Here is a 56,989-nt window from a genome sequence, read left to right as displayed (position 1 = left end):
ACCGGCAAAACTAAAATCGATTCATGACATCTCAATTATTTGGCTTGAAGAGTGTTCGGAGGTCAAATATGAGGGTTTCAAAGAATTGATTGGACGTTTGCGCCATCGTAGTTTGTCACTTCATATGATTCTTTCAACCAATCCGATAGGTGAAGATAACTGGACGTTTAAACACTTCTTCAAAGATGAGCTTAACGATTATTTTGTTCTGGATGACCACGAACTTTATGAAAAGCGCACAATTTTAGTTGGAGATACTTATTATCATCATTCAACGGCAGACGATAACTTATTTCTTCCACAATCGTATATCGATGAACTAGATGCAATCGGTAGTTATGACCAAGATTTACATCGTATTGCCCGTTTAGGTCGTTTCGGTGTAAATGGTATTCGAGTGTTCCCGCAATTTGAAGTGCAGCCGCATGAAGAGGTTATTAAGGCAATCAAAGGTATTTATAAACCATTATTCAAAAATGGGATGGACTTTGGTTTTGTGACTTCTTACAATGCAGTCATTCGAATGGCCATTGATCATGAGAAAAAATATTTGTACATCTTTTGGGAGTATTACAAAAAAGGGTTAACCGATGTTGAACTAGCGAAAGACTTGGAACATTTGAAGAAAATTGTTATTAAGGCAGATAGTGCAGAACCAAAGACGATCGCTTATTTTAGACAACAACATTTTAAGATGTTTCCAGCTAAAAAGTTTGCAGGTTCGAGGGCTCAATATACTAAAAAAGTGAAGCGATTTAAGAAAATCATCTGTTCAAATGAATGCATTAACACAATCCGTGAGCTAAAAACTTTAACATTTAAACAAGATGCACACGGAGAAGTTAGTGAAGATGAATTTAACATTGATCCACATACTCTTTCTGCAATTTGGTACGGCTTAGATGATTATGAAGTAGCATCTCTAAAAGGTCATAATGCAGAATCGTTTAAGGAGGTATAGCATGAATTTATACAAGTTTCTGCGATTGTTTAAAGCGCAAGGAGCAGACCCAAGCATTATTGCAAAAGCGATAGAAGAACATCAAGCCGACAATTCAAAACGTATTCTCGCTTATGAACGGTATAAAGCATCGGTTCAAGGTGTTCCGATATTCAAACGAGGACCAATACAAGTAGATGATTTCGAAACTGGTATTGTTGAACGACTTGACGATAAGGTGAACAATCGTTTAAATAATGCATTTGATGCAGAAATTGTTGATACAAAAATCGGGTATATGTTCGGTCATCCTATTTCGTATGAAGTGGACGAGAAGACAGAAAATGAATTCCAAAAATTAAAAGATGAAATTGAAGCATTCAACCTGAGAAACAATGTCGAGGACAAAGACAGTGAATGGGGTAAAAAAGCCGCGATTTGTGGTTATAGTGCTCGACTTGCTTACATTGATTTTGAAGGAAAAGAGCGAATCGTCAACATTGATCCGTGGGAAACCATTTTAATTTCATCATCTGACTACACGGAACCAGAATTTGCAATTCGTTATTTTGAGATAGATAAAAACAAGCAGCGTGTCGAGTTTTACGACGACGCTTATTTTTATGTTTTTGAAACAGGTGATAATGGATTATCGCTGATTGAAAAGGAACTACACACATTCGATTACTGTCCGTTATTTGGTTTGCCGAACAATGAAGAGTTAATGGCAGATGCTGAAAAAGTGGTGTCGTTAATTGATGCATACGACAGGACTCTTTCTGATGCATCCAATGAAATTGAGCAATACCGTTTAGCCTATCTTGTTTTAAAAGGGATGGGTGCAGATGATGAGGTACTGGAGAAAGCAAAAAAAGGTGGGATTTTTGAATTATTCGGGGAAAACGATAGTCTTAATTATTTAACCAAAGACATTAACGACACAATGATTGAAAACCATCTCAATCGCTTAGAACAAAACATCCTTCGTTTTGCGAAATCGGTCAATTTTACGGATGAAAACTTCAGTAACAATTTATCCGGCGTGGCCATGAAGTATAAGCTCATGTCCCTTGAAAATAAATGTATTACGATGGAGCGGAAAATGGTTGCTGCACTTCGTTATCAATTTAAGGTGCTTTGTTCTGCATGGTCTAAGAGAGGATTGTGCGACAAGGATGATTATTTAAAAGTTTGGTTTGGCTTCAAACGTAACCTTCCAGTAAATTTACTAGAAGAAGCGCAAACAGCCGTAACCTTAACTGCAATTACGTCTGAAAAAACCGCACTATCTACACTTTCGGTTGTGGATGATGTTGAATACGAGCTAGAACAAAAGGAACTAGAACGTGATTCAATCCCACCTTTAATGGATGGTGGTGAAGGCAATGGATCTGGAGAAGTACGCACGGAAACTAAGTGAGTGGAACACTAAAGAATTAGCGAAAACTGAAAAAAGTATTCGAACTATTTATCAAAAATTAGTTAAAGAAGTACTTGCCCAAATTGGTCTGATTTATGAGAAGTATGAAACTGATGGTAAACTTACTTATGAGCAAATGATGCAGTATGATCGTTTGAAAAAGTTAATGAATACCATCATTGAGCATGTCAATGCAATGTCTAAACAAACTCAAACAGTTATTACAACACTGTTATCTGAAAGTTACATGTACTCCTATGAGTGGATGGGTTGGGCGATTGAAAAAGAGGCTCGAAAAGCAATTGGCTATACTTCATTGGCAATTGAACAAATCAAAGCGGCAATTAATAACCCAGTGAAAGGTCTAACGCTCTCAGAAACGTTAGAAAAGAATCGTAGAGACATAATATATAAGATTCAACAAAACGTCACACAGAGCCTTGTAAGAGGTTCTACTTACAAAGAGATGGCTTCGAGTATGACAGAAATGTTTGAAGGTGACTATACAAAGTCAATTCGTGTTACTCGAACTGAAACTCATCGGGTGCGTGAGCAAGGGACATTGGATAGCGCTAAGTACGCTAATTCTAAAGGTATTATCATGGTGAAAAAGTGGCGTAATATGAAAGATAGTCGTGTTCGTAAAACGCCAAAAGCCAATCACGTCAAAATGGATCATGTAAAAATCCCTGTTAATGATTTGTTTGATTTAGGTAACGGAGAAAAGGGGATTGCTCCAGGTAATACCGGCTACGCCCATCACGATATTCATTGCAGATGTATCTTGATTTACGAGATTGATAAGGTTGAAGGTAAAACCAATGATGATTTAGCCAAACAAACATTTGAAGAATTTCAAAAGGCTATGAGGTGATGCGGTGGTTTATGAAGTAATGCTCGTCTATGCGAGTGGTGAACAGAAACGAACCGTACAGGACGTCCATATTGTAGAAACGACAGAGCAGGCTACTATTTTTCGTGATGAAAAGGGCGATGTGCTTATGATCGCTACGCATGACGGTTTACTGTACGCACAACGAATATCGATGGGTTAGTGAGTCGTAGTGATACGGCTTTTTATTATGGATTGAAGGGGTGTGACAATATGAAATACGGCATTTCCACTTTAGATAAAATGTATGTAACGTTGGAAGGGGTAACGGAGGTTTACCATGCTGAACAGGGTGTCTTCTTCCTTAATAAAGAAACCACTTTAGGCTTTGTTCCATACAGCAATTTAGGTTATTACGAACTTATTAAAAATAACTAACTGTAAAGTACTTAACCTTGCACTTACTGGCTCGTACTGTAAGGGCATTTGAAAGGGTGTTAAGAATGACTGAAATCACAGTCACGACTAATCCAGACGGATATTTAAAGATTGAAGCAAAAGGGCATACACAATCGACGGTATGTGCTGCAGTTTCAACTCTCTTACAATCGTCTGTGCGTTATTTACAAGACTTAGAAGAACAATTTCCACATGATCTATCAGTAAAAATAATTGAAAGCGACAAGTAGGCTCGAACTACTTGGTAAGGAGGAACATGAAATGAAATCAGTATTCAAAAAACGTTTACCAGTTAATATTAAGCAATTTGATGGTGAGCTTACTTTCGAACAAGTGAAAGCTTTCCTAGATTCTAATAAGGACAATGAGGAAGTAAAAGCTTATTACAAGTCGAATGTACTCACTGCTGACAATGTGAAACCTTTCTTAGAAACATCTGAAGGTAAAAAGGTGTTGCAACCGAAATTGGATGCACACTTCACGAAATCGCTCGAAACTTGGAAAGCGAACAACCTTGAATCACTTATTGAGGAAGAGGTTAATAAGCGTAATCCTGAAAAATCTCCTGCTGAAAAAGAGGTTGAAAAACTTCGTGCAGAGATCGAAAAGGAACGTAAAAGTCGTGAACGTGCTGATCTATCCGCTAAAGCTTTAAAAGTGGCTCAAGAAAAGAAATTACCAACAGAAGTTATTGATTATTTAATTGGTGCTGATGAGGAAACGACTCTTGCTAATTTAACGAAATATGAAGAAGCACATACAAAAGCGATTCAAGCGGCTGTAGATGCGAAATTCAAAGAGCATGGTCGAGGGATTGATCATGGAGAAAGTGGTGGCGGTGGCGCTATTGATTTCGGCGCGATTGCTAATCAAGTTTCATTACGAAAATAAACATATTGGAGGAAACAATCTATGAAAACTGTAAAACGACGTTTAAAAGTTAACATTTCACAATTCGATACATTCAACCCGGCAAACATCTTATTACAAGATGCGCCAACAGGAGCAGTACCGGCTGAAGAAGGTAAGTTAGTAGTTACAGAGTTTATGCAACAATCGGTGCTTACTCGTTTAGCGAAATACGAACCGATGGCGAAGCAGGAGAAAAAATTCACGTATTTAGCAAGTGGTCCTGGGGCTTACTGGGTAGGTGAAGGTGAACGTATCCAAACGTCAAAGGCTACATGGTTAGATGCGAAAATCGTAGCTAAAAAATTAGGGGTAATTATTCCAGTTTCAAAAGAGTTTTTAAAATACAGTGTGCAAGACTTCTTCACTCAAATGCGTCCGGCTATTGCTGAAGCATTCGCAATCAAGTTTGACCAAGCGGGATTATTTGGTGTAGGTTCTCCATTTGAAGTAGGTACGTCTGTATGGGAGCGTATTACAACTGCTGGTAATACAGTGGAGCTTAATTCACTAACTAACTTATACGATGAGTTAAACGCAGTGATGGCTTTAATTGAAGATGCTGACAAAGATCCAGATGGTTTTACGACTACTCGTAAATTCAAACAAAAATTACGTGGAGCAAAAGACGGCAACAATCAACCGATTTTCACAGATGCAACGGCTGGTGCAACTTCAACGGCTCTAGGTTTACCAATCGGCTATGCTGATTCTAAGTCATGGGATTATGCAAAGGCGTTATTAATTGCGGGTAACTGGGATATGACTCGTTACGGAATGCCTGCGGGTATGGAATATACAATTTCTACTGACGCGACGTTAACAACTATCCAAGATGGTAGCGGCAACCCAATTAACTTATTTGAACGTGATATGTTCGCACTACGTGTGACTCAAGAAGTAGCATTTACAACATTAGCAGAAGATGCATTCGCTGCTATTACACCAGACGTTACACCTTAATGAGTGAGCTTCGGCTTGCTCTATTTTTTATGTAAGGAGGGTGCATATGTTAGTCGAAAAAGATGGCAAAGTAATTGAAGCCACTGAAAAGGCATATGAGGTTGTTTATAAAAATCATGGGTATAAGCCTTACACAAAACCTAAATCTACTCGTAAAAAGCAAGTAGGTGGCGAAGATGAATCTGAATGAACTAAAAACATTGTTACCTAACACAAACAACCTATCAGATGCTTATTTGCAATTAAAACTTGATGAAGCCGTTGATTTTGTAAAACGTGTTTGCAATCAGGATTTCACGGTAGACGGAGTATTAACGTTGCCTGCAAGTGTTAAAGGAATTGTGGCTCAATACGTGGATTTCGAATTGCAAGGTAATGCAGGTATTAAAAGCGAATCAATTGGTGGCATGTCGCAAACTTTCGATAGTGTAGAAGAACGAAATAACGCACTAATAAAGAAATTAAGTTCGCTAGGCCTTCGTAAATTACGGTTTAAATCGTTTGGAGGTAGGTAAATGGCCCGTATTCGAGTTGGTATGCGTGACAATAACCGGATTCCAGAGATTTTATCGGAATTATCAAAAGTTCGTAGAAAAAAAGCAAAAGTAGGTTACCCAAACGATAAACCATACAATGACGAAATATCGCTTGCTGGATTGGCAGCGGTTCATGAATATGGTGCTCGTATTCAGGTAACAGACAAAATGCGTGGATATTTAGCTTCACAAGGCTTGCACTTAAAGAAAGAAACTACACATATCATCATTCCTGAACGCTCTTTTTTGCGTACTGGTGCGGATCTCCATGAGAAGGATGTACAAAGAAAAGCAGATGAATTAATCGATGAGGTTATTGCAGGAAACTTATCCGTAGAACTATTCTTTGAAATGCTTGCTCTTGAATTAAGAGGGAAAATCCAAGAACATGCCATCGATCTAGACCATCCAGTAAACCATCCTTTTACGGTTGAACGTAAAAAAGGTTCTAACAATCCGTTAGTTGATAGCGGAGGACTTATCGGCTCCATGGAGGTTGATATTGAATGAGTATGTATAACTTTTCTAGATTAATAAATAAATATAGTGGTCCAATTACCGTGTTTGTAACAACAAAAGGTGGGTGGGTTAACGGTAAGCCGGTCGAGAGTGAACCGATACCTGAAACACGACAAGCAGCGTTAATCCCATTCGATGTAAAAACGATTGCTCAACTGGGTGGACTAGTTACCAATGCTGATGTACAACTTTATTCGCTTGCTCCTTTTGTGCATGGCGATAAGATTGAGAAGAATGGTCAAAAGTACACCGTTGATACAAGCGCCGATTTCACGCAATTTGGTGACTTCTATCGCTATATTGCAAAAGGGGTGAGTTCGTTTGATTGAGTATGATGATATTTGGCTACCAGTTCAACAAGGACTCACGAATTATGCAGATAAAATGGTAATACAAGCTGAAACAAATGGAGATCAACCACCTTATCCGTTCATTGCAATCAAAAAGACATTAGTTAGTGAAGGGATTGGACAATCAACAACCTCTTTAAAAGGGGTTATTCAAACAATGGAACAAGATACAGAGCTTGTTTTATCAATTACCTGTCACGCAAAAACTATTGAAGATGCTGAATCATTAGCTTTGAAATCTCGTGCTTATTTCTTGGGCAAAGGAACAATTGAATTGTCAGATGCAAACATTGCGGTTGTTGACGTTTTACCTGTCACAAATCGTGATGTTTTTTTAAATATCAATTACGAACGTCGATGTGGTTTTGATGTGCGATTACGTGTAAGAGCGCAAGAATCTTATGAGATTGAAGTAATTGAAAAAGTAACGATTAACAATTAGGAGGTAAAAAGAATGCCATTAAAAGATGTCAAAGTCACAATCGACATTAAAAAGCCTTCTGCATTAACGGGATTGGGTACACCCTTAATTCTTGCAGATAAAGCAGGTCCACAGTCTTTTAAAATTTATGGGGATATTGAAGGTGTTGAGGTAGATTTCCCTCAAACTACAGATGCCTATAAAGCTGCTAAAGTAGCATTTAAACAAGGAGATACAAGCACTGGAAAAGTAGCTATTGCAACCTATAATTTAAGTGCGGCAACACCAATTACAGCTGCAGAGACATTAGAAAAATACTACGATGAAGATTGGTATTTCGTATCTCTAGCAACTGGGGCTGTTTCCGACTACATTGCAATATCGGATGTTGTAGAAGGTGAAGGAGTTAAAATTGCCGGACATACAGTCGATAGCATTGAAGATTTAACAACTATTTCAGCAAAAAAATACGATCGTACATTTGTTATGATGCACGACAAACTTGAACAATATCCTCATCTAGCGTTAATCGGTGGTCATGGTTCAAAATTAGTTGGTTCCATCACATATAAATTTAAAAAATTAATCGGTGTAGATCCTGCTCCGTACGATGCAACAACATTACTTGCTATTCATGACTTAAACGGCTTCGCTTATGTATCAAAAGGTGGCCAGTATCAAACTTCTGAAGGTACTTTACTATCAGGAGAATACATTGACGTGATCCACGGTAAGGACTGGGTGAAAGTAAACATGGAGCAGGCGATTTCCACTTTATTCGTTAATAATGACAAGATTTCATATGATGATGTCGGCATCCCACAAATTGAAAGTGAAGCTCGTACTATCTTAGAAATCGCTGGTCAACAAGGAATAATCGCAAAAAATGAAGCAGAACAACCATTTTATACACTTACTGCGTTGAGACGTACACAAACAAATGCGGCAGATCGTGTAGAACGTAACTATAAAGGACTATCATTTAGCCTTGAACTAGCCGGAGCAATCCATAGTGCTGAAGTCAAAGGCGAAATGGTTTACTAAGAAGGAGGGGAATTAGATGCCACATATCGGAACATATGACGCTCGAAAAGTTGTTGCAACAGTAGGTGGAGTATTTATTACGGGTTATGCAGATGGCTCGTTTGTTAAAGCTAGTAAAGATAACGATAACTTTGAAGCAACGTCAAGTGCTCAAGGTGATGCAGTTGTTTCTGTAAACGGTGATCAAATGGGTACAATTGAAATCACATTAAATCAAACTAGTCCATCAATTTCATATTTAGATAATTTAGCTAACACTCGTGCAATGGTACCTGTTTGGGTGAATTCTAACAATGAAATTAAAGAGGTTGCAGGTGGAACAAAAGCAATGATTACGAAACCATCTGATAAAGAGTTTGGTAAAGCAGCATCAAACCGCGTTTATACACTAAAAGTATTTGATTACACAGTGAAATAATGCAGAAAGGGGAGTGGGCCACGTGCTCACTCTTTTTAATTTGCTATGAAAAAGCGACACATTACCAATCATTTAAAACGAAAAGAATGGGAGAGACGTAAAATGGCACTTAAAAATAAACAAGCAACAGAAACGATTGCAGGGAAAAAATTTATCTTTCAACATCCAGGACTTGAAGCGACATTAGATATTCGAGAACGTACGAAAGATGAAAAAGGTAATACATCCGAGAAAGAGTTATATAAAGAAATCTTAGAACATGTTGTATTTGTCGAAGAGGACGGCGCGCCAAAACGTGTAACCGTTGAGTATTTCGAACAGTTTGACAGCATGAAAGTGTTTACTGATGTAATGCGAGCAGCATCTAAATTCCTTTTTCGTTAAATTTGATGACACTTATTATCGAGCTAGAGCAGAAATGCGATGGAAAATGTGGCGTCCTGTTGTAGAAAGAATACTTTCATATGAGGAAGTAAAAAAGATGTCACATCATGAGTTGCTAGAAGCAAACGCTGCCATCGATATACAATTCGAAAAAATCAAACAAGCGAGGGGAGGCAATTAAATGAGTATACGTGATCTTTTTGTAGAGATTGGCGTAGATGTTGATGACGACCCATTGAGAGACCTCGATTCGCTTGTTGATGATGTAAGGGAATCCTTTAACAGATTGGACGCCAGTGGACTAGATGATATTGAGCGAGATGTTCAGTCGGTTGCTGATGAATTTGATGATTTATCTAGTGAAATCAGAGAAACTAACAGGCTAGTAAATTATTTAGATGATAACGATCTAGATGATTTAAAAAGGGAACTTGCTGGAGCTTCTATTCAAGCGGAGATACTAGAAGATGGTATTGAAGATGTAGTGGAAGAAGAACGGGAAGCCATTGTTGCTACATCCATTTTAGGCAATATGTTCGCTTTAGCAGGTACGAAAGGTATATGGATGGGTGTCGGTATTACCGCTGCTATATCCGGATTAATTGCCATCATAGCGCCTCTACTCGTGTTAGTTGGCGGTCTAGGAGCTTCCTTTTTAGCTGCTGGTCTAGGTGTTGTCGCGTTTGGTGCAGTAGCAATGGGGGCATTAGGTCCAGTTATTGAAGGTGCTGAAAATTTAACCGCTGCACAAGCAAAAGCACGAACCGAACTAGAAAACTTTACGAATTTTTGGGGAACCTTTGTCAAAAAGTTTGAAACACCTATTTTTGAAGCGTTTGGCACAGGGTTATCTTTAGCAGAAAATATTTTAAACGGGCTAGAGAAAACGATTATGAATGTTGCAGACGTTGTAAATGTATTAATGACAGAAATGAATAATTCTGTTGTTGGTGGTGGCTTAAAAGATTTCTTCGATTGGATGGAAAGCAATGCGGCCGAAGCAATCTATAATTTCGCTCATATTTTCGGAAATACATTGAGTGGATTATGGAAGATGCTTGATGCATTTTCTCCAATTGCAGAAACCATAGAACAAGGATTATTATCCCTAACAGAGAGATTTGATGTGTGGGCAGGCAACCTAGCTTCATCAAACGGATTCCAACAGTTTATGGAGTATGCTCTAACAAATGGACCTAAATTAATGGACACATTAGGCAACCTGTTCGGAATTATTGGCGACGTTATTGTAGCATTAGCGCCATTAGGTTCACTTGTTTTAACAGGATTGCAGTTATTAACAGGGTTTATTGGTTCGGAAGTGTCACCACGTTTAGTTGAATTAGGCGGATTTATCCAACAAGTAGCTGGTACATTCCTAGATTATTTAATTCCTACAATTGCACCGCTAGTACAAGAATTATTGCCGGTATTATCCCAATGGTTCGATACACTTAAAAATTTAGGCATGACGTTATTCGAAACATTCATATCCATTTTACCGACACTACAAGACATTTTCCAAACAGTTATGCCAGTTGTCATTACGTTATTCGAAAATGTTTATGGCATAATATCGTCTTTTATAAATAACATCGTTATTCCCTTACTCCCAATGTTAGGGACGGTTATTCAAGAGGTTTGGGGTGTAATAAAACCAATTTTAGAGCCACTTAAAGACCTCATATCAACAATTGGTTCAACCATCATGTTTTTAATCAATGAAGTTGTATCTCCATTGATTCCAGTGATTGGTACGGTAATTTCTGCAATGTGGATAGTTGCAAAACCAATATTAGATGGAATTGTAACAGTTTTCGGAAACATTATTGATGCGGTCTCAAGTACGATTCAAGCGGTTAAAGATTTAGTTTCCGCATTTTTAAATTTCAAAGTGCCAGATTGGGTTAGCAATTTAGGCGGCAAAATCAGTGGGGTTGTTGGTAAATTATTTGACGGTTCACACGCAACTGGATTAGGTAGAGTGCCATTCGATGGTTATGTTGCCGAATTACACAAGGATGAAGCGGTGTTAACTGCTGATCAATCGAGTGCTCTACGGGATTTGGGAATCTTGAAGGGGGATGGAAATAGTCCAGAACTGGATTTAAGCAGTAATAGTAGTGGTGGAAGCTACAAAACTACTTCTACTACGAGCAGCAGTATTAGCATATCAAATACATTCCAGATAAGTGTAGAGGGTGGTAATACGAATGAAGAAACAGCTTCCAACCTAAAAGGTGCAATGAGTGATTTCATGGAAGAATTCTTTGGCAACCTATTGGCAATCGATCCACAAGTAAGGGAGGGATAACCATGACAGAATTAGTTGGTAAAGCACTATTAAATGGAATCAATATATTCGTAGAGAATGAGGATGCTAATTTTGACGTGGATATCCCTACACATAAAGTGGAAAAAGGGATTGATTTAAGTGACCACGTTGAACGACAACCGGTAGTAGTGAAACTATCCGGGAAATTGGTTAGACCTACTCCAGAACAAGTCGAAAGTTTAATTCAAAAGTTATTGAAAATCGAAAACGAAGGTAAAACAGTTACCTATGAAGGTCGAAGAATTTATCAAAACATGTTAATGAGTGGATTAAATATTAAAGCGAACTCAAAAATCATGAACGGGTACAATTTTAGTTGTACATTAACCGAAGTAAGAATTGCACAATCGTCATATGTTCCTCCTGAAGTGAAAGCTGTAATAGCTAAAACTGCAGAAGCGGGACGTAAACAAACCGAAAATAAAAAATCGATAAACGTTTCTACCCATACAGTAAAAAAAGGTGACACATACTCTTCTCTATCCAAAAAATACGGGGTGAGTGTGGCAACTTTACAAAAGTTAAATGGATATGATTCTAGGAAAATTCCTATCGGCGTTAAATTGAAATTGGGGTGAGCGAATGAATAAAGAATATATTGATATTGAAAAAGCGCTCATCCCATATCGTTTCGAAATCGAATTGGGTGTAGAGCTATTTGAAATGGAGATCCACTACAACCAAGTAGGCGACTACTTCACGATAAATTTATATAAAGATGGAGAGGTTCTGGTATACGGTGAAAAAATCGTGTACGGAGAACCTCTTTTTAGTGAAATCTTCGATAATCGTTATCCAGGTCCTGAAATCATACCAATCGATGAATCAAATAAGGAAACTCGTGTTGGGTGGGATAATCTAAACAAGACTGTTTTATTGGTGGTGATGAATGAATGAGTAAATTATTTATGCGCGTTGTCGAGGTCATTAGTGGCAACGTCAAAATGAATAATACCGACTTAGACATTGAATTTGAAATACCGTTTGACGATGATTTAGACCCGAATCTGAGTGAAATAAGAGTGTACAATTTATCCCAAACAACCATCAATCAATTGAAACAAGGACAAAAGATTACAGTCAATGCTGGATATAAAGAAGATAAAGGATTAGTGCTTTCTGGTGAAATCAATTCGGTTTCTTCAATACGTAATGGCGCTGATAAGGTAACGACTATTAAAGTGCTTGATTCAGTCCCGTACAACGCTAAAAAGACTCTACAACGATCCTATAAAAAGAATATTAAAGCGGATGCGGTTATCAAAGACCTAGCAAAGGCACTGGGTTTAAAGATAGCCGTTTTAAAATTACCAACAAATAAGACTTTTCAAAAGGGATACTCCATTGACGGTGAGATTGTTAAATCCATTCAAAATATCGCAAATGATTGTGGAGCATCTGCTTATATATCTCGTCAACAAGCTTATATCCGTTCAATAAAAGAAGGGGACGATAATAAATTCCTTTTAACTGCTGATACAGGATTAATAGGGTCCCCAGAGTATTTTGAAGAAGAGAAGAGTGGAAAATTGGTTAAAGGATATAGATTAAAATCTTTGCTTCAATATCGAATGCATGCTGGATCTATTGTTGAGCTGCAATCTGTTGAAGTTAAGGCGAAAGTAAGGTTAAGGAAGGGCAAACATATCTGTAAAGGCAATAGTTTTTATACAGAAGGAGAGTCGATTCTATGAGTAATACCGGACAATATTTCGGTTCGGTTAAAGGCACCCTCCTTACAAGTATTAACACAGCTATGCCTTGTAAGATTCTTTCGTATAACGATTCCCAACGTACCGCTAAGATACAACCTTTATTCATGGTTAAGGAAGTAGGTCAAGAACCCACTAGTTTGCCGCCAATAGAAGATGTTCCTGTGTTGTTTCAACGCTATAAGGTGCATAATAACGCACCGATTTCTATTACAACAGATACTGCGCCACATCCTCAATACACCGGGACTGGCGAACATGTTCATAATGCAATAACTTTCACCGAATCAGTTGAAATGATTCCAGATTTAAGACCAGGAGACGTAGTACTTGCGGTATTTTGTCAACGCTCTATTGATGAAGCACAAAATGGCCAAAATGTATATCCAGGTACCGCGAGGATGTTTAGCATACATGATGCGGTAATAGTGGGGGTGTTTTAATTGAAAACATTAGGGTTATTAAATGGGGATTTAAGATTCGAAAATGGTGACTTTGTTATGATCGAAGGACCTGAGGAAATCGCTCAATGCATCGCTATCTCCATGGGCACTAATTTAAAGGAATGGTTCTTGAATGAAGCGTTTGGGATGGATCATATTAAGCTACTTGAAAAGTCTTCGGATGGCGAGGCAAGAGCTGAAGTGATAAGGATCTTAGGTCAAGAACCAAGAATCGATGAAATTGTTGATATCGAAATAAATAATAACAAAAACGAACGAATTAGAACTATTAAATACACTGTAAGGTTGATAGATGGGACTACATTAAGCGAGGAGGTGCCAATAGGTGCTTGATAGTAATGGGTTTAAACGAAAAACGTATGATGACTTATTAAATGACATGTCAGCAAAAGCAAAAGAATTGTTTGGTGCTGATGCAAATGTTTCTGAGCGTGCATTTTTAGGGATTCTAATTCGAATCATGGCATGGTTTTTATCATTAGCATGGATGGCAATTGAACAAGTTTACCATGCGGGCTATCGTAAGTCGGCAGAAGGTACACAACTTGATAAACTGCTACCACTTGCTGGGACAACTAGAAATTTAGCTGAATACGCTTATGGACAAGTCACTCTGACAGGTACGCCTAATTACACCGTCGAGAGTGGCTTTTCAGTTGGTACTGAACGAGATGTGAACTTTGAAACCATCGAAAATGTAACACTCGATGAAAATGGTCAAGGGACAGTCGAAATTGTTTGTACTGAAATCGGGATTATCGGCAACGTTGCGGCTGGTGCTATTAATACAATTGTTAATCCGGATGCAAATGTAACGAGTGTAACCAATTTAACTAAAACCAGTGGTGGTCGTGAAAAAGAAACAGATCAAGAAGCGCGTGAACGTGCTGATATTACGGTTGAAGGTCAAGGAAGTGGAACGACAGCTTCAGTTCGTGCTGAACTACTTAAAATTCCAACTGTAAGAGCTGCAAAGGTTATTGAAAATTACTCAGATGAAACAGATCAATATGGCACTCCTTTTAGAGCAATTCAAGCCTTTGTCTTAGGTGGTAGTGATGAAGAAGTTGCTCAAGCAATTTTAAATAAAAAGGCTGGTGGTATTAAGCCATATGGTACAACCTACATTGAGATTCCAGATATAAGTGGAGAACCTCAAAAAGTTGGGTTTACACGTGCTAACGAGGTTGGACTTTTTGCGAAAGTAACCTTATCGACTGATAGCGCTTTTAATACGGACGGTATGGAACAAGTAAAAAACGCGCTTGTTAAATATATCGGTGGTGCTGATGTAAGTGGCCAATTATATGCCGGACTAAATATGAATGAAAAAGTAGTATTAGCAAAAGGGATGGCTCATGTGATGGGAGTATCTGGTGTAACGGATGTTGAAATCAGATTTAGCACAGATGGGCAAACATTTGTTGAAGAAAATATAAACATTGGTGTAAATGAAGTAGCGCAAATAAATGCGAGTGACATTGAGGTGCTTATAAATGTTTAGTTTAAAAAGCGTTGTTAGCCGCTTTACTGATTATTTCGAAAAACAGCCAAACAGTAACATCAGCAAATTAATGAAGATATTTAACGATGAGTTGCAGTCCTTAAACACGACAATCGAACGTGTTGGGGAATGGAAAGATATCGATAAAGCGGAGGGTCTTGCCCTAGATGACGCAGGGACGAATATCAAGCAACCACGAGGTGTAGCAACTGATGAGGTTTATCGAATTCTATTAAAGTCAAAGATAGCGCGAAACTTATCGGATGGAAGTATCAATACGATTATCCAAGTGCTCGCTACTGCTTTATCATGCGAATATAAGGACATCAAAATTAAGGAAAAATGGACTGATGATGTAGATCCAGAACCTGCAGCTATTCAAGTAATTGAATTGCCATTAATAAAAATTAATGAAGCTGGATTAGATCCTGCTAACTTTGCACGTATTATTCAAAGAACGGTAGCCGGTGGGATAAAAGTCGGTGTAATTGAACTTACTGGCACTTTTGAGTTTGGGGATGAATCAAACTCTATTGATACTATTCGAGGCTTTGGCGATGTAAATAACGCTGAAATTGGCGGTTATTTAGGTGCAGCATACACGCCATCTACCGACCAAGAATTGCCGATTTAATAAAGGAGTGATACACGAATGCCTGAACAATTACCACAATGGTATGCAGTTGGTGTAGAGCCTCCTGCATCATTAAAAAATAGTGGTTGGCAACCAGGAATGAAGCCATCTGCTCAACATATGAACTGGTTGTTTAATCGTGCATATAAGGTTTTAGAAGAATTACAAACTAACAAAGTCGATTTTGATACACATAAAAAAGATATAGTAGCCCACGCAAGTTATGCAGTAAATACCTCTGCGAATGACAGTTATGTTGTTTCTATACCAGACGTGACAGAGTATAAAGAAGGAATGATTGTTAGTTTCAAAGCAACTGTGGCAAATACAACCACATGTTCTTTAAATATTAACAACTTAGGTGCGAAAACGGTTTATAAATACACAACAGGCTTAGCAAACCTTGAAACTGGGGATATCGTTGCGAATCAGATTGTTAGTGTTATTTATAACGGATCTGCATTTATCGTTCTTAGCCCATTAGCGAATACAGTGACTGCTCATAGTTCTCAAACACTCACTAATAAAACGTTGACAGCACCAAAGTTAGCGAACGGTGGATACATTGCAGACGCAAATGGAAATGAGTTAATCAAAGGACAGACTGTTGCTAGTGCAGCAAATGAGTTTACAGTAAAGAATGCTGCAACAGGAAATGCACCAGAACTTCAAGCTACAGGCGGAGATACCAATATTGATTTTGTAGTGGTTCCAAAGGGTACGGGAGTATTTAAAGTCGGCACTAAGCCGGTGTCTTTACAAGAAGACGTTGACAATCACAAGAATAATAAAAACAACCCGCATAATGTTACAAAAGAACAGGTAGGGTTAGGCAGCGTAGAAGACTACGGAATCGCTACACAAACAGAAGCAGAAGCAGGAACATCAACTGCAAAGTACATGACCCCTCAACGAACAAAGCAAGCAATTGATAAAAATCTTGCACCAGTACAACAACAGGTTACTGAACACTCGGACGAATTTGCGTCACCAACAAAAGCAGGGCACATAAAAGTTGGTAACAATCTTACCATCGATGGTAATGGCGTATTAAGTGCGAACAAAGATTGGGAAGTAATTTCTGAGACTACAATATCATCCGCAGTAACTTCGATTGATATTGCGAATTTAAGTCAGTATAAATTTATTAGATTATCTCTTTATCTTAAAAAAGGAACTGCGGCAAATATTAGTCTAAAAATTAATGACATAGCAACTGCAAATGCATACGGTTCTTATTCCATCTCGCAAAACGCTTATACTACTGCATCAAGTTCAAGAGTAGGTATGATTGATCCGAGCGCTGATTTGAAGCATGTAATTACAGCTTCTAACGAGGACTTTACTTATCCCAGATATTTAATAGCTGAAAGTGATTACATCACTGTTACTGATTTAAAAGTTGTAAAAGTATCTAGTTTAACAACCAAAATAAATAAGATTACTATTTTTGCTGAAAGTGCAGCTTTAACGGTGGGTAGTGTGGTGAAACTGGAGGTTGTTAAATAATGGTTAAAAAATTAATCATAAATAACGGTGATGAAATATATGAGGAAATGACTGCAGAGGAATCAGCGGTTTTACAACTAGCACAAGAAGAGCAAGCATTTTTAGAAATACTTAGACCATCAAACGAAGAAGTACGTAAAGCTGAGATTGAAATTGTAACGACAAATTTATTAATCGATTTGGGGGTATTTTAAAAATGAATACTATTCAAAAGAAATTAGTGGAATCTTATACAACATTAGTAATGGCTGAAAAAATGGCCATAGAAGAAGTGCCTGAAACTAAGTTAATCGGCGGTACAGATTACCCGATTCGTTCAGAAGTGGAAATTGAGATTGCTAATCGAACAATTGCGGCACTTGGGTAATCGTCCGAAAGTGTGCAGTAACTAGTCTTTAATATTAATAGCAAAATTTTATTAAAGGTAATTCCTTCCTTTTGTCGAAATTTAGTAGATGAAAGGGGATTTTAGAAATGAAAAATTATGAGAAATTTAAAACAGATATCAAAAACAATAACGATTTATTATTAGAACTAAAATTAATTAGAAAAAATTTAGAACACGAAGATGTTCTAACACAATTATTTTCTCTATGTAGGGAAACCTTTCTAACCCAATATAATGCAGAAATATTTAAAAATGAAAATGGTAGTTTCGGTTACTTTATTCCAAATGAGGCTTTTAAAGTGTTAGGAAATCATATTAAGGAATTTTTAAACAGTATCAACTTACAGTTATCTAAAGACTCCCTAGGTGAAATAATATTAATTTTAAAAAGTTATTATCATTTAACTGCTACATCGGAAGAAATAGCTAAAAAATCCCATGTGGAACACAATAATGACTCTACGCAGTTCGCCTTATTTGGAACTTTTTATAATTTTACCAGAATTGATTGGGGGATTTTTGAAAAGGGAATAAAAGAGAATATATCTTTTGAATAGGCACTCTCAACCGAGGGTGCTTTTTCAATTTCATCAAGAACCAGCAACGCACTGTGCCGAGCAGTGCTATTTTTAATTGGGCAGGTGTTGACATGGAAAGTCAAACAGTAGCATTAATCGGACTCGTATGTACCGTACTAGGTGCCTTAATTGGATTTTTAAGTTTCAATCGCAATCGAGACAAGGATGTTCGGAACGATGCATCAGAATCAGCGGTAATTCGTACAAAATTGGACGCAATCAATTCAGGTGTAGAATCTATCAGAATTGATATAAAAGCTCAAGAAATGCGTGTAACAGAGTTATCAGAGCGTGTAATTCGTGTAGAGGAATCTAGTAAGCAGGCGCATAAACGATTGGATGAATGGGGGGCGAAATTCTATGAAAATTAACTGGAAAGTACGGTTACAAAGTAAAACATTTTTAGTAGCAGCTTTTAGCTTACTGCTACTATTAGTGCAACAGGTAGCAAATTTATTCGGAATCGATACCACGATTTATAACGAGCGAGTGACTGATATTTTTAATACAGTCCTCGCTATTTTAGTGCTTATCGGTGTTGTGCATGATCCAACAACTACAGGTTTATCGGATAGTGAGCAAGCACTTGGTTATCATAAACCACGTGATGATTTGGACGGTGAACAGAAATGATTAAAGTTGGTTATGATGCAGGACATGGTTTAAGCACACCAGGTAAATGTACACCAGATGGAGAAAAAGAGTGGTCGTTTAACGATAAAATAGCTCGTGCTTTTGCAAAAGAACTATCCATCTATAGCGGTGTAGCTTCAAAACGTTTTGATGATCCAACAGGTAAACGTGATGTACCATTAGATGAACGTACAGATGGGGCAAATAATTGGGGTGCTAATTACTACATTTCATTCCACCATAACGGGAATACTTCGAAGTGGGGTAATTGGACAGGTGTAGAGACTTTTATTTATGTTGGAGATCAACCTAAGAGCTTAGCACTGGCTAAAGCGATTCATCCTGCAGTAGTAAAAGCATACGGACTTCGTGATAGAGGGATTAAGCAAGAAAACCTTCACATTGTACGTGAAACAAAAATGCCAGCCATCTTAATAGAAGGTGGTTTTATGGATAGTACTATTGATATTAAAAAATTACGTGACGATCAAGTGCTTGAAAATGCGGGGCGAATGATTGCTCAAGCATTTGCGAAGTTTTGCGGATTGAAAAAAGCTTCAGTACCAAAGAAGGAGGAAACAGAAGTGGCACAACAATTCTTAAATGAAACTGGACGTAATGAATGTAAAGAAATGATTAAACGCGGTGTTGAAGAATGTTTATTTACAAGTAAGCATGAAAACGTGGATAAATATAATGACACAGAATTAATTAGTTATTCAATGGCTTATCTTAACCGTAAAACAAAATAAATTAGTAAGACCGCCCTCCTGTTTAATTGTGGAGGGCGGTGTTTTTTTATTTATTCATCTAATTCTTTTAGAATTTTATCCAAACCGTGTGTAATGCCAGTTCTGTATCCTTTTTTATAAAACATCGGCATCGAAATAGCATAAACCGCTAACGTTAAAAACGTCGTAAGACCCATAGTCACACCCTTTCTTACATATCAATTTCAAAGTCTTTTGGATCGTACTTCTTTTTGGTCTTCTGAACAATTTCCAAGTTTTCTAATTCTCCACCAGTTAACATATCCGCTTGAATTAACCTCTTTATATAGCGACTAAAATTCTTTTTAGATTCAGCGTACTCGAGTAAACGTTTTTCTAAATCGTCTGTTAAATCAAAATGCATTGATTTTGTTTTGTTTTTTGCTCCCAAAGCGAACACTCCTTCACGAAACCATTAATACCAATTTCGTGAGGGGCAACTTAAATTCCTTCTATAAGAATGCTTCCATTGAATCCGAATCGTCGTCTATTGTTTCTTCTGCATAATGCGTTGTCGCAGTGACAAGGTTGCGGATCTCCATTAAATCATCATAAATTAGACGTTTAATATACTTACTACGATTTCCTTTTGCATGAACGTGATCTAACATTTTTCTTTCCATTTCATCCTGCAAATTCATCCAAATTGAAATAACTGTACGTTCTTTACTCATTTAAACACACCCCTCGCAATGTTATAGAACCCTACAGCATTAGCAAAAGTAGGTTGGACAGGTATTGTATCGTATTGGCGTTTAAGAAGTGGCTGCATCGGCAACGCGCGTACAAAGTGTTTTTCTAAATAAGGTACGATTTTTTCTGCTATCCCTCCACAGACATAAATATCATCGACATTTTTCCATTTTAACTTGGTTGCAAATTGGTAAATAGCTCTTGCTAACGCTTCGTAATCATCTTTATTACGCAATGTCTCGACACCTGTGTTCATCGTGCTACTGGATTTGTGAATGTGCTTTTTATCTTCGATTGTAGCTAGGTTGACAGTGCCGGAACCGATATCGACGATTCTCATTAAACCGGTATTGGGATTACTCCAAAAAGCACCAGAACCTTCAGGAGCGATTCTTACATCTTCAATAGTGAATTTTACATTCTTTTCGTTGACGATAAATTGATGTTCATTTTTCAACATATCGATAATCTTTTTCTTTTCATTTTCTTTGTGCATTTTTAAAGGTTGACCTGTGATGATGCAAACACGATCTATTCCATTACAGTATTTTTCAATGTACCTGTGGATGGCTAGTAAAATACGAATCTTTGTATCTTCGTGTGCCTTTGTGTCTCCATACGTTGTACCATCCCCAAATTCATCCTCGTAAGCCGCAATTGTGCCAGCGTAACCTTTACGTCCGTCAATTTCAAACTCCATATCATCTTGACCGAATGTTTCCTCTACATCACGTTCAAACCAATTGCAGATGTTTGTTTTAAATGAATCGAGGCCGTAAATACCAGCCACCTTCGCTTTGTAGTTACCAGCATCTACACCGAGAATCAATTTACTCATTTTATCCCCTTTCAAAAAATTATTAGAATTCTAATACAAATGTATGTAGCATCATTCCGAAATATTAGAAAACTAATAATTATTTTTTCAGTCTAAACCCCCTCCCTACCGACATATATTGAATTAAACTTAGGAATCCTAAGGTTAAGTGCCAAGAGGGCTTTTAGGGAATCTTAAAGTCTAGGAATCTTTCCCAAGTAAAAACTGCTATTAGGGAGGTGACACAATGAAGGAAGAAGGGGAGAGAAAGATACGATCAGATAAAAAAGTCGATGTTAAACCTACATTGAGTATCGAACTAAAAAACAGCTTGTACACATTTTCTTATTTATGTAACGAACCAGTAAAAGACGTTGCAGAAAAACTATGTCTAGATGGAGCAGTGTCTAAAGTGGTGATTGATGATATATGTAAGTGGTTTAGAAGAAGTTACCAATATAACAACGTAATTGCGGTTGGGGATGCGGATAGACCGAAACTAAAGATAAATTACAGTAGTCAAACGTCTAAAGTGACAATTCGTTTCAAGCGAGAGGATTATGATTTAATATGTAATCTTGCTCATGCACTGGATTTAACACCAACATCAACCGCTGCTTTATTAATAAGGGTATCGCTTAGAAACATCGAATTTATGCAGCAGTACTGTACAAAACATTTGATGGATCTATCCAATGAAAGAAAAAAGAAAATCGATGTGTTTTTAAATGAATTATGGGGATTGATTAAAAAATGAAAGGGAGATTGAATGAAGTTTTTCGCTTTTGATCCAATTACTGCGATTGCGCTTGCGGTCATCGGGGGATATTTAACATTAGTGTTTGGTGCTGAATCGAAAGAAGGTTCGATCGCTTCGGTAACTAAAAACATCTTTAAAGCAGGAGTAACGAAATTAGATGAAAGTATGCAGAATTATATAGAAGAAAAAGATGAAGAAATGCTCGAAAAGATGAAAGCAGTTAAACGCACTGGGGCGAGAGGGGAAGTAAAACCGATTAAGAAAGTTGAAAAAGAGACATACGAAATTGATATGTAAAGGGGATTGGATGAATAAAATCATCGTAAGTAGTTGGATTGCACCTTTGTATTGTGATTTGGAAATTTATTTGGATAATGCAGATAAAATTGTGTTGAAATATAAACAAACTAAATGTCTACCTGATATTGTCCAATCTGTAGAAGGTAAAAGGTATTCGGTAGTAAAGACCGGTGATGAAATTATCGGTTTTAATCAAATATAAAAAGGGGCCAAGGTGATTTTATACCTTGGCCTTTTCTTAGTATGCTGTAGTGATATGTATGTACATCTGCCCATGATTTTTATATCCCCCAAGTGTCCCCCAAAAAATATTGTTTCTTATCGTTTCTTTTTAGAACAAATAATTTATGAATATATAATAAAAAACCCCGAGAATAAAGGCATTGCCTTTACTTCGAGGTTTAGGAAAATTGTATCTTGTTGTACCAAAAAGATTAACGAGAGTAGAACTCAACGATTAATTGTTCTTGGATTTCAGCTGATAATTCAGAACGCTCTGGAAGACGTACAAATGTACCTTCTTTTTTGTCAGCGTCGAATGTTAAATAATCTGGTACGAAGTTGTTTACTTCGATTGCTTCGCCAATTACAGCAAGGTTTTGAGATTTTTCACGAAGAGAAATCGTTTGACCTGGTTTAACGCTGTAAGAAGGGATGTCAACGCGTTTGCCATCAACTAATACGTGACCGTGGTTAACTAATTGACGAGCTCCACGACGAGTACGAGCTAAACCTAAACGGTAAACTAGGTTGTCAAGGCGAGTTTCAAGAAGGATCATGAAGTTTTCACCGTGTAAACCTTGTAATTTAGAAGCTTTGTTGAATAGGTTTTTGAATTGACGCTCAGTCATACCATACATATGACGAAGTTTTTGTTTTTCTTGTAATTGTAAACCATATTCAGATAATTTTTTACGTTGGTTTGGACCGTGTTGACCTGGTGCATAAGGGCGTTTTTCTAATTCTTTACCTGTGCCGCTTAAAGAAATACCAAGGCGACGTGACACTTTCCAAGATGGACCTGTATAACGAGACATAATTTGTCTCCTCCTTTAAATTTGGTTTTTTTGTTGTATAAAACAAAAACCAGTTATACCCGAACTTGAACGCATTTTATTTTCATGTATCTTCGCCCTAGCAGCCGATAGGGTTACACAATACACCATCTGAAGAATAGCGTACACCATAAATGGTAAAGACTATTTGAACAACAATGTGTTATTCAGAGGAATAAAATACAAAACAAGATTATATAACTGCTGCGTTTATTTTACACAAAAAACATTGTATAATTTTTTCTAAATAACGTCAAGAAATAATATCATATAATAGAAAGGGAAATTTGTCCCAATTGTATAAATTTGTTAATGTAACAAATTGTAATATGGTATAGTAAATAGGTGAAATATTAGTTGACAATTGGCTCAAATACTACAATTTTATAGTCATTAAGATATAAAAGGTGTATACTTAAGATGTGTTTATTTCTTTCATGTTAAACGAAAAGGTGATTTTATGATAGAACATCGGCAGACATTAATAAAGATCAAAGCAGATTTATTAAATATTTGCATTAGTTCTGTTGATAAACTAAATAGCTATAGTGAATATTCTACATTGTTACATAATTGCTTAAATCAACATTTTGAAATTGATAAATGTTGTTTTCTTTTATTCGAAGGAGAAACTTTAAAACCATTTAACATAAATTCATCTGAAAATTTTAAGGGAATACCATGGGCTAGTTTTGCTAATTATTTTGGACATCATAAACTCGTACAGATTCCAGAATTATTGCTTGATCATTTAGAATGTGAGCATTTAACCCATATGGTGTTATTAAAAGAAGGGAATTTTGACGTACATGGCGTCTTATTATTAAAATCAACCTCAAAATGGTTAGATTTTATGCATTCTGATTATTTTGAAGATTTCATCGATGTCATGTCAAAAGTTTTACTAATGATCAGTAAAAATGTAGTAGTGCGTCAAAATGAAAATCAATATCGTAAATTATATAACATGACCGATTTATTCCACTCCACGATGGATATAGATCTCATCTTAGAAAATGTACTAATCACGATTCAAGAAAATTTCCCACACTTTAATGTGGAGCTTATATTATCGAATGATCAAGATCGTCAAACAAAAATTCAAATTAAACCGTTTGATTACTTATCAGAACGACCATCAGCAATTGAGGCGTTTGTATCAGGTAATATTACAACGGAACAGGCAACGGATTTAAACTGTTGTTTGTTAAACGCACCAATTAAAGGAAGACAAGCAATCTATGGCATTTTACAAGTAAGCGCACCGTTTTCTTTTGTTTTTTCAAATGCCCAAAAAGATTTTATAAGGATGCTTGCCCATGCTTCGGGTAATGCCCTTGAAAATGCAAAACTTTATCACCAGTCACATCGACTCATAAGTGATTTGCAATTAATTAATGAAACGTCGCACCGATTAAATATGCGATTAGATATTAATGAAATGTTCATGTTCTTGCAAAAACAATTAATGAAATCGTTCCAGCCGATGGAACTTTGTTTTGTACTAAAAGAAAATGGGAAGTTTAAACTAACAGAAGCAGCAACAGACTTATTTAAATCGGATGAAGGTTCGGTATATATTAATCACGTGGCGAAACATTTTGAAACGAGTCAGGATCCATTATTTATTGCCGATTTTAGTCGTCTAATTTCAAAAGATGTTGAATATAAATCGGTCATGGCCATTCCGATGGTTGTTGAACAACGAATTAATGGCTTCAGTATGGTATTGCATAGAGAATCCTATTTCTTCTCCTTTGATAGTTTTAAATTAATGCAATCGTTAATACATCATTCCTCTTTAGCAATTGCGAACTCCATTTTACGTAATCAATTGCAACAAATGGTTGACCATGATCATTTAACAAAGCTATATGCGCGAAGTTACTTGGATAAATTTGTTGAGCATTCGTTACAGCATGATGATTCCGGTATGTTCTTACTAATCGATATTGATAATTTTAAACGAGTAAATGACACATATGGGCATCAAATTGGGGACGAAATTTTAGTGCAAATTGGTAAACGATTAATTAAGACAGTTGGTAAACGGGGTATTAGTGCAAGATGGGGTGGAGAAGAAATGGCCGTTTATGTGCCGAACATCCTTGAAAATGAATCATTACTCCTGGCTGAAGAAATTGTAAAATCCATTCCAGAGGCAACTGACCCTTCTGTAACAATATCAGCAGGCCTGGTGAATTGGAACAATGAAAAAAACGGAGAGTTTCAAACATTGTTTTTACAAGCCGATACAGCACTTTACAATGCCAAAAATAAAGGTAAAAATCAAGTTTGTGTTTACAACGATACAATGTCAATGGAATTATAAAAAACTTACTACGATACGTGGGTGCGCTCAGGTCCCCATTATACGTAGTAAGTTTTTTATTGTTTAAATATGTTTCGTTAACGTATTGATAAACAATTCAAGTCCTTTTTGATCTTCGTATGAGAATCGGCTTTTTATTGGGCTATCGATATCTAATACGCCAATTACTTCATGTTCTTTCATTATTGGAATAACAATTTCTGAATTTGATGCTGCGTCGCAAGCGATATGTCCTGGGAATTCATGAACGTCATCTACAACAATTGTTTCTTTTTTAGAGACTGCAGTACCACAAACGCCTCTTCCAATTGCAATGCGTACACATGCAGGAAGACCTTGGAATGGACCTAAAACAAGTTCATCCTCTTTTAAAAGATAAAAACCTACCCAATTGATATTATCCAAAAATTGATTTAATAACGCAGAAGCATTACTTAAATTTGCAATTTGGTCTGTTTCACCCTCGAGTAAAGCGTCTAATTGTTTGGCAACAGTTTCATATTGAATTTCAACGGATCCTTCATAATTGATTTTTGAGAACATAGGGTAACCTCCAGTAAAACTATTTCTTAAAAATGATGTCGTAGTGTTGGTGCAAATCTTGTGCCGAGTGTGCGTCAGAGCCAAATACAAAAGGTAATTCAATGGACCGCGCATATTCAATCATATGCATTGGTGGATAGGGTTCCTTGCAAAACGATTTGCTTAACCCCGCGCTGTTAACATCTAATTCACAATTTTTTTCTTTCATATATGTTAACAATTCTTTAATTCGGTGATCGTCATCGATTTGTTCGTTGTGAGCTAATTGGAATTTATGTATCAGTGTCGGATGACCAATTCTTTTCGGTTTAAACCGTCCTAAGTTTGCATCAATTGATTTTAGCACAGTATCGTAATATAGGTTGTACATTGCTTCGATTCCACCAACTTTTTGTGCGAAATCTAAATAAACGTCTTCAGAAAAGTCGATACACGTATACGTATCATTGAATTTAAGAAAATGGACAGAAAGGATGGCATCAGTTAGCGAAGGGCCAACGATATCAAGTAACGCTTTTGTTTCTGTCTCATAACCTTCAATATAATCGATTTCAAGCCCAATATTTATTGTAATCTGTTCCGCATACGTTTCTTTTAAAATTTTCAGTTGCTCTAAGTAAGTTGTCAAATATTTTGGTAACATCCCGCTATCTTTATCTGGTGTAGGATCTACAAAATTCGTCGGTAAAGGTGCATGTTCAGTAAAAGAGATTTCTGAAAATCCGCTTTCAATTGCTTTTTGTATATATTTTTCAAAAGCATCATCTGTACCGTGTGGGCAAAAAGGTGTGTGAATATGACCATCTCTTTTCATAAATTAAACCTCCATTTCATTATTAAGACATTACTTTTAAATTCCTGTATTTTCATTCAACAAAACATCAAAAACATGGTATATTATAGTTACGAAAATGCGTAGATGTATGATTTTGGAATAGGGGGCTTACGATGAAGTATATCATCATTGTCGTCATCGTACTATTAGCATTATTTATCGGAGGATTAGTAATCCGACGTAAACATAATGTTGTTATACAACGACTTGAAAAAGAAAAAATGGAAATTCAGCATTATCCAATATTTGAGGAGCTTACGAAAGTGAAAGCGCTCAATATGAATGGACAAACTGAAGAGATGTTTGAACATTGGCGTAACATGTGGACGGAAGTAATTGATGTACATGTAATCAAAATAGATTCTATGCTTTTTGATGCTGAAGAATACATAGATCGATTTAAATTCAAAAAAGCTAGCATGATAGAACGTGAAATTGAGGAATATATAGCCAAATGCGAGCAAAATAAAGCTCAAATCTTAAATGAATTAGATGAGCTTATCGGAAGTGAAGAAAAAAATCGGATCGAAGTGGAACATTTAAAAGATCAATATCGTGCAGCCCGTAAAACTTTATTAGCACACCAACATTCTTTCGGTCCAGCGTTAGGCGCCTTAGAGAAAAAAGTGGAACAGTTTGTGCCGAAATTTGAACAATATGATGCATTAACAGTCGAGGGAAACTATTTACAAGCAAGAGAAATCGTCCTTGCTTTAAATAATGAAGCAAGTGATCTATTCCATTTACTCAATGAAGTACCAAGTCTTTTGACGCATATTCAAACGAAAATTCCAACAGCCATTCACGAACTAAGAAATGGGCAACGTGAAATGGAAGAGCAAGCATATTATTTAAGACATTTAGAACTTACTGAATATCTAAATAAAATTGAAAAAGAACTAGATATTTTAAAAGAACAGTTAGCAAATCTTGAAATCGAAATTGTGGAACCACGAATATATGAAATTAATGATGAAATTGATCATTATTATGACCTTCTTGAGAAAGAAGTAATTGCAAAAAACTATGTAGATAGAAATTGTGAAAGCACCTTTAGTATTTTAAGTGAAGTGTTACATACTACTAGGGAAGTGGGAAATGAAGCCATTTATGTTCAAAATAGCTATCATTTAACGGATAAAGAAGCGGAAATACCAAAAATTGGTTTAAAACAACTGGAAATCATTCAAAAACGTTACGAACTATTATTAGCGCGTGTACATGAGGAAAAATCGGCATACTCTAGCTTGCAGGAAGAGTTAATTGAAATTAGTGAAGAAATCGAGCGTATACAAGAAGAACAAGAGCAATTCTCAAATCGATTGAAAAATTTACGCATTGATGAGAATAAAGCGCGTGCACAACTAGACAACTTAAAGCGACTGCTACAAGAAACAGATCGCCAGTTAAACAAAGCAAACATTCCAGGAGTACCAGAAGAAATGGATGCACGTTTAGAAGAAGCAGAAGAACAGCTGTTTATTGTGATGCAAAGCTTACAGGAAGTACCGCTTAATATGCAATTAGTTCAAAGCAATTTACAAAATGCGAAACATTGTATTCAGGAAGTTAATAGACATGCAAAAGAAATGATTGAAAACGTCATGTTAATTGAACATATGATTCAATATGGAAATCGTTATCGCGCAACAAATACGAGAGTTCATGAATTACTTCTCGATGCAGAAGAAGCATTCAAACAATATCGTTACATAAAAGCATTAGAAGATGCTGCGGCAGCTGTTGAGCAAGCAGAACCAGGAGCAATCAAACGTATTGAAGAGCTTGTTCAAGAAGAGTTGTATGCAAGACAAGGCTAAGGCAGTATGCGGGTATTGACATAAGCGTTATAATAAAATAGAGAATTAAGCCACCTCACAAATTGTGTAGGTGGCTTTCTTCACGACAGAGAAAAGCGTTTATGAACATTTCCGGCATTATTTACTTATTAGCTAAAAGAAGGTAGGGAGACAAATGATATATTTAGATAATAGTGCGACAACGAAACCATATAAAGAAGTTTTAAATACATTTATTCAAGTGAATGAGTCATTTTATGCTAACCCTGCCTCTATTCATGAAGCAGGTGTTGAGTCAAATACTTTACTTGATCGTGCGCGCGGGCAAGTAGCCAATTTACTACATACAGAAAATCAACATGTGCTATTTACAGCTGGTGGAACAGAATCCAATAACTTTGCGATATTTGGTGTACCAAAAGCAAATACTCATAAAGGCAAGCATATTATTACAACGGAAATTGAGCATGCCTCTATTCTTGAAGCAGCTAAATCACTAGAGGCAGAAGGCTATGAAGTGGATTACTTGAAAGTGGACGCAACTGGGACGATCTCTTTACAAGAGCTTCAGGAAAAATTGCGAAAAGATACAGTTTTAGTTAGTATTATGCACGTTAATAACGAGATGGGTGCCATTCAACCAATTGAAGAAGCTGCGAAACTGATTCACGAAAATAGCCGTGCAGCATTTCATGTAGATGCAGTCCAAAGCTTTGGAAAATTGCCCATTCATTTTAATGGTGATGCGGGTCCAGATATTATCTCCATTTCTGGCCATAAAATACATGGTTTAAAAGGATCAGGAGTGATTGCTTTCCGAAAAAAAATGAATATCATTCCGTTTGTTTTAGGTGGAGGTCAGGAATTTGGTCTACGCAGTGGAACGGTAGCAGTCCCTCAAGCCGTAGCACTGGCAAAAGCAGCAAGGATGGCTGCAGAGTATATGGAACAATCAGAACAAAAATATCGAAAATGGCATAATGAACTTTTCGATTATTTAACTAGTTTTGGTGACTCAATTCATCTATTATCGACAAAATTAGGGGCAGCCCATATATTGTCATTTAGCGTAAAAGATTTAAAAGGGGAGATTTTAATTAATGCCCTTCAAAAACAAGGCATCATTGTTTCAACATCAAGTGCCTGCTCTTCAAAGCAAAAGAAAACAAGCCATGTTGTAAAAGCGTTAAATATTCCACCAAACTTCGTCAATGGCGTCATTCGATTAAGTTTTGGGGCGTTAACGAATGATGAAGACATTCAAGAATTTAAAAAAGCTTTCACAAATGTGATGAAAGACTTAAAAGGAGAAATAATAGTATGATTTGGAAAGAGATATTAATTCGTTACGGTGAGTTATCCACTAAAGGGCGAAATAAAAAAGACTTTATTAATCGACTACGTACAAATATTCGTCATACGTTCAATGACATTGCACCATTAAAAATTCAATCTGAGCGAGATCGAATGCACATTGTAATTGAAACGGAAGAACAATATGCTATTTTAATGGAAAGAATGCCAACAATTTTTGGTATTCAATCCTATAGTCCAGTTGCTTACTGTGAAAAAGATTTAGATGCAATGAAAGACTTAAGCTTAAAAATAATGGAACAATTTAAAGACCAAACGTTAACATTTAAGGTGGAAGTGCGTCGTTCAGATAAATCATTTCCATTAGACTCACACGAATTGCAACGTGAAATTGGTGCACATGTGTTAAGAAATAATACAAATATTTCGGTACAAGTAAAAAAGCCGGATATTGAATTACGTGTCGAAGTTCGTCAAGATGCGATTTATATGATGGCACAAGTTCTTCCGGGTGCTGGTGGAATGCCGGTGGGATCTAATGGAAAATCTTTATTAATGCTTTCAGGTGGAATCGATAGTCCGGTTGCTGGTTATTTATTGATGAAGCGCGGTGTACGATTAGAAGCCATTCACTTTTTCAGCCCGCCATATACAAATGATCATTCCCTACAAAAAGTGAAAGATTTAGCCAACGATTTAACAAAATTCGGAGCAAATATTCGATTACATGTAATCCCGTTTACAGAAATTCAAGTGTTAATTAGAGATCGAGTGCCTAGTAATACATTAATGACAACAACTCGTCGATTAATGATGCGAATTGCCGACAAAGTACGAGAAGAGATCGGTGCATTCGGTATCGTAACAGGTGAAAGTTTAGGGCAAGTGGCAAGTCAAACATTAGAAAGTTTAACGGCCATTAATGATGTAACAAATACACCAATTTTAAGACCGCTTATTGCTTATGATAAATTAGAAATTATATCAATTGCTGAACAAATTGGAACATATGAAACATCTATTTTACCTTATGAGGATTGCTGTACAATCTTTACACCAGCAAATCCAAAGACAAAGCCAAAAGTTGAAAAAATTAATTACTATGAAAGCTTCACGGAATTTGATGAATTAATCGAACGTGCAGTGAAAAACCGTGAAGTATATAAATTCCCTGAAGAAAAGACGGAAGATAAATTTGCTGATTTCTTATAGTTTAAGTTTTTAAAAAACCGGAAATACTTACCTCTTATTTTTTGTGTATTAAAAATGTAATATCGCACAATCTATATGCACAAGGAGGTGAGAAACATGACTTCAAACAATAGCGGTAATAGAAATAAGCTAGCTGTACCTGGTGCAGAACAAGCTTTAGATCAAATGAAATATGAAATCGCGCAAGAGTTTGGTGTTCAACTCGGACCTGAAGCGTCTTCTCGTGCAAACGGATCAGTTGGAGGAGAAATTACTAAACGTCTTGTACAAATGGCTGAATCACAATTACGTGGTACTTCTGGCCAATAATGAAAATCAAGGGCTAGTAGCGAAAATGCTACTAGCTTTTAATGTGTATTTTTTTCTGATTACTTAAACATATGTAATTGAAAAAGCAAAGAAATTTAAAATCAAGCATTTTGCTATACGATTTATTATAAATTAAGTGCAATATTCTACATAACATGAGAAAGAGCACTTAAATTTGGTTAAGTCGTATCTCTAAGTAGGGGTTTAAAAAGTTTAGTTTTTTAAACTCAGGGAGAAAGCGATTTTCTTACATACTTCCACTGGTGCTACTAGCAGAATTTACTACTACCTTTTTGTGTATTATTTAATCAATAACGCACATTCTATATGCACAAGGAGGTGAGAGTCATGACAAACAACAACAGCGGAAACAGAAACAAACTTGCTGTACCTGGTGCAGAACAAGCTTTAGATCAAATGAAGTATGAAATTGCTCAAGAGTTTGGTGTTCAACTCGGACCTGAAGCGTCTGCTCGTGCAAACGGATCAGTTGGAGGAGAAATTACTAAACGCTTAGTGCAAATGGCTGAATCACAATTACGTGGTACAAGCGGTCAATAACACTTTAAATGAGGGCTAGTAGCATTTTGCTACTAGCCCTTTTAATATGCTTTGTAAGCGATTTTTTTGTTTAATAAATATTAATAATAACAAAAAATTATTATTGTTTATTAAAGCGTTATACGCATTTTGTATGTAAAATACTCTTTTTCGAGGAATATTTTGAAATTTTTAATGAATATTATTATAATTAGTATAATGTATCAATAGATACACGAATAAGGGGGATACAAATGAGAAGAGAAGACTTATTAGCTCCGCAAGTTTATAACATTGTAGATGAAATTGAAAAGTATGCAAAAGTTGCAAACAAAAAAGCTCTTATCATTCATCATGAAAACGGGGAAATAGAAAAGATCTCTTATGCAGAATTAATGAAAAAAGCAAATAAAGTAGCCAATTTATTTGCAAGTAACGGGCTCACTAAAGGTGATGTTGTACTCGTTATGGTCCCTCGCTCAGAAGAAGCATATGTTACATACATCGGAGCATTAAAGGCTGGACTTACAATTATCCCAAGTTCTGAAATGTTACGCGCAAAAGATATTGATTATCGTATTACACACTCTCAAGCAAAAGCAATTGTTGCTTTTGATAATGAAATTAGTCAGTTTGATGAAGTCGAACATTTAGACGGTTTAAAACTTTTTGTATTTGGTAGTGCTGTTGAACCGTGGATTTCAGTTAATGAAAATTTAGCACAATTATCAGATGTTTTCGAGGATGTGAAAACAAAAGAATCTGATATTGCTTTCCTTTCGTATACAAGTGGAACAACGGGAAATCCAAAGGGTGTTGTGCATTCCCACGGTTGGGGATACGCACATTTACGTACAACAGCAGAACATTGGCTTGGCGTGAAAGAAGATGATATTGTGTGGGCAACTGCAGCACCTGGATGGCAAAAGTGGATTTGGAGTCCATTCTTAGCGGTTCTTGGTAGCGGTGCAACAGCATTTGTTCATAAAGGGCGTTTCGATCCAAAAGACTATCTACAATGTCTTCAAGACAATAAAATCAATGTCCTATGTTGTACGCCAACAGAATATAGATTAATGGCAAAGGTAGACGAGCTAGAACAATATAATCTATCCAGTTTGAGAAGTGCAGTATCTGCTGGTGAACCATTAAATAGTGAAGTAATTAACAAATTTTTAGATGTCTTTTCACTTCAAGTGCGAGACGGATATGGACAAACTGAAAATACATTGCTTGTTGGTACATTACTCGGAATGCAACCAAAACCAGGATCAATGGGTAAACCAACACCTGGGAACATTGTTGATGTCGTAAATGACCAAGGAGAGCCGACGAAACCAGGTGAAGTTGGTGATATTGCGGTTCATTCTTCTACACCCGCATTATTTAAAGGTTATTTAAATGATTTAGAAAGAACACAAATGCAATATCGTGGCGAATGGTTCTTAACAGGGGACCGAGCATATAAAGATGAGGATGGCTATTTCTGGTTTGAAGGTCGTGGGGACGATATTATCGTTTCATCCGGATATACGATTGGTCCATTCGAAGTAGAAGATGCACTAGTTAAACACCCTGCAGTAAAAGAATGCGCGGTTGTTGCAAGTCCAGATGAAATTCGTGGTAGCATTGTAAAAGCGTTTGTTGTATTACGTGATCCAAATTTGAAATCAAGTTCAACGATTATTAAAGAATTACAAGAGCATGTAAAAGAAATTACGGCTCCTTACAAATACCCAAGAGCAATCGAATTTATCGATGAGCTTCCAAAGACTGCATCGGGTAAAATCCGACGCATTGAATTACGTGACCAAGAGCTGAATAAACAAGTAATAAATTAATAGAATAATAGATATTATTTCCTAGGGAATAATGTCGAAAAACGGGGGCCGAATTCGAAAAAATTTGGCCTCCATTTTTTATTAATAAAGTTATTTTAAAAAAATGGGAAACTTTTTGAAACAATTGTACAATTTAAACGTATGTATGATTGGAGGAGGAGTTAGTTAAATGAATATGAAAAGATGGCTCGCATTAGGAGCTGCAGCAATTTTACTTGTGTTTTCCATTGGATTAAACACAGTCATTACGATGTTTACATCAGATTTCTTTAGCGATTTCGATAGTCTAATGAGTACTGAGACGGAGTTATTAGAAACGGTTATTGAACCAGGTGATTTTGGTGAACGCATCGCCTTATTATCAGTAAACGGGACAATTCAAGATGTGGGGTCAAGCACTGCTTGGACAGCGGTTGAATACGATCATCAGCAATTCTTAGCACAATTAGAAAATATTTTATACGATGATTCTGTGAAGGCAGTAGTATTAGAAGTTAATTCGCCAGGTGGTGGTGTAATTGAATCTGCCGAAATTCACGAAAAGTTAGTGGAAATTAAAGAACAAAAAAATATTCCAATATATGTATCAATGGGTTCGATGGCTGCTTCAGGAGGATATTATATTTCTGCACCGGCAGATAAGATTTTTGCACATCGCGAAACGTTAACGGGCTCAATTGGCGTAATTATGCAAAGTTACAATTTCTCTGAACTAGCTGAAAAAGTTGGTGTGAAATTTGAAACAATTAAATCTGGCGAACATAAAGATATGTTCGGAGGTACAAGACCGACGACAGATGAAGAAAGAGCCATGATGCAAGAAATGATTAATGATTCGTATGAGGTGTTCGTAGATGTCATTGAACAAGGTAGAGGAATGTCGGAAGCGGATGTGAAAAAAGTGGCAGATGGACGTATTCTAGGTGGAACACAAGCTGTCAAAGCAGGTCTTGTGGATGAAATCGGTGGCATTGAGGATACAATAGCATCACTACGAGCAGACTTTGATTTAGAAAATGCAGAACTATTCGAATATGATACAAGTTTTGGTGATTTTACATCCTTATTAGGGATGAAAATTAGCTCATTCTTCGGTCCATCAGCTGAAGAACGTATGTTATCAAAGTTAATGTCTAGCCATGATGCGCCTCGTATGATGTACATGTACGGTGAATATTAAGGAGGGGTAAAAGATGTCGGAATTTGAAAAGGACACAAATGTCTCAAATACAGAAAGCGAAATCGTGCCCACTCCTAATATGTATGCCACACAAGAAATTGAACAAATTGAAGAAAAAACGGCTGGATTTTGGATGCGTTTTTGGGCCTTTATCATTGATTCCTTAATCGTAAGTGCAATCGTTGGCATATTAGTAAATCCCATTTTCCATCTTTTTGGATGGAGTTTAGCAGAAAACAATTGGTATGCACCTATGACGATTATTTCGGGATTATTTTATTATGCATACTTTGTTTTATTAACAAAGTTTTGGAATCAAACAATTGGCAAAATGATCTTCGGTTTGAAAGTAAAGTCGATCAATGGTGCACCACTTGATTGGGCGACAGTGTTATTCAGAGAAGTAATTGGACGATTTATTAATAATACGATCATCATTTTATATGTTATTGCTGCATTTATGCCGAAAAATAAAGGGTTACATGACGTCATAGCAGATACAGTTGTTGTGCATGAAAAAGTCTTTATTAAAAATAAAGTGGTTGTGCATCAACCTCCAAATGTAGAGAATGATTCTGTAAGTACTACGATATAAGGTTACCGAAGCCATCTGTCATGTGATAGATGGTTTTTTCATGAATTTAATAAGTTAAGTTATTTGCAAAAATTCAAATACCTTTAGTAAGATGAATTTAGAAAAGGAGGATGAATGATGGTTCAAATAACATTTATTAACAAACCAGTAACATTAGTAGGGAAAGAAGTGAAGGTGGGCGATCGTGCGCCAGAATTTACAGTACTAGCGAACGATATGTCGCCCGTTTCACTAAAAGATTCAGCAGGGAAAGTACGATTAATTGCATCAGTTCCTTCTTTAGATACAGGTGTATGTGATGCAGAAACGCGCCGTTTTAATGAAGAAGTTGCAGGTTTAGGTGGAGATGTAGCTTTCTATACAGTGTCAGTGGATTTACCATTTGCTCAAAAACGTTGGTGTGCGGCGGCTGGAATCGAAGGCGTTCATACTGTTTCTGACCACCGTGAACTTTCATTTGGCGAGAACTACGGAGTTTATATGCAAGAAAACCGTCTGCTTGCACGTGCCGTATTTGTAATTGACCGAAATGATACAGTGACTTATGTTGAGTATGTTCCTGAGGGGACAAGCCATCCAAATTACGAAGCTGCTATCGACGCGGTGAAAGAGGCATTGGCGAAATAATTTGTTTTTCCATGGATACTTGTAGTACTATTTAAGTATAAGATAGGCTTAATAAGCATGAAAAATATGAAGTACATGTTCACCCACTCAAACTACTGAGTGGGTTGTTCATTTCAGAAGGAGTCTATGATGGAAAAATTTGAACAAATATTTTCGTATATTAATGAAAAGACAATAAACTATGAGCAATCCGAAAACATCTCTTTTTTAGATGGAATCTTACTTGCTCTTGAGGATGCCCTCGAAGAAAAAGAAACATGGGTAGGAAAAGATGCGACAAAAGAAGATATTCGTAAAGCGATTCAAATTGCTATTTTAAAAGGAATGAGAAAAACTTCTCAACCAAATCATCAAATGACACCTGACACACTTGGGCTACTTGTTGGTTATTTTGTAGAGCAGTTTTTCGAAGTGCATTTAAAGCAAAATGAAATCTCAATTTTAGACCCAGCAGTTGGTACGGGGAATTTACTTTTTACAGTAATGAACTTACTGAATGGGAAAGTATCAGCAGCAACGGGTATCGAAGTAGATGAGTTGTTAATTCGTCTAGCTGCGGATACGGCTGAATTAATTGAACAGCCTGTACTGCTTTACCATCAAGATGCATTGCAAAAAATGCTTGTTGATCCGGTAGATGCAGTTGTTTGCGATTTGCCAGTGGGGTATTATCCAAACGAGGACGTGGCACTTGATTATGAATTGTGTGCCCATGAAGGAATGAGCTATGCACATCATTTACTAATTGAGCAATCGATTAATCATACGAAAGAAGGCGGCCTTCTATTTTTCTTAATCCCTGCCAACTTGTTTGAGACAGAGCAGGCAAAAGAACTACATAAATTTTTAAAAACGCAAGTATGGATTCAGGCTGTAATTCAGTTGCCAGAAAATCTATTTGCTTCAAAAGCTCATGAGAAGAGCATGTTAATCTTGCAAAAGCAAAGTAAGCAGTTAAGAGCTCCTCGAGAAGTATTGTTAGCGAAAGTTCCGAATATGTCCAATAAACAAGCACTTTCGATGTTCTTTGAAAAAGTGCAAATGTGGAAAGAAAACAAATAAATGAAAAAGAGCGAACATCTTTTGTGTTAAATAAGATGTTCGCTTCTTTATTTAAAATAAAAACCAGAGGAAATTGAATTCCTCTGGTTTGTTTAATTAGTCATTATCAGGTGTTCTAACAACTAAAACGTCACATTGTGATGAACGAACGATTGCTTCTGAAACAGAACCAATTAGGAAACGTTCAACCGCATTTAAACCAGTAGCACCACAAACGATTAAATCTGCATCTACTAATTTAGAAAGCTCTTTTGTAATAATTGTTTTAGGAGAACCGTATTCAATTACAACGTTTACATTTTTAACGCCAGCATCTTCAGCTTGTTTTTTATAGCCAGCTAATAATTCTTCTGAAAAACTTTGTGCACGTTCAGCAATTGAGCGATCATATGCTTCGATTGCTGCAAACGAACGAGTGTCGATTACGTTTACTAAATTTAATTTAGCATCTTGGTTTCTTTTTGCAACATCGATTGATTTTTTAAATGCGTATTCAGCTTCTTTAGAACCGTCTACCGCTACTACAATACTTTTATAGTGAGTCATTTTAATTCCCCCTTTGAGATATACTCTATTATATCAGATGGTAAAATAATTAAAATATGTATTAACAAATTTAGTTAATAGTTCACAAATATTTCTAATTAAAAACATAGAATTGTCGTTTTTCAACATAATATTCTTAGAAGTGATCAGTATAAAGTTTTAAATATTATTATTTACTAATTTACTATATTCACAGTAATTAACTTTGTATTTGAATTATTTTAAATTATTATTCATTTAAACTTAATCTTTTTTTGATTTATTGATATGATAGTTTTACCTTCAATTTTTCAAAAATTCCTTACGATTTGTAGCGGAAGTTGTTTGAAAAATAGGTTAAGAGTTTATTGGGTTTTACACCCGATAGAAATGAAGTGAAAACCTCTGGCAAAAGACAGATTTAGAGTGAGTTTAGATTGCTGTTTAAAATCTGAATGCAAGTTGCCAAGGTGTATTTGGTTTATGAATTTTTACAACAAGGAGTGTATCGGTGATGAAGATTGGAGTACCAAAGGAAATCAAAAACAATGAATACCGAGTAGCAATGACACCAGCTGGAGTAGTAACGCTTACAAGTGCTGGTCATGAAGTTTTTATTGAAACTGGTGCCGGACTAGGATCAGCCTTTACGGACGAAGATTACATTGCTGCTGGAGCGAAAATAGTTTATACAGCAGAAGAAGCATGGTCTCAAGAAATGGTGATGAAAGTAAAGGAACCAATTTCGTCTGAGTATGTGTATTTTCATGAGGGATTAATTTTATTTACTTATTTACATTTAGCTCCTGAGTTTGAATTAACACAGGCTTTACTAGATAAAAAGGTTGTAGGAATTGCTTATGAAACTGTTCAACTCCCAAATCGATCTTTACCATTACTGACACCAATGAGCGAAGTAGCTGGGAAAATGTCGGTGCAAATTGGTGCACAATATTTAGAAAAAATGAACGGTGGGACAGGCATACTTTTAGGTGGTGTATCCGGTGTTCAACGTGGCAAAGTAACGGTTGTTGGTGGTGGGATGGCTGGAACGAATGCAGCTAGAGTAGCAGTAGGTATGGGTGCTCATGTAACAATTTTAGATGTAAATCCTGAGCGTCTCCGTCAATTAGAAGATATTTTCGGTCACTCTGTTCAAACATTAATTTCGAATCCTTATAATATTGCTGAGTCGGTAAAAGAGTCAGATTTAGTCATTGGTTCCGTATTAATACCAGGTTCGAAAGCGCCTAAATTGGTAACAGAAGAAATGGTCAAGTCGATGCGTCCGGGATCAGTTATTGTTGATATAGCAATTGATCAAGGAGGAAGTTTTGAAACGACGGACCGCGTCACAACGCATGATGACCCGATTTATATTAAACATGGTGTAGTTCATTATGCAGTTGCCAATATGCCAGGAGCCGTACCGCGAACATCTACAATTGCCTTAACAAATAATACAGTACCGTATGCATTGCAAATCGCAAATAAAGGCTATAAACAAGCGTGTATTGATAATGAAGCATTGAAAAAAGGTATTAATACATTGAATGGATATGTTGTTTATAAAGCCGTTGCAGAAGATCAAGGGCGTGAGTATGTACCGGTAGATACAATGTTACAGTAATGAAAAAGCTGCTTTGGGATGCCAAAGCAGCTTAATAATTTAATCTATTATTTAAAGTACGAGAAGTTCTTTCGTAAATTTTGTTAATACTTCCACACCGTTTGTAGTAACAACAACATCATCTTCTATTCGAACACCTGTTACGCCTTCTTTATATACACCAGGCTCGATTGTAAAGACCATGCCTGGTAGAAGCTCCATCTCGTTTGTCCCCGTTACAGAAGGAAATTCATGAACGGATATTCCAAGACCGTGACCTAAGCGGTGTGTGAAATATTCACCAAAACCTGCATGGGTGATCGTATCTCGTGCGATTTTATCTAAATCCATTGCGCGAATCCCTGGTTTTACAGCGTTGATTGCATTTTCATTGGCTGCTCGGACTGCATGATAAATTGACTTTTGCTCCTCGGAAGGTTCACCAAATGCGACTGTTCTTGTTATGTCTGAACAATAGCCATCGTAAATAACGCCTAAGTCGAATAAAATCATATCGCCTTTTTGAATTTTGCGGCTCCCTGGTGTACCGTGGGGGCTTGCCGTTTTAGGGCCAGAAAGTACCATCGTTTCAAAGGACATAGTATATCCTTTTTCTTTGATGGCATTTTCGATCGCTGTTAAGATTTCCAGCTCTGTTTTTCCTTCAGCAATTTCTTTACATCCAACTTCAATTGCATAATCTGCTAGTTTCGCAGCTTGGCGCATTTTTTCTAGTTCCACATCATCTTTAATCACACGCATTTCGTTTATTTTATCATCTAAACGGATAAAATTCGCTTGGGGATATAACTGTTGCAACGCTTCTAAACGTTCGACCGTTAAATGAGATTTTTCAATGGCTAAACTAGAAAGTGTGATTCCTCGTGATGTAATGGCATTGTTTAGCACTTCCCATGGATTATCTGTATCTAAATGACTAATTGCTTCATATGGCCAACCAGCTTGACGAGCATCGGGAACTTCCATTTGTGGGCAAATTAATAAAGGTGGTGCATCTTTGAAAACCATCACACCAAGTAGGCGTTCATGGGGATTACTTTTAAAATTGGACACGTAAAAAACATTATCAGGTGTCGTGATCAATGCCGCATCATAGTTGTTTGTTTGTAAATATTTTTGTAGTTCTACTATTTTATCCATATCAAAATCCTCCTCGGATATACAATTAATGAAGATGTTTTCACCTAATATAGTATAGCAAAAAGAAGGAAATAAACCTCTGAAAGACGAATTTAAAAAAGGATGCAAGTGATGAATAAGGAGGATAAATGATGGAAATTTCTTATCATGGACATTCTGTAGTTAAAATTAAAACAAGCGATGCGAACATAATTATTGATCCGTTTATTAATGGAAATAGCCTTACTGATTTGAAGGTAGCAGAAGAAAAGCCAGATGTTATTCTACTGACACATGGACATAACGATCATGTAGGAGACACAATTGAATTAGCAAGAGCAAATAATTCCCTCGTTATTGCGCTAAATGAATTAGCTGTTTATTTACAATCACAAGGTATTAATGCACATCCAATGGGAGTAGGGGGCGCATATGAGTTTCCATTCGGGAAGGTGAAATATACGTTAGCATTCCATGGCTCTGTCTATGAAACAGAGAACAATGAAATGATTAATACAGGTAACCCAGGCGGTATATTGCTATACGCGGAAGGTTTAACGATTTACCACGCAGGCGATACAGCATTATTTGGTGATATGAAATTAATTGGCGATCGTAATGAAATTGATGTAGCATTTTTACCAATTGGAGACAATTTTACAATGGGTCCTGAAGATGCAGCCTATGCAGTTTCATTGTTAAAACCAAAACATGTTGTACCGATACATTACAATACATTCCCGATCATTAGCCAAGATCCGACGAAATTTGCAGAGTTAGTGAAGGATAGTAACGTTCAAATTTTAAATGCTGGTGATAAAGTAGTTCTTTAAGATGAATTTCTCCAATTAAGAAAGTACCTTTACATTAGGCTACTTTCTTAATTTTTTCACCTAATAGACCTTCCAATCATCACTATACATAATTGAAATGTGATACACTTATGGCAAGGAAAGATAGATGGGAATAGGTGATAACCATGTCAACAAAACATGAGAAAATTTTACAATATATCGAGTCATTACCTGTTGGCGATAAAATATCAGTTCGACAAATTGCAAAGGAAATGCAGGTTAGTGAAGGTACTGCCTATCGTGCAATTAAGGAAGCTGAAAATCGCCGGTTAGTGAGTTCCATTGAACGTGTTGGAACGATTCGAATCGAAAAAAAGAAAAAAGAAAATATAGAACGTTTAACCTTTGCTGAAATTGTAAATATAGTAGATGGACAAGTGTTAGGTGGGAAGGCAGGGTTACATAAAACATTAACGAAATTCGTTATTGGTGCTATGCAACTTGATGATATGATGCGTTATACTGATGCTGGAAGTCTTCTAATTGTTGGGAATCGTATTCAAGCACATCAAAACGCCTTAAAAGCAGGTGCAGCGGTTTTAATTACGGGTGGATTTGATACAACCGAAGAAAATAAACGCTTAGCTGATGAGTTAGAGTTGCCGATTATTTCCTCTAGTTATGATACGTTCACAGTAGCAACGATGATTAACCGTGCAATCTATGACCAACTAATCAAAAAAGATATTTTATTAATAGAAGATATTTATATCCCAATGGAGGAAACAGCAACATTAAGAAATACGGATTCCATTGCTGACTTCCAAAATTTAAATATGAAAACATCCCATGGCGCATTTCCAGTATTAACCCATACGAATAAATTAGTCGGTATGGTAACCGTAAAAGACGTCATTGGAAAAGAAGATCACGAACCGATTGATAAAGTGATGACGAAAAATCCAATTTCCGGATCCATGAAAACGAGTGTTGCCTCAGCAGGTCACCGTATGATTTGGGAAGGGATTGACTTACTTCCTATTGTAAATGATGATGGGATTCTTCAAGGAGTAATCAGTCGCCAGGACGTCTTAAAGGCATTGCAACATGCACAAAGACAACCGCAACATGGCGAAACAATTGATGACCTTGTGAAAAGTGAAATGAAAGTAATGGGTGAAGAGGATGTCGTTGTGGAGTTTACCGTTACTCCTCAAATGACAAATCATTATGGAGCGATTTCATATGGTGCATTTACAACGTTACTAGCCGAAGTAGGGGCCTTTGCACTGAAAAGACGAAAACGTGGCGATGCTGTTGCAGAAAATATGACCATTTACTTTATTAAGCCAATCCAAATGGAAAGCGTCTTAACTGTAGTGCCTCATATTTTAGATATGAGTCGTAAATTTGTTAAAATGGATTTTGATATATTTAATGGCAATACACTTGTAGGGAAAGCAATGATGATGTTCCAGTTATTAGAACGATAATCAGTCCGAGGCTCGATCTTCATTCAGCTAATATTTATTTGCTGAATGAAGATAAAAAGGCTAACTCAAACGTATTGTTTGGGTCAGCCTCCTAACAGTGTCTAGCTACAGGTGCTAGCTCCTCGACAACTTCGCAAATCGCCTTCAAGGACAAAAAGCGTCCTTTCGACGATTCTTCTGACGCACATGGACGTGCTAGTGCCGACAATGCCACAAAGACACTTTGCGACGAGTAATCGCAGGAGCACCGATGTGGCGTTTTTGTCGGTCAGTTGTTTTCGGAGCTGGGCGAGCACCTTCCGCTTTTCTAATTTATTTGTTTAATTCATATTCTTCTTTAACAAAACGTCCTTCGTGGCGAACACGTTTAAACTGTGAAAATGCATACATAAAACCAAATATAACAAAAATTGCCCCGATTCCGTAACCTACCAATGTTGGATGGACAACGCCCGCATTGCAGCCGAATGAAATTAAAAAGCAGCCTAACGCTACGCCTGATTGCGCTTTATACCACTTTTTTCTAATTGGTAATGTAGCTCGGAATTGTTTTGTTTTAAAATAAAAATAAGCTACAAATGATAAGATAATTAACGTTAAAAAAAAGAAATTAAAAAACATTATTTGAACCTCCCACAAAAGCACTGATAATATTGTAACGATTTTTATAAAAAAATGCTAACAGATATAACAAAAATTAAAATCATCAGGAGGAAATCCACTTGAAACGTCAAATCATCGACACAATTGAACAATACGACAAAATCATTATTCATCGTCACGTACGACCAGATCCAGATGCATATGGATCTCAATTTGGCTTAAAACACCTTTTACAAGCAAATTATCCGAATAAAACGTTTTATGCCGTGGGAGAACACGAGAAGACGTTAACGTTTTTAGCCCATCCAGATACAGTAGATGATGCATTTTATCAGGATGCCTTAATTATCGTAACGGATACTGCCAATACAGATCGCATTGATGATCGCCGTTATCCAAATGGCGCGTACCTTATTAAAATCGACCATCATCCAAATGACGATGCGTATGGTGATTTATTATGGGTGGATACAAATGCAAGTTCTTGTAGTGAAATGATTTATGAGCTTTATTCAGAAGGTGTCAAATACAAAAGTTGGGTATTACCAGATGAAGCAGCTCGTTTACTCTTTGCAGGTATCGTAGGAGATACAGGCCGATTTTTATTCCCAAGTGCTACAGTGAGAACATTTGAAGTTGCAGGTCAATTGATTCGCTACAATTTTGATCGCAATGAGATTTTTAATAGTATGTATGAAAAAGAGCCGAATCTATTACATTTGCAAGGCTATATGTATGAAAACTTCAGTATGGATGAAAATGGTGCAGCTTATATTAAACTAACAAAAGAAATATTAGAGAAATTCCAAGTAACACCATCTGAAACATCCTTGTTAGTTGGTTCATTTAGTAATATTAAAGGGGTAACGGCTTGGTTAATCTTTATAGAAGAAAAAGACCAAATCCGCGTTCGTTTACGTTCGAAGGGACCGATCATTAATCAATTAGCTAAAAAATATAATGGTGGCGGCCATCCTCTTGCTTCGGGTGCAACGGTTCATACATGGGAAGAAGTAGACCGTGCAATTGAAGATTTAAAAATACTTTGTCGTGACTATAAATAATAATGGAGGGATGAAGTTTGACAGTTGTATATCCACAAATACGAACAAGTGCTGACCTTTTAAAGAGTACTATTCGTATCGAAGAGCTCATCCCATTTTTACAAAATCAAAAGGTAGAAGCTTGTGCAATGGTCAATTCAAAATTGTACGGGCTTTTGCCTTTTTGGTATGCAATGAAAAATGCAGGGATTCATCCGGTAATTGGCCTTATCACAAAGGTTCAAATTACAAATGAACTGACGATGCCCGTCATCATTTATGCGAAAACAAATGACGGTTATAAAAACTTACTAAAAATAAGCAGTAGTATCTCCATACGTGAAGATGAAAGTCTGCCGGTTAGATGGCTCGCAGCGTATGCGAAAGGTTGCATGGCGATTCTCCCGGTTTTTGAAGAAAATGCTATTTGGTTACAAGACGAAAATCTACAATTCATCCAACAAATACGCAATATTTTCCATGAAGACCTTTTATTCGGCATTTCTCGTAGTGGAGGATTTATTTCACCATACGAAAATAAAGCCACGGTTGTAGCAGAACACCTACAAATAAAATGTATGGCTATTCATGAATGCTTATATATGCAACCTGAGGACCATTTTCCATATGAAGTAGCTCGAGCCATTGAGACTGGGATTAAATTAAGCGATGCAGTACAACGAGGAAACGATACGCAATACGTTCCAACAACATTACAATGGGAAACATGGTTTCAGGATCGAGCAATTTGGCTTGAGGAGAGTAAGAGCGTTTTATTTCGTTGCCAGGTTGAACTAACGAATCACGGTCATTTTATGCCAAAGTATCCCCTTCAACCGGAACAGAATGCTGAAAACGTACTTACCCATTTAGCATATAACGGTTTAAAAGAACGGTTACAAACAGATCATCCAGGTGACGATTATTTAAAGCGATTAAAATATGAATTGAATATTATTAATTCCATGGGTTATGCAGACTATTTTTTAATTGTTGCTGATTTTATGAATTTTGCTCGTCATGCCAAAATTTTAACAGGTCCTGGTCGAGGTTCGTCTGCGAGTTCTCTTGTAGCGTATTGTCTCCAAATCACACAAGTGGATCCGTTGAAATATGGCTTGCTTTTTGAACGTTTTTTAAATCCAGAACGAATCACGTTACCTGATATTGATATCGATTTTGTTGATACAAAAAGACAGGAAGTTATTCAATATGTGGCGAATAAATATGGTAAGCAATATGTGGCGCAAATTATTACCTTTGGGACGTTATCAGCAAAGGCAGTAGCCCGTGATGTTGCCCGCATGTTTAATTTTGAAGGCGAAACATTGGCGATGATTTCAAGATTAATTCCAAATAAACCTGGAGTGACGTTACAAGAAGCATATCGTTCTTCTGAAGCTTTTCGTTCTTGGGTTGACACAGAACCATTACGAAGAAAATGGTTTTTTACCGCACAAAAGTTAGAGGGGTTACCTCGAAATGCTTCGACCCATGCAGCAGGTGTTGTGTTAAGTCCTGTTCCATTAGTGGAGGTTGTACCGATTGAAGAAGGACATGATGGCATTTATTTAACTCAATGGCCAATGCAAGAAGTGGAAAACGTCGGCTTGTTAAAAATGGATTTTTTAGGTCTTCGTAATTTAACAATTTTAGAAAATATAAAACAATCCGTTTCTTACACAACGAAAAAAGAAATCGATTTTAACCAAATTCCCCTTAATGACGAAAAGACATTTCAGCTCTTAAGGGAAGGGGATACAACAGGTATTTTCCAACTTGAATCAGATGGAATGAAAAATGCTTTAAAAGAAATTGCACCAACGCATTTTTTAGACATTGTAGCGGTGAATGCTCTTTACCGTCCTGGTCCAATGGAATTTATTTCAGTGTATGCAAAACGGAAGGCAAACGTAGAGCCTGTTGTAATGCCACACCCGGTACTAGAGCCGATTTTAAAAGAAACGTATGGTGTTATCGTCTACCAGGAACAAATTATGCAAATTGCCCATCGAATGGCGGGTTTTTCAATTGGACAAGCCGACTTGTTAAGAAGGGCTGTAAGTAAAAAGAAAAGAGAAGTGTTAGAAGAACAACAATTTGCCTTTGTCAAAGGGGCCATTTCAAAAGGTTTTCCAGAACATGTGGCAAAAGAAGTGTATGCGTTAATTGTACGATTTGCTGATTACGGCTTCCCAAAAAGTCATGCTGTTGCGTATAGTTTAATTTCCTATCAAATGGCTTACTTAAAAGCCCATTACCCTGCAAACTTCTATGCTAGTTTAATGATTAATTTTACAGGTAACCAAGAAAAACTTTTTCAACTCATACTCGAAGCTAGAAATAAAGGGATTGAAGTATTAAGACCCTCTATTTCGAAAAGCCATCGATTGTTCACCGTTGAAAATGGCAACATTCGATTTAGTTTGTCGGCCATTAAAGGACTTCCTAAGCCGTTTTTACAAAAGCTTATGGAAATACGAAAGTCAAGGCAACAACCATTTGAAGACATCTTTGATTTGGCTGTGAGTTTAAGTGCACTTTATTTTAATGGGAAAGTGATCGAGCCATTAATTAAATCAGGGGCATTGGATGATTTTAATAAAGAACGATCAACTCTACTTGCGACCATTGAAGCAGCTGAAAAACATGCTAAAATTGTTCGACCGACAGAAGAAAGTGATTTATTTTCATCGGAAGGGTTTATTTTTGGAAAACCAAAATATATTGAAGCGCCGCCTATGCCAGAAAAAGAGAAACTTCAATTCGAAAAAGAGGTTTTAGGATTTTATTTGTCTGAACATCCTGTAGCACTCGAACGAAATAAATGGGATGGAATTCATCCATCAACGCAAAGTTTAGTAAAAGCACGACCAAATTCATTTGTAAAAATCGTGGCGATGGTTGAAGATATTCGTCAAATTCGTACGAAAAAGGGAGAATTGATGGCCTTTGTACAAGTTCAAGATGAATATGGTTCGATTTCTATTACCCTTTTTCCAAAACAATACAATGAAGTCATTGGATGGATGAAAAAAGATCAAATTGTTTATATAGATGGACTGTTAGAATTCCGAAATGGGATTCCGCAAATAAAAGTTAAAATATTGAAAAATATTCACTCAAACGAGAAAAGTTAAGAAAGAAATATAAAAAACTGTGCAAAAACGCACAGTTTTTTCTTTACAAAGAGAGGGTCATTATGTATTCTAATAAAAAGTGGTCAGACCACTTTTTGTTCGATAACTAATTGAATGTAGAAAAGGAATTTCTAACAAAAAGAACGAAATATAATTTTCTGGAGTTTGAAAAGTGTCTAGCTGCAGGCGCTAGCTCCTAGGGCAACTTCTAAATCACCACTATGGATAACAATCGTCCTTTGCTGATTGTTACGGATGTTGTCGGAGCTAACGTGCGCCCTCCGCTTTTCTTACCGTGACTTTCGGGGGGCTTATGGATAAAAAACAAGAAAATAAAAAAGTATTTTTAGAGATTGTAAGTCAATTAAGAGAACTGATTAAGCTTGAAAATATTCAACCGGGTGATAAATTACCATCCGAGCGGGTACTTTCAGAAAGGTTAAATGTCGGTCGTTCTTCAGTTCGTGAAGCGTTGCGAAGCTTAGAATTATTAGGTTTAATCGAAACACGACATGGTGGGGGGACATTTCTAGCATCCTTTCAATCACATCAATTAGTAGAAATATTAGCATCCTTCATTTTACAAGAAAATAAATCAATTGAAGACGTTCATACAACAAGAAAAATGCATGAAAGAGAAGCAATTCGAGTAATCTGTTCTAAGGAAACATTAAGAAAACTACCTGTCTGGGAAAGTTTATTTAATAATCTGGAAGAAGATGAAGATACAGTACGTGATCATATTTTAAGAGAGTTACTCATTGCATCGGGCAATCGACTAGCTTTAAAAATTTGGCTCCAACTCGCAGCATATAGTACAAAACCATTAAAGCAATTCACAGTAGACGAGGAGAAGCCTGTTCTTCAAAGGCTCTTACAAGCATTGCAAATGGGAGATGAAAGAGAAGCATTTGACGCATATGAACAATGGATGGATATTTTAAAAACAAGCATATGAAAAACGATCTATAAGGGGGAAGTGCAGTGGCGATAAGAAATCTATTATCGATTAACAAGAAGAAAAATAAAGGCATCCTAGTTGAACGTAATAAAGAAAACTCCTTTCCAGCGGACTTAATGACTAAATGTCCGGAATGTAAAAAGATTTATTTAACGAAGGAATTAGAAACTAACCTGAAAGTATGCCCGAATTGTGACCATCATTATAAAATGACCGCGTGGGAAAGGGTAGATATTTTTATTGATGAAGGAACATTTGAGTCCTTTGATGATCACCTAAGAACTTCTAACCCATTAAAATTCCCATCTTATCTTGATAAAGTGGAAATTGATACGCAAAAAACAGGACTTAATGAAGCCGTTCTTACAGGTATGGGGAGTGTAAAAGGAGAACAAGTCGTTGTGGCCATTATGGACTCTCATTTCCGAATGGGATCAATGGGGTCAGTTGTTGGTGAAAAAATAACAAGAGCCATTGAAAAAGCGACAGAGTACCAATTGCCATTTATTATATTTACTGCAAGTGGTGGGGCGCGTATGCAGGAAGGCGTTATTTCTTTAATGCAAATGGCAAAAACAAGTGTTGCGTTAAAACGCCATAGTGAGCACGGGCTCCTATTTATTTCGATTATGACACACCCTACAACAGGCGGAGTATCAGCAAGCTTTGCATCTTTAGGGGATATTAATATTGCTGAACCACAAGCTTTAATTGGATTTGCAGGACGTCGTGTTATTGAGCAAACCGTTCGTGAAAAACTGCCGGATGATTTCCAAACAGCAGAGTTTTTACTAGCACATGGGCAGCTCGATGCAATTTTCCATCGTAAAGAAATGAAAGACAATGTTGGTACGATTGTAAAGATCCATCGTAAAGGAGGTATTGCTTATGTCTAAAGCACTTGGTTTTGAAGAACCGGTTGTAAAACTTCGCGAAAAAATTAACGAGTTAAAAGAAATCGCTAGCAATGCGGATGTTGATATGGGTGATGAAATTGAAACGTTAGAGACTCGGCTCATACAACTCGAATCTAAAATCTATTCCAATATGCAACCTTGGGATCGTGTTCAAGTAGCAAGACATCCTTCTAGACCAACAACATTAGATTACGTAAAAGAAATTTTTACAGACTTTATTGAACTACATGGGGATCGTTTCTATGGGGACGATGAAGCAATTGTCGGTGGTATAGCGTTTTTTGAAGGACAACCTATCACAATTATTGGCCATCAACGTGGTAAAGCGACAAAAGAAAATATTCGTCGTAACTTTGGGATGCCTCATCCAGAAGGGTACCGAAAAGCACTACGATTAATGAAACAAGCGGAAAAATTTAATCGCCCTATTATTTGTTTTATCGATACGAAAGGCGCGTACCCAGGAAAAGCAGCGGAAGAGCGCGGTCAAAGTGAAGCAATTGCTAAAAATTTGTTTGAGATGGCTGGTTTAAGAGTACCTGTAATTAGTGTTGTTATTGGAGAAGGTGGTAGTGGCGGTGCATTAGCACTTGGCGTTGCAAATAAAATTTATATGCTTGAAAACTCAACCTATTCCGTTATTTCTCCAGAAGGTGCGGCTTCTATTCTTTGGAAGGATGCGTCTTTAGCAAAACAGGCAGCGGAAGCGATGAAAATTACGGCTGGTGACCTAAAGCAAATGGACATCATTGATGATATTGTTCCAGAAGTAGCAGGCGGAGCGCACCGTGATTTGCAAGCACAATCAGCATTCCTAAAAGATGTACTGGCTAATGCTCTACAACAATTGTCTACATTAACAGAAACTGAATTAGTAGAAAGTCGTTATGATAAGTTTCGAAAAATTGGACAATATATAGAATTAGAGGATCTATAAAAAAGTAAAAGTTTAAAAATACACCTCGGCCGCTTGAATGGTCGAGGTGCTATTGTTTCTATAAAAGGGTAAATTCGTATTTCCCTCCCTTTTATGGAAAAAAGAGTTTTGTCGTTTTTTTCTAATAAAGGTAAAATAATATTATTGATTTATTTTCAAATAAATATGTCAAACATTAAGATATCGCAAATTTTTTAATAAATTAATGTAATAGCAATCTTCAAATAATTACAATGATTGGTTTTTATGCTAATGTGTCTTAGTAGAGATTTATTAGGAGGATATAAGAACGATGAAAAGAATAGCAGTTTTAACTAGTGGCGGAGACTCACCTGGCATGAATGCCGCAATTCGGGCAGTCGTTCGAAAAGCAAGCTATCATGGTGTTGAAGTGATGGGGATTTTTCACGGTTATGAAGGTTTCATCGAAGGAAGAATGGAATTATTAGATTTAGGTTCGGTTGGTGGGATTATTCAACGTGGTGGAACAAAATTATTTTCCTCTAGATGTCCTCAGTTTAAAGAGGATCGCTATCAGTACCAAGGCATTGAAAAAATGAGAGAAGCCAATGTAGAAGGTCTAGTCGTTATTGGTGGAGATGGTTCTTATCGTGGCGCACATGCACTTTCACAAAAAGGCTTTCCATGTGTAGGCGTGCCTGGAACAATTGATAACGACATTCCAGGAACAGAATATACGATTGGGTTTGACACAGCTCTTAATACGGTTATTGAATCAATCGATAAAATTCGAGATACGGCAACAAGTCATGAAAATTCGTTCGTTGTAGAAGTAATGGGAAGAGATGCGGGTGACATCGCATTATGGGCTGGTCTTGCAGCTGGTGCAGAGTCAATATTAATTCCTGAAGAGTCCTATAACATTGATGACATAGTCAATCGCATTAAACGTGGTGAGGCTCGCGGGAAAAAACATAGTATTATTATCGTCGCTGAAGGTGTAATGTCCGGTAGCGAGCTTGCGAAAATCTTAAAAGAAAAAGCAAATATTATAACTAGAGTGTCTGTATTAGGTCATATTCAACGTGGTGGGTCCCCTTCTGCAAGAGATCGTGTGTTAGCGGGCCGATTAGGTGCAAAAGCAGTAGAAGTTTTGCTTGAAGGGCGTAGTGGCCGTGCTATTGGCATCAACAATCACCAAATTATCGATTATGATATAGAAGAAGTATTTATAAATAAACATAAAGCAGATGTGACGTTATACACATTATCTAAAGAACTTTCAATTTAATTAATGTTACGGAGAGAAAAAAATGAGAAAAACAAAAATTGTATGTACGATAGGTCCTGCAAGTGAATCACCAGAAATGTTAGAGAAACTTATATTAGCAGGTATGAACGTAGCAAGACTAAACTTTTCACACGGAGATCATGCTGATCATGCCGTACGTATTGCAACAATCCGAGATGTAGCAGAAAAGTTAAATAAAACGGTCGGTATTTTATTAGATACAAAGGGTCCAGAAATTCGTACCCATACAATGGAAAATGGGGAGTTACATCTTACACAAGGACAAGTTATTGATATTTCGATGACAGAAGTTGTAGGGAATGAAAACGCCTTTTCCATTACGTATGATCAACTAATTAATGATGTGGATCAAAACGATCGTATTTTATTAGATGACGGACTAATCGAGCTTCGTGTATTAGCGAAAGATAATGAAAAAGGGTTAATCACGACGATTGTTGAAAATCCAGGCGTACTGAAAAATAAAAAAGGTGTTAACGTACCAGGCGTTTCAGTTAAATTACCAGGAATAACAGAAAAAGATGCACAAGATATTTTATTTGGTATTGAACAAGGAATCGATTTTATCGCAGCTTCATTCGTTCGTACGGCTAGTGATGTTCTAGAAATTCGTGAACTTTTAGAACAAAATGGTGGAAGTCATATTCAAATCATTCCAAAAATCGAAAACCAAGAAGGTGTAGATCATATCGATGAAATTATTCAAGTTTCAGACGGTTTGATGGTTGCACGTGGTGATTTAGGTGTGGAAATTCCAGCTGAAGAAGTGCCGCTTGTGCAAAAAACGTTAATTAGAAAATGTAATCAAGTAGGAAAACCAGTTATTACTGCTACACAAATGTTAGATTCGATGCAGCGTAATCCTCGTCCTACACGAGCAGAAGCGTCAGACGTGGCTAATGCCATTATTGATGGTACAGATGCAATCATGTTATCCGGAGAAACGGCTGCAGGGAACTATCCTGTAGAATCCGTTCGAACAATGAACAAAATTGCAGAGTATACTGAAAAATCACTAGACTATCGTTCAATTGTATCAACAAGAAGTCGTGAAAAGGGAACATCTATGACAGAAGCTCTTTCACAAGCAGTGGCCTATACATCCATTAATTTAGGGGTTAAGGCAGTACTAGCTCCTACTTCAAGTGGAAATACGGCGAAAATGATTGCAAAATATCGCCCTGGTGTTCAAATTTTTGCCATTACAAATGAACACTCCACTGCACAACAATTAACCCTTGTTTGGGGCGTAACACCAATCGTAACGCCAAAAGTTACGACAACGGATGAAATCTTAGAATTAGCTGTAGATGAATCTTTAAAACATGGTTATGTAGATCATGGAGATGTTGTAATCATTACTGCTGGGGTACCAGTTGGTGAAGCAGGAACAACGAACCTTATGAAAGTTCACGTGATTGGTGATTTACTAGCTAAAGGGCAAGGTGTTGGAAAACTTTCGGTTGTTGGGAAAGCGATTGTTGCAAAAAATGCTGAAGAAGCACAAGCTTATGATACAGATGGGTGCATATTAGTATCCGTTAGTACAGACCGCGAAATGATGCCAATTATTGAAAATTGCGTTGGGATTATTACAGAGGAAGGCGGTTTAACAAGCCATGCCGCAGTGGTAGGATTAAGCTTAGGTATTCCAGTAATCGTAGGGGTTAAAGAAGCAACTACTTTAATTCGACATGGTCAAGAAATTACGATGGATGCAGAAACAGGCGTTATTTATAAAGGGCATGCAAGCGTGCTATAAGAAAAGCGGAAGCGGTTGTAGCTAGCTAGACATTATTAATAATTAGATAATTTATACTTAGTTATAATATTGAAAGGGAGCGTCCAGTCCAAGACGCTCCCTTTTCGTTGGAAGTGAAACTTTTAGGCTATGAAATCGTATTTAAATAAAGGAACAACTTAAAGTATGGAGGGAATTGCTTGAAGAAATTGTTGTTTAGTGTAATTGCAACGGTACTTATCGAAATAGCGGTTTTTATCGTAGTAGGTAAAAATATCGGCGTTTTCAATACATTACTTCTTATTTTGTTTACAAGTGTAATTGGTATTTGGGTAGCTAAAAAACAGGGCGTTCAATCTGTCCAAAATATGAGAAATAGTATGGCAGAGTCGAACCCACCCGGACCTGCAATGATTGACACATTTCTCATTTTTGTTGGTGGGATTTTATTGGTTTTACCTGGTTTTTTAACAGATTTGTTAGGTTTTATGCTCGTAATCCCATTTACGAGGAAGTTATTTAAACCAGCAATCTATCAATGGTTACGAAAGAAAATGAATAATGGACAAGTTTTCATTATTCATAAATAGATTTTTGTTTGATCTTTACGGCTATTAAAAATAAAAATGGGCTTAGTAAGATTCCGTAAACACCAAATAATAAAATCGAGGCAGCACTTATGAAAAATGTATGTACCGTTCGTAGGTGAAATGTAGATGCCCATAGAATGGATTCTGCAATTTGCCTCGTTAATTGAATGAAAATATATAAAATGATAATCGCAGAGCATAGAAATTTCTCGCCGATCGCAAAAAAGTAAATAGCTATTGGAATAAGAAATAGACCAATACCAAAGAAGGGAAGCGCATCTGCTAAAGAAATTAAAAAGGATTTATTGACGGGATGTTCAAATCCTAATAGTGCAAGTCCACAGCTGAGTAAAAAGAATGTAATGATAAACAGTTGAAATTCAACGTATAAAAAATACCCAAAAAGGCTCGTACCTTTAATAAAATAATGTTTCCATTCTTCTCGATATTGTTTTGGTACATAAACGAAGAACCAGTAGCGGTTACGTTTTGATTCAAATAAAGAAAAATAAAAGGCAACAATAAATATAAATAGTTCAATGACGTATCCTAAAATATCTTGCAAAATATTAGCTAGTCCCATAATAGCTGTATCAATATAGGACAAGGACTTATTGAAAATCGTTTCAAGTAAAATATGATTGCCTGTATTTAAAATATTTAAATTTTGTACTTGGAGTTTAACTTCAGGATAAATAGAAATGATGCTTTGGATTGTAATGTATATAAAGCTATAGGAGGTAATAAAAATTAAGATAGATATGAGAATAGCACAAATTACATATGGTAGCTTTAAACGTTTATGACAAAAGTTGATGACTGGATAAAGAAAATACGCAGCAAATATAGCGATAGAAACGGGTAAAATAAGCCATAATAGAATGAAGTAAACAATTAAAATAAGAAATTTTATTGTACTTTTATACGGAAAATTATTCATTTTATTCGTTTTCAAATTTGTCACCTCTGTTTTATGCAATTCATATCTCGTATAATACCAATAATTCTCTTTTACTCTTAATTTTTATATTCTATGCTTTTTTTTCTTCATTTCATTTAATTTCATTCACAAAGACGTCAAAATTTATTATAATGATTCTTGTAAGCGATTTACTTATAGGTTCATATGAGCAGAACACTTTTTTGTGCATCTTTTCAAAAAGAAAGAAAGCACTTACAAACTAAAATATTTATTAGAGGGAGCGATTTTTTATGACAGCAACACGTGGTTTGGAAGGTATCGTAGCGGCAGAGTCAAAAATCAGTTCAATTATCGACGACACACTTACATATGTTGGTTACGACATAGATGATTTAACTGAAAATGCTACATTTGAAGAGGTAGTCTATTTACTTTGGCACACTCGTTTACCAAAAGAAGACGAGCTAGCTGAACTAACTAAGGCTTTAGCTGAAAATGCAGAAGTACCTCAAGCAATTTTCGACCAATTTAAAACGTACCCATTAGAATCAGTTCACCCAATGGCAGCTCTTCGTTCAGCTGTATCTTTATTAGGTGTTTATGATGAAGAAGCTGATGAAATGTCTCCAGAAGCTAACTACCGTAAAGCAATTCGTCTACAAGCGAAAATTGCAACAGTAGTTACTGGGTTCTCTCGTATCCGTCGTGGTTTAGAACCAATTGCACCAAAACCTGAATTAGGATATGCTGCAAACTTCTTATATATGTTACACGGTAAAGAGCCACAACCAATCGAAATTGAAGCATTCAACAAAGCATTAGTATTACATGCTGACCATGAGTTAAACGCATCTACGTTTACTGCACGTGTTTGTGTAGCGACATTATCAGATGTTTATTCAGGTGTTACAGCTGCAGTAGGCGCTTTAAAAGGTCCTTTACACGGTGGAGCTAACGAGCAAGTAATGAAAATGTTATCTGAAATTGGTTCACTTGATAATGTTGAATCTTATATCCAAGGTAAATTAGATAATAAAGAAAAAATCATGGGATTCGGACACCGCGTATATCGTAAAGGTGACCCACGTGCAAAACATTTACGTGTAATGAGTGAAAAGTTAACTAAATTAACTGGTAAACCAGAACTTTATGACATGTCAGTGAAAATCCATGATATGATCGTTGGCCAAAAAGGTCTTCCAGCAAACGTTGACTTCTTCTCAGCATCAGTTTACGATTCATTAGGCATTGAGCATGACTTATTCACACCAATCTTTGCTGTTTCTCGTACATCTGGTTGGGTAGCTCACATCTTAGAACAATATGCAAACAATCGCTTAATCCGTCCTCGTGCAGAATATGTTGGACCAGGAATGCAAAAATATGTACCAATTAATGAGCGATAATTTTTATAAAATATGCTAAAATTGTCTAAGACTGTGTTTTAGCATAAATCAGTCGGCGTGAATTTGCGCCGATTGATTTATGTAAATATGGTTTTAGACTTATCTATTTAGGAGGCAACATTCATGACTAACGGTAAAATTGCAGTAGAAAACGGCGTACTTCAAGTACCAAACAACCCAACAATCCCTTTTATTGAAGGTGACGGTATTGGTCCAGATATCTGGGCAGCAGCATCTCGCGTAATTGACGCAGCTGTAGAAAAAGCATACAACGGCGAAAAGAAAATCGAATGGTTAGAAGTTCTTGCAGGTGAAAAAGCATTCAACCAAACTGGTGAGTGGTTACCACAAGAAACTTT

70 protein-coding genes (2 of these 70 only partly in view) are annotated in these 56,989 nt (G+C 36.6%); 59 read left to right on the top strand and 11 right to left on the bottom strand.

What is annotated here, in order from left to right:
• The 32 genes from EK386_RS02240 to EK386_RS02105 form a co-directional block, all read left to right on the top strand.
• Positions 1–961, top strand: partial view of a PBSX family phage terminase large subunit gene (locus tag EK386_RS02240; RefSeq protein ID WP_126657488.1) — the 3' portion only. Its footprint begins 353 nt before the window's first position; only the last 961 of its 1,314 coding nucleotides appear in the window; its start codon lies beyond the left edge, outside the window; the stop codon is at positions 959–961.
• 1 nt (position 962) lies between these two features.
• Positions 963–2,360 carry a phage portal protein gene (locus EK386_RS02235; protein ID WP_126657390.1) on the top strand — a complete coding sequence of 466 codons (1,398 nt, stop codon included), beginning with the start codon at positions 963–965 and terminating at the stop codon, positions 2,358–2,360.
• Positions 2,326–3,234, top strand: a complete 909-nt coding sequence (locus tag EK386_RS02230) for a phage minor head protein (protein ID WP_158674362.1) — start codon at positions 2,326–2,328, stop codon at positions 3,232–3,234. The genes EK386_RS02235 and EK386_RS02230 overlap by 35 nt, the downstream gene beginning before the upstream one ends.
• A 19-nt stretch (positions 3,235–3,253) precedes the next feature.
• Entirely contained in the window at positions 3,254–3,415 is a 162-nt protein-coding gene (locus EK386_RS20155) for a hypothetical protein (RefSeq protein WP_158674361.1), read from the top strand.
• 50 nt (positions 3,416–3,465) lie between these two features.
• Positions 3,466–3,630: a hypothetical protein gene (locus tag EK386_RS20150; RefSeq protein ID WP_158674360.1), complete on the top strand. Its 165-nt coding sequence runs from the start codon at positions 3,466–3,468 to the stop codon at positions 3,628–3,630.
• A gap of 65 nt (positions 3,631–3,695) precedes the next feature.
• Positions 3,696–3,881 (top strand): ribosomal-processing cysteine protease Prp, encoded by a 186-nt coding sequence (locus tag EK386_RS02225; protein ID WP_126657388.1) that lies wholly within the window; start codon positions 3,696–3,698, stop codon positions 3,879–3,881.
• A gap of 31 nt (positions 3,882–3,912) precedes the next feature.
• Positions 3,913–4,542 carry a DUF4355 domain-containing protein gene (locus EK386_RS02220; RefSeq protein ID WP_126657387.1) on the top strand — a complete coding sequence of 210 codons (630 nt, stop codon included), beginning with the start codon at positions 3,913–3,915 and terminating at the stop codon, positions 4,540–4,542.
• A gap of 21 nt (positions 4,543–4,563) precedes the next feature.
• The gene (locus tag EK386_RS02215) at positions 4,564–5,523 is read left to right on the top strand and encodes a phage major capsid protein (RefSeq protein WP_126657386.1); all 960 of its coding nucleotides are present in this window, start codon (positions 4,564–4,566) and stop codon (positions 5,521–5,523) included.
• A gap of 46 nt (positions 5,524–5,569) precedes the next feature.
• On the top strand, positions 5,570–5,713 hold the full coding sequence (locus EK386_RS20145; RefSeq protein ID WP_158674359.1) for a hypothetical protein: 144 nt from the start codon (positions 5,570–5,572) through the stop codon (positions 5,711–5,713).
• Positions 5,700–6,038, top strand: a complete 339-nt coding sequence (locus EK386_RS02210) for a phage head-tail connector protein (RefSeq protein ID WP_126657385.1) — start codon at positions 5,700–5,702, stop codon at positions 6,036–6,038. The genes EK386_RS20145 and EK386_RS02210 overlap by 14 nt, the downstream gene beginning before the upstream one ends.
• Positions 6,039–6,569, top strand: coding sequence for a hypothetical protein (locus EK386_RS02205; RefSeq protein ID WP_126657384.1), 531 nt, complete (start codon positions 6,039–6,041; stop codon positions 6,567–6,569).
• On the top strand, positions 6,566–6,907 hold the full coding sequence (locus EK386_RS02200; protein WP_126657383.1) for a hypothetical protein: 342 nt from the start codon (positions 6,566–6,568) through the stop codon (positions 6,905–6,907). Before EK386_RS02205 ends, EK386_RS02200 begins: the two co-directional genes overlap by 4 nt.
• Complete coding sequence (locus EK386_RS02195; RefSeq protein WP_126657382.1) at positions 6,900–7,370, top strand: phage neck terminator protein; 471 nt, start codon at positions 6,900–6,902, stop codon at positions 7,368–7,370. The genes EK386_RS02200 and EK386_RS02195 overlap by 8 nt, the downstream gene beginning before the upstream one ends.
• Before the next feature lie 12 nt (positions 7,371–7,382).
• Positions 7,383–8,393: a DUF3383 family protein gene (locus EK386_RS02190; RefSeq protein ID WP_126657381.1), complete on the top strand. Its 1,011-nt coding sequence runs from the start codon at positions 7,383–7,385 to the stop codon at positions 8,391–8,393.
• Between the two features lie 16 nt (positions 8,394–8,409).
• Positions 8,410–8,811 carry a phage structural protein gene (locus EK386_RS02185; RefSeq protein WP_126657380.1) on the top strand — a complete coding sequence of 134 codons (402 nt, stop codon included), beginning with the start codon at positions 8,410–8,412 and terminating at the stop codon, positions 8,809–8,811.
• Positions 8,812–8,913: 102 nt separating this feature from the next.
• On the top strand, positions 8,914–9,195 hold the full coding sequence (locus EK386_RS02180) for a hypothetical protein (RefSeq protein WP_126657379.1): 282 nt from the start codon (positions 8,914–8,916) through the stop codon (positions 9,193–9,195).
• A gap of 34 nt (positions 9,196–9,229) precedes the next feature.
• Positions 9,230–9,376 carry a DUF1322 family protein gene (locus EK386_RS20645; protein WP_126657378.1) on the top strand — a complete coding sequence of 49 codons (147 nt, stop codon included), beginning with the start codon at positions 9,230–9,232 and terminating at the stop codon, positions 9,374–9,376.
• Positions 9,377–11,509, top strand: coding sequence for a phage tail family protein (locus EK386_RS02170; RefSeq protein ID WP_126657377.1), 2,133 nt, complete (start codon positions 9,377–9,379; stop codon positions 11,507–11,509). It begins immediately after the preceding gene.
• Positions 11,510–11,511: 2 nt separating this feature from the next.
• A complete protein-coding gene (locus EK386_RS02165; protein WP_126657376.1) occupies positions 11,512–12,108 on the top strand; it encodes a LysM peptidoglycan-binding domain-containing protein in 597 nt (198 codons plus the stop codon).
• 4 nt (positions 12,109–12,112) lie between these two features.
• Complete coding sequence (locus EK386_RS02160) at positions 12,113–12,427, top strand: phage baseplate plug family protein (RefSeq protein ID WP_126657375.1); 315 nt, start codon at positions 12,113–12,115, stop codon at positions 12,425–12,427.
• Positions 12,424–13,224: a phage protein gene (locus tag EK386_RS02155; RefSeq protein ID WP_126657374.1), complete on the top strand. Its 801-nt coding sequence runs from the start codon at positions 12,424–12,426 to the stop codon at positions 13,222–13,224. Before EK386_RS02160 ends, EK386_RS02155 begins: the two co-directional genes overlap by 4 nt.
• Positions 13,221–13,685 carry a Gp138 family membrane-puncturing spike protein gene (locus EK386_RS02150; RefSeq protein ID WP_126657373.1) on the top strand — a complete coding sequence of 155 codons (465 nt, stop codon included), beginning with the start codon at positions 13,221–13,223 and terminating at the stop codon, positions 13,683–13,685. Before EK386_RS02155 ends, EK386_RS02150 begins: the two co-directional genes overlap by 4 nt.
• Positions 13,686–14,039: a contractile injection system sheath initiator gene (locus EK386_RS02145; protein ID WP_126657372.1), complete on the top strand. Its 354-nt coding sequence runs from the start codon at positions 13,686–13,688 to the stop codon at positions 14,037–14,039.
• On the top strand, positions 14,032–15,210 hold the full coding sequence (locus EK386_RS02140) for a baseplate J/gp47 family protein (RefSeq protein ID WP_126657371.1): 1,179 nt from the start codon (positions 14,032–14,034) through the stop codon (positions 15,208–15,210). Before EK386_RS02145 ends, EK386_RS02140 begins: the two co-directional genes overlap by 8 nt.
• The gene (locus EK386_RS02135; RefSeq protein WP_126657370.1) at positions 15,203–15,844 is read left to right on the top strand and encodes a hypothetical protein; all 642 of its coding nucleotides are present in this window, start codon (positions 15,203–15,205) and stop codon (positions 15,842–15,844) included. The genes EK386_RS02140 and EK386_RS02135 overlap by 8 nt, the downstream gene beginning before the upstream one ends.
• An 18-nt stretch (positions 15,845–15,862) precedes the next feature.
• Positions 15,863–17,353, top strand: coding sequence for a hypothetical protein (locus tag EK386_RS02130; RefSeq protein WP_126657369.1), 1,491 nt, complete (start codon positions 15,863–15,865; stop codon positions 17,351–17,353).
• Positions 17,353–17,547 carry a hypothetical protein gene (locus EK386_RS02125; protein WP_126657368.1) on the top strand — a complete coding sequence of 65 codons (195 nt, stop codon included), beginning with the start codon at positions 17,353–17,355 and terminating at the stop codon, positions 17,545–17,547. Before EK386_RS02130 ends, EK386_RS02125 begins: the two co-directional genes overlap by 1 nt.
• 2 nt (positions 17,548–17,549) lie before the next feature.
• Positions 17,550–17,720 (top strand): CD1375 family protein, encoded by a 171-nt coding sequence (locus tag EK386_RS20140; RefSeq protein WP_158674358.1) that lies wholly within the window; start codon positions 17,550–17,552, stop codon positions 17,718–17,720.
• Between the two features lie 107 nt (positions 17,721–17,827).
• Complete coding sequence (locus tag EK386_RS02120; RefSeq protein WP_126657367.1) at positions 17,828–18,298, top strand: hypothetical protein; 471 nt, start codon at positions 17,828–17,830, stop codon at positions 18,296–18,298.
• A gap of 92 nt (positions 18,299–18,390) precedes the next feature.
• Positions 18,391–18,690 (top strand): hypothetical protein, encoded by a 300-nt coding sequence (locus tag EK386_RS02115; protein WP_126657366.1) that lies wholly within the window; start codon positions 18,391–18,393, stop codon positions 18,688–18,690.
• Entirely contained in the window at positions 18,680–18,952 is a 273-nt protein-coding gene (locus EK386_RS02110; protein ID WP_126657365.1) for a phage holin, read from the top strand. Before EK386_RS02115 ends, EK386_RS02110 begins: the two co-directional genes overlap by 11 nt.
• Positions 18,949–19,704, top strand: a complete 756-nt coding sequence (locus tag EK386_RS02105; protein WP_126657364.1) for an N-acetylmuramoyl-L-alanine amidase family protein — start codon at positions 18,949–18,951, stop codon at positions 19,702–19,704. The genes EK386_RS02110 and EK386_RS02105 overlap by 4 nt, the downstream gene beginning before the upstream one ends.
• A gap of 50 nt (positions 19,705–19,754) precedes the next feature.
• Here the strand turns inward: EK386_RS02105 and EK386_RS20565 are convergent, their stop codons facing one another.
• From EK386_RS20565 to EK386_RS02090, 4 genes are all read right to left on the bottom strand, one after another.
• Positions 19,755–19,880: a hypothetical protein gene (locus EK386_RS20565; protein WP_281274237.1), complete on the bottom strand. Its 126-nt coding sequence runs from the start codon at positions 19,878–19,880 to the stop codon at positions 19,755–19,757.
• A gap of 14 nt (positions 19,881–19,894) precedes the next feature.
• Positions 19,895–20,113 carry a hypothetical protein gene (locus tag EK386_RS02100; RefSeq protein ID WP_126657363.1) on the bottom strand — a complete coding sequence of 73 codons (219 nt, stop codon included), beginning with the start codon at positions 20,111–20,113 and terminating at the stop codon, positions 19,895–19,897.
• A gap of 61 nt (positions 20,114–20,174) precedes the next feature.
• On the bottom strand, positions 20,175–20,396 hold the full coding sequence (locus tag EK386_RS02095; protein ID WP_126657362.1) for a hypothetical protein: 222 nt from the start codon (positions 20,394–20,396) through the stop codon (positions 20,175–20,177).
• Positions 20,393–21,253, bottom strand: coding sequence for a ParM/StbA family protein (locus EK386_RS02090; protein ID WP_126657361.1), 861 nt, complete (start codon positions 21,251–21,253; stop codon positions 20,393–20,395). Before EK386_RS02090 ends, EK386_RS02095 begins: the two co-directional genes overlap by 4 nt.
• 226 nt (positions 21,254–21,479) lie before the next feature.
• On the opposite strand from EK386_RS02090, the gene EK386_RS02085 reads away from it, so the two are divergent.
• From EK386_RS02085 to EK386_RS02075, 3 genes are read left to right on the top strand one after another with little or no spacing between them, the layout of a single operon-like run.
• On the top strand, positions 21,480–21,989 hold the full coding sequence (locus EK386_RS02085; protein WP_126657360.1) for a hypothetical protein: 510 nt from the start codon (positions 21,480–21,482) through the stop codon (positions 21,987–21,989).
• Between the two features lie 12 nt (positions 21,990–22,001).
• On the top strand, positions 22,002–22,289 hold the full coding sequence (locus EK386_RS02080; protein ID WP_126657359.1) for a hypothetical protein: 288 nt from the start codon (positions 22,002–22,004) through the stop codon (positions 22,287–22,289).
• Positions 22,279–22,494: a hypothetical protein gene (locus EK386_RS02075; protein ID WP_158674357.1), complete on the top strand. Its 216-nt coding sequence runs from the start codon at positions 22,279–22,281 to the stop codon at positions 22,492–22,494. The genes EK386_RS02080 and EK386_RS02075 overlap by 11 nt, the downstream gene beginning before the upstream one ends.
• Positions 22,495–22,726: 232 nt before the next feature.
• Here the strand turns inward: EK386_RS02075 and rpsD are convergent, their stop codons facing one another.
• Entirely contained in the window at positions 22,727–23,329 is a 603-nt protein-coding gene (gene rpsD / locus EK386_RS02070) for a 30S ribosomal protein S4 (protein ID WP_126657357.1), read from the bottom strand.
• Positions 23,330–23,807: 478 nt separating this feature from the next.
• Between rpsD and EK386_RS02065 the strand changes: the two genes are divergently transcribed.
• Positions 23,808–25,679 (top strand): sensor domain-containing diguanylate cyclase, encoded by a 1,872-nt coding sequence (locus tag EK386_RS02065; RefSeq protein ID WP_126657356.1) that lies wholly within the window; start codon positions 23,808–23,810, stop codon positions 25,677–25,679.
• A 63-nt stretch (positions 25,680–25,742) separates the two neighbouring features.
• On the opposite strand, the gene EK386_RS02060 is transcribed toward EK386_RS02065, so the two are convergent.
• Positions 25,743–26,222 carry a free L-methionine (R)-S-oxide reductase MsrC gene (locus EK386_RS02060; protein ID WP_126657355.1) on the bottom strand — a complete coding sequence of 160 codons (480 nt, stop codon included), beginning with the start codon at positions 26,220–26,222 and terminating at the stop codon, positions 25,743–25,745.
• A gap of 19 nt (positions 26,223–26,241) precedes the next feature.
• Entirely contained in the window at positions 26,242–27,036 is a 795-nt protein-coding gene (gene hisJ / locus EK386_RS02055; RefSeq protein ID WP_126657354.1) for a histidinol-phosphatase HisJ, read from the bottom strand.
• 134 nt (positions 27,037–27,170) lie between these two features.
• Here hisJ and ezrA point away from each other — a divergent pair, with 134 nt between their 5' ends.
• The 10 genes from ezrA to EK386_RS02005 all read left to right on the top strand — a co-directional run bounded on the left by ezrA (position 27,171) and on the right by EK386_RS02005 (position 37,536).
• Positions 27,171–28,877, top strand: coding sequence for a septation ring formation regulator EzrA (gene ezrA / locus EK386_RS02050; RefSeq protein ID WP_126657353.1), 1,707 nt, complete (start codon positions 27,171–27,173; stop codon positions 28,875–28,877).
• Positions 28,878–29,031: 154 nt separating this feature from the next.
• Positions 29,032–30,180, top strand: coding sequence for a cysteine desulfurase family protein (locus EK386_RS02045; protein WP_126657352.1), 1,149 nt, complete (start codon positions 29,032–29,034; stop codon positions 30,178–30,180).
• Entirely contained in the window at positions 30,177–31,382 is a 1,206-nt protein-coding gene (thiI, locus tag EK386_RS02040; RefSeq protein ID WP_126657351.1) for a tRNA uracil 4-sulfurtransferase ThiI, read from the top strand. Before EK386_RS02045 ends, thiI begins: the two co-directional genes overlap by 4 nt.
• A gap of 96 nt (positions 31,383–31,478) precedes the next feature.
• Positions 31,479–31,691, top strand: coding sequence for an alpha/beta-type small acid-soluble spore protein (locus EK386_RS02035; RefSeq protein ID WP_126657350.1), 213 nt, complete (start codon positions 31,479–31,481; stop codon positions 31,689–31,691).
• Positions 31,692–32,039: 348 nt separating this feature from the next.
• Entirely contained in the window at positions 32,040–32,252 is a 213-nt protein-coding gene (locus EK386_RS02030; protein WP_126657349.1) for an alpha/beta-type small acid-soluble spore protein, read from the top strand.
• Between the two features lie 233 nt (positions 32,253–32,485).
• Complete coding sequence (gene mbcS / locus EK386_RS02025) at positions 32,486–34,072, top strand: acyl-CoA synthetase MbcS (protein ID WP_126657348.1); 1,587 nt, start codon at positions 32,486–32,488, stop codon at positions 34,070–34,072.
• Between the two features lie 169 nt (positions 34,073–34,241).
• Complete coding sequence (gene sppA, locus EK386_RS02020) at positions 34,242–35,252, top strand: signal peptide peptidase SppA (RefSeq protein WP_126657347.1); 1,011 nt, start codon at positions 34,242–34,244, stop codon at positions 35,250–35,252.
• A 13-nt stretch (positions 35,253–35,265) separates the two neighbouring features.
• Entirely contained in the window at positions 35,266–35,847 is a 582-nt protein-coding gene (locus EK386_RS02015; RefSeq protein ID WP_179965984.1) for an RDD family protein, read from the top strand.
• A gap of 117 nt (positions 35,848–35,964) precedes the next feature.
• Positions 35,965–36,474, top strand: coding sequence for a thiol peroxidase (gene tpx, locus EK386_RS02010; RefSeq protein ID WP_126657346.1), 510 nt, complete (start codon positions 35,965–35,967; stop codon positions 36,472–36,474).
• A 129-nt stretch (positions 36,475–36,603) separates the two neighbouring features.
• Complete coding sequence (locus EK386_RS02005; protein WP_126657345.1) at positions 36,604–37,536, top strand: class I SAM-dependent methyltransferase; 933 nt, start codon at positions 36,604–36,606, stop codon at positions 37,534–37,536.
• Positions 37,537–37,632: 96 nt separating this feature from the next.
• On the opposite strand, the gene EK386_RS02000 is transcribed toward EK386_RS02005, so the two are convergent.
• On the bottom strand, positions 37,633–38,082 hold the full coding sequence (locus EK386_RS02000; protein ID WP_126657344.1) for a universal stress protein: 450 nt from the start codon (positions 38,080–38,082) through the stop codon (positions 37,633–37,635).
• A 493-nt stretch (positions 38,083–38,575) separates the two neighbouring features.
• On the opposite strand from EK386_RS02000, the gene ald reads away from it, so the two are divergent.
• Complete coding sequence (gene ald, locus EK386_RS01995; protein ID WP_126657486.1) at positions 38,576–39,691, top strand: alanine dehydrogenase; 1,116 nt, start codon at positions 38,576–38,578, stop codon at positions 39,689–39,691.
• A gap of 51 nt (positions 39,692–39,742) precedes the next feature.
• On the opposite strand, the gene EK386_RS01990 is transcribed toward ald, so the two are convergent.
• Positions 39,743–40,831 (bottom strand): M24 family metallopeptidase, encoded by a 1,089-nt coding sequence (locus EK386_RS01990; RefSeq protein WP_126657343.1) that lies wholly within the window; start codon positions 40,829–40,831, stop codon positions 39,743–39,745.
• Positions 40,832–40,962: 131 nt separating this feature from the next.
• Here EK386_RS01990 and EK386_RS01985 point away from each other — a divergent pair, with 131 nt between their 5' ends.
• Positions 40,963–41,643 carry a metal-dependent hydrolase gene (locus EK386_RS01985; protein WP_126657342.1) on the top strand — a complete coding sequence of 227 codons (681 nt, stop codon included), beginning with the start codon at positions 40,963–40,965 and terminating at the stop codon, positions 41,641–41,643.
• 146 nt (positions 41,644–41,789) lie between these two features.
• Positions 41,790–43,097 carry a DRTGG domain-containing protein gene (locus tag EK386_RS01980; RefSeq protein WP_126657341.1) on the top strand — a complete coding sequence of 436 codons (1,308 nt, stop codon included), beginning with the start codon at positions 41,790–41,792 and terminating at the stop codon, positions 43,095–43,097.
• A gap of 312 nt (positions 43,098–43,409) precedes the next feature.
• Here EK386_RS01980 and EK386_RS01975 read toward each other — a convergent pair whose 3' ends face one another.
• Entirely contained in the window at positions 43,410–43,718 is a 309-nt protein-coding gene (locus EK386_RS01975; RefSeq protein ID WP_246027557.1) for a YtpI family protein, read from the bottom strand.
• 101 nt (positions 43,719–43,819) lie between these two features.
• Between EK386_RS01975 and EK386_RS01970 the strand changes: the two genes are divergently transcribed.
• From EK386_RS01970 to EK386_RS01935, 8 genes are all read left to right on the top strand, one after another.
• Positions 43,820–44,764 (top strand): DHH family phosphoesterase, encoded by a 945-nt coding sequence (locus EK386_RS01970; RefSeq protein ID WP_126657340.1) that lies wholly within the window; start codon positions 43,820–43,822, stop codon positions 44,762–44,764.
• Between the two features lie 17 nt (positions 44,765–44,781).
• A complete protein-coding gene (gene dnaE, locus EK386_RS01965; RefSeq protein WP_126657339.1) occupies positions 44,782–47,883 on the top strand; it encodes a DNA polymerase III subunit alpha in 3,102 nt (1,033 codons plus the stop codon).
• A gap of 313 nt (positions 47,884–48,196) precedes the next feature.
• A complete protein-coding gene (locus tag EK386_RS01960) occupies positions 48,197–48,841 on the top strand; it encodes a FadR/GntR family transcriptional regulator (RefSeq protein WP_126657338.1) in 645 nt (214 codons plus the stop codon).
• Positions 48,842–48,867: 26 nt separating this feature from the next.
• Entirely contained in the window at positions 48,868–49,740 is an 873-nt protein-coding gene (accD, locus tag EK386_RS01955; protein WP_126657337.1) for an acetyl-CoA carboxylase, carboxyltransferase subunit beta, read from the top strand.
• A complete protein-coding gene (gene accA / locus EK386_RS01950) occupies positions 49,733–50,698 on the top strand; it encodes an acetyl-CoA carboxylase carboxyl transferase subunit alpha (protein ID WP_126657336.1) in 966 nt (321 codons plus the stop codon). Before accD ends, accA begins: the two co-directional genes overlap by 8 nt.
• 292 nt (positions 50,699–50,990) lie before the next feature.
• The gene (gene pfkA / locus EK386_RS01945; protein ID WP_126657335.1) at positions 50,991–51,950 is read left to right on the top strand and encodes a 6-phosphofructokinase; all 960 of its coding nucleotides are present in this window, start codon (positions 50,991–50,993) and stop codon (positions 51,948–51,950) included.
• Positions 51,951–51,972: 22 nt separating this feature from the next.
• Positions 51,973–53,733 carry a pyruvate kinase gene (pyk, locus tag EK386_RS01940; RefSeq protein ID WP_126657334.1) on the top strand — a complete coding sequence of 587 codons (1,761 nt, stop codon included), beginning with the start codon at positions 51,973–51,975 and terminating at the stop codon, positions 53,731–53,733.
• A 179-nt stretch (positions 53,734–53,912) separates the two neighbouring features.
• On the top strand, positions 53,913–54,302 hold the full coding sequence (locus tag EK386_RS01935; protein WP_126657333.1) for an FxsA family protein: 390 nt from the start codon (positions 53,913–53,915) through the stop codon (positions 54,300–54,302).
• Here EK386_RS01935 and EK386_RS01930 read toward each other — a convergent pair.
• Positions 54,289–55,257 carry an AI-2E family transporter gene (locus EK386_RS01930; RefSeq protein ID WP_179965983.1) on the bottom strand — a complete coding sequence of 323 codons (969 nt, stop codon included), beginning with the start codon at positions 55,255–55,257 and terminating at the stop codon, positions 54,289–54,291. The two genes, EK386_RS01935 and EK386_RS01930, sit on opposite strands and share 14 nt — an antisense overlap.
• 257 nt (positions 55,258–55,514) lie before the next feature.
• Here EK386_RS01930 and citZ point away from each other — a divergent pair, with 257 nt between their 5' ends.
• Both citZ and icd read left to right on the top strand, forming a co-directional pair.
• Positions 55,515–56,630 (top strand): citrate synthase, encoded by a 1,116-nt coding sequence (gene citZ / locus EK386_RS01925; RefSeq protein WP_126657332.1) that lies wholly within the window; start codon positions 55,515–55,517, stop codon positions 56,628–56,630.
• Between the two features lie 123 nt (positions 56,631–56,753).
• Positions 56,754–56,989 carry the 5' portion of an NADP-dependent isocitrate dehydrogenase gene (gene icd / locus EK386_RS01920; protein WP_126657331.1) on the top strand. The gene runs 1,030 nt beyond the window's last position, so the window shows 236 of its 1,266 coding nt (coding positions 1–236); its start codon is at positions 56,754–56,756; the stop codon falls past the right edge of the window.

The organism is Lysinibacillus antri (assembly GCF_003977595.1).
Lineage (GTDB): Bacteria > Bacillota > Bacilli > Bacillales_A > Planococcaceae > Ureibacillus > Ureibacillus antri.
This window is presented reverse-complemented; position numbering and strand designations above follow the sequence as displayed.

Excerpts from the sequence above, each read along its gene's own strand:
- EK386_RS02235 (WP_126657390.1), top strand. The coding sequence starts at position 963 with ATGAATTTATACAAGTTTCTGCGATTGTTTAAAGCGCAAGGAGCAGAC.
- EK386_RS02230 (WP_158674362.1), top strand. The coding sequence starts at position 2,326 with ATGGATCTGGAGAAGTACGCACGGAAACTAAGTGAGTGGAACACTAAA.
- EK386_RS20155 (WP_158674361.1), top strand. The coding sequence starts at position 3,254 with ATGCTCGTCTATGCGAGTGGTGAACAGAAACGAACCGTACAGGACGTC.
- EK386_RS20150 (WP_158674360.1), top strand. The coding sequence starts at position 3,466 with ATGAAATACGGCATTTCCACTTTAGATAAAATGTATGTAACGTTGGAA.
- EK386_RS02225 (WP_126657388.1), top strand. The coding sequence starts at position 3,696 with ATGACTGAAATCACAGTCACGACTAATCCAGACGGATATTTAAAGATT.
- EK386_RS02220 (WP_126657387.1), top strand. The coding sequence starts at position 3,913 with ATGAAATCAGTATTCAAAAAACGTTTACCAGTTAATATTAAGCAATTT.
- EK386_RS02215 (WP_126657386.1), top strand. The coding sequence starts at position 4,564 with ATGAAAACTGTAAAACGACGTTTAAAAGTTAACATTTCACAATTCGAT.
- EK386_RS20145 (WP_158674359.1), top strand. The coding sequence starts at position 5,570 with ATGTTAGTCGAAAAAGATGGCAAAGTAATTGAAGCCACTGAAAAGGCA.
- EK386_RS02210 (WP_126657385.1), top strand. The coding sequence starts at position 5,700 with ATGAATCTGAATGAACTAAAAACATTGTTACCTAACACAAACAACCTA.
- EK386_RS02205 (WP_126657384.1), top strand. The coding sequence starts at position 6,039 with ATGGCCCGTATTCGAGTTGGTATGCGTGACAATAACCGGATTCCAGAG.
- EK386_RS02200 (WP_126657383.1), top strand. The coding sequence starts at position 6,566 with ATGAGTATGTATAACTTTTCTAGATTAATAAATAAATATAGTGGTCCA.
- EK386_RS02190 (WP_126657381.1), top strand. The coding sequence starts at position 7,383 with ATGCCATTAAAAGATGTCAAAGTCACAATCGACATTAAAAAGCCTTCT.
- EK386_RS02185 (WP_126657380.1), top strand. The coding sequence starts at position 8,410 with ATGCCACATATCGGAACATATGACGCTCGAAAAGTTGTTGCAACAGTA.
- EK386_RS02180 (WP_126657379.1), top strand. The coding sequence starts at position 8,914 with ATGGCACTTAAAAATAAACAAGCAACAGAAACGATTGCAGGGAAAAAA.
- EK386_RS20645 (WP_126657378.1), top strand. The coding sequence starts at position 9,230 with ATGCGATGGAAAATGTGGCGTCCTGTTGTAGAAAGAATACTTTCATAT.
- EK386_RS02170 (WP_126657377.1), top strand. The coding sequence starts at position 9,377 with ATGAGTATACGTGATCTTTTTGTAGAGATTGGCGTAGATGTTGATGAC.
- EK386_RS02165 (WP_126657376.1), top strand. The coding sequence starts at position 11,512 with ATGACAGAATTAGTTGGTAAAGCACTATTAAATGGAATCAATATATTC.
- EK386_RS02160 (WP_126657375.1), top strand. The coding sequence starts at position 12,113 with ATGAATAAAGAATATATTGATATTGAAAAAGCGCTCATCCCATATCGT.
- EK386_RS02155 (WP_126657374.1), top strand. The coding sequence starts at position 12,424 with ATGAGTAAATTATTTATGCGCGTTGTCGAGGTCATTAGTGGCAACGTC.
- EK386_RS02150 (WP_126657373.1), top strand. The coding sequence starts at position 13,221 with ATGAGTAATACCGGACAATATTTCGGTTCGGTTAAAGGCACCCTCCTT.
- EK386_RS02135 (WP_126657370.1), top strand. The coding sequence starts at position 15,203 with ATGTTTAGTTTAAAAAGCGTTGTTAGCCGCTTTACTGATTATTTCGAA.
- EK386_RS02130 (WP_126657369.1), top strand. The coding sequence starts at position 15,863 with ATGCCTGAACAATTACCACAATGGTATGCAGTTGGTGTAGAGCCTCCT.
- EK386_RS02125 (WP_126657368.1), top strand. The coding sequence starts at position 17,353 with ATGGTTAAAAAATTAATCATAAATAACGGTGATGAAATATATGAGGAA.
- EK386_RS20140 (WP_158674358.1), top strand. The coding sequence starts at position 17,550 with ATGAATACTATTCAAAAGAAATTAGTGGAATCTTATACAACATTAGTA.
- EK386_RS02120 (WP_126657367.1), top strand. The coding sequence starts at position 17,828 with ATGAAAAATTATGAGAAATTTAAAACAGATATCAAAAACAATAACGAT.
- EK386_RS02115 (WP_126657366.1), top strand. The coding sequence starts at position 18,391 with ATGGAAAGTCAAACAGTAGCATTAATCGGACTCGTATGTACCGTACTA.
- EK386_RS02110 (WP_126657365.1), top strand. The coding sequence starts at position 18,680 with ATGAAAATTAACTGGAAAGTACGGTTACAAAGTAAAACATTTTTAGTA.
- EK386_RS02105 (WP_126657364.1), top strand. The coding sequence starts at position 18,949 with ATGATTAAAGTTGGTTATGATGCAGGACATGGTTTAAGCACACCAGGT.
- EK386_RS20565 (WP_281274237.1), bottom strand. The coding sequence starts at position 19,880 with ATGGGTCTTACGACGTTTTTAACGTTAGCGGTTTATGCTATTTCGATG.
- EK386_RS02095 (WP_126657362.1), bottom strand. The coding sequence starts at position 20,396 with ATGAGTAAAGAACGTACAGTTATTTCAATTTGGATGAATTTGCAGGAT.
- EK386_RS02090 (WP_126657361.1), bottom strand. The coding sequence starts at position 21,253 with ATGAGTAAATTGATTCTCGGTGTAGATGCTGGTAACTACAAAGCGAAG.
- EK386_RS02085 (WP_126657360.1), top strand. The coding sequence starts at position 21,480 with ATGAAGGAAGAAGGGGAGAGAAAGATACGATCAGATAAAAAAGTCGAT.
- EK386_RS02080 (WP_126657359.1), top strand. The coding sequence starts at position 22,002 with ATGAAGTTTTTCGCTTTTGATCCAATTACTGCGATTGCGCTTGCGGTC.
- rpsD (WP_126657357.1), bottom strand. The coding sequence starts at position 23,329 with ATGTCTCGTTATACAGGTCCATCTTGGAAAGTGTCACGTCGCCTTGGT.
- EK386_RS02065 (WP_126657356.1), top strand. The coding sequence starts at position 23,808 with ATGATAGAACATCGGCAGACATTAATAAAGATCAAAGCAGATTTATTA.
- EK386_RS02060 (WP_126657355.1), bottom strand. The coding sequence starts at position 26,222 with ATGTTCTCAAAAATCAATTATGAAGGATCCGTTGAAATTCAATATGAA.
- hisJ (WP_126657354.1), bottom strand. The coding sequence starts at position 27,036 with ATGAAAAGAGATGGTCATATTCACACACCTTTTTGCCCACACGGTACA.
- ezrA (WP_126657353.1), top strand. The coding sequence starts at position 27,171 with ATGAAGTATATCATCATTGTCGTCATCGTACTATTAGCATTATTTATC.
- EK386_RS02045 (WP_126657352.1), top strand. The coding sequence starts at position 29,032 with ATGATATATTTAGATAATAGTGCGACAACGAAACCATATAAAGAAGTT.
- thiI (WP_126657351.1), top strand. The coding sequence starts at position 30,177 with ATGATTTGGAAAGAGATATTAATTCGTTACGGTGAGTTATCCACTAAA.
- EK386_RS02035 (WP_126657350.1), top strand. The coding sequence starts at position 31,479 with ATGACTTCAAACAATAGCGGTAATAGAAATAAGCTAGCTGTACCTGGT.
- EK386_RS02030 (WP_126657349.1), top strand. The coding sequence starts at position 32,040 with ATGACAAACAACAACAGCGGAAACAGAAACAAACTTGCTGTACCTGGT.
- mbcS (WP_126657348.1), top strand. The coding sequence starts at position 32,486 with ATGAGAAGAGAAGACTTATTAGCTCCGCAAGTTTATAACATTGTAGAT.
- sppA (WP_126657347.1), top strand. The coding sequence starts at position 34,242 with ATGAATATGAAAAGATGGCTCGCATTAGGAGCTGCAGCAATTTTACTT.
- EK386_RS02015 (WP_179965984.1), top strand. The coding sequence starts at position 35,266 with ATGTCGGAATTTGAAAAGGACACAAATGTCTCAAATACAGAAAGCGAA.
- tpx (WP_126657346.1), top strand. The coding sequence starts at position 35,965 with ATGGTTCAAATAACATTTATTAACAAACCAGTAACATTAGTAGGGAAA.
- EK386_RS02005 (WP_126657345.1), top strand. The coding sequence starts at position 36,604 with ATGGAAAAATTTGAACAAATATTTTCGTATATTAATGAAAAGACAATA.
- EK386_RS02000 (WP_126657344.1), bottom strand. The coding sequence starts at position 38,082 with ATGACTCACTATAAAAGTATTGTAGTAGCGGTAGACGGTTCTAAAGAA.
- ald (WP_126657486.1), top strand. The coding sequence starts at position 38,576 with ATGAAGATTGGAGTACCAAAGGAAATCAAAAACAATGAATACCGAGTA.
- EK386_RS01990 (WP_126657343.1), bottom strand. The coding sequence starts at position 40,831 with ATGGATAAAATAGTAGAACTACAAAAATATTTACAAACAAACAACTAT.
- EK386_RS01985 (WP_126657342.1), top strand. The coding sequence starts at position 40,963 with ATGGAAATTTCTTATCATGGACATTCTGTAGTTAAAATTAAAACAAGC.
- EK386_RS01980 (WP_126657341.1), top strand. The coding sequence starts at position 41,790 with ATGTCAACAAAACATGAGAAAATTTTACAATATATCGAGTCATTACCT.
- EK386_RS01975 (WP_246027557.1), bottom strand. The coding sequence starts at position 43,718 with ATGTTTTTTAATTTCTTTTTTTTAACGTTAATTATCTTATCATTTGTA.
- EK386_RS01960 (WP_126657338.1), top strand. The coding sequence starts at position 48,197 with ATGGATAAAAAACAAGAAAATAAAAAAGTATTTTTAGAGATTGTAAGT.
- accA (WP_126657336.1), top strand. The coding sequence starts at position 49,733 with ATGTCTAAAGCACTTGGTTTTGAAGAACCGGTTGTAAAACTTCGCGAA.
- pfkA (WP_126657335.1), top strand. The coding sequence starts at position 50,991 with ATGAAAAGAATAGCAGTTTTAACTAGTGGCGGAGACTCACCTGGCATG.
- pyk (WP_126657334.1), top strand. The coding sequence starts at position 51,973 with ATGAGAAAAACAAAAATTGTATGTACGATAGGTCCTGCAAGTGAATCA.
- citZ (WP_126657332.1), top strand. The coding sequence starts at position 55,515 with ATGACAGCAACACGTGGTTTGGAAGGTATCGTAGCGGCAGAGTCAAAA.